The following is a 54,982-nucleotide window of genomic DNA, read 5'->3' on the forward strand; positions in this document are numbered from 1 at the left end:
CTCGTCGGAGAGGTACTTGGCCTCGTAGTCGTAGAAGCCATTCGGCACCTCGACCCGGATCGCCGGCAGCGCGCTGTCGCCCAGCAGCGTCACCGTGTATTCCTCGCCGCTGACGAATCGCTCGGCCATCACCCGGGCATCGAAGCGGGCGGCGTCGCGATAGGCCGCCTCGAGTGCCTCGGGGCTCTCGACGATGGTGATGCCAAGGGTCGACCCCTCGTGCACCGGCTTGACGATCAGCGGCAGCCCGAGCCGCTCGGCCACCGCGGCCCAGTCGGCGTCGGGGCCGAGCATCTCGCTTTCCGGCGTCGGCAGCCCCAGGGCCTGCCAGACCAGCTTGGTGCGCTGCTTGTCCATGCCCAGCGCCGAGGCCAGCACGCCGCTACCGGTATAGGGAATGCCCAGCAGTTCGAGCGCCCCCTGAAGGGTGCCGTCCTCGCCGCCGCGCCCGTGCAGGGCGATGAACACGCGGTCCGGCTTCAGCGCCTCGAGACCGGCCAGCCCGCCCTGCTCGGCCGGGTCGAAGCCGATCGCCTCGACGCCGCTGCGCTTGAGCGACTCGAGCACCGCCGTCCCGCTCTTGAGCGACACCTCGCGCTCGGCGGAGTCACCGCCGCAGAGCACCACCACCCGGCCCAGGCCGGTCACGTCGGTCGTCATAGCGTCACCTCGTCGAGCGCCAGACGGGCGTCGGCCAGCCGCTGGGCGATGCCGCCCACGTCGCCGGCGCCCTGGGTGATCAGGATGTCACCGGGGCGCAGCACCTTGGCCAGCAGCCCCGGCAGTTCGGCCTTGTCCTGCACGAAGATCGGATCGACCTCGCCGCGCTGGCGGATCGAGCCGGCCAGGCTGCGGCCGTCGGCCCCGGGCAGCGGCGTCTCGCCGGCCGCGTAGACATCGAGCAGCAGCAGGGTATCGACCCCGGCCAGCACGCGCACGAAGTCCTCGTAGAGATCACGGGTGCGCGAATAGCGATGCGGCTGGTAGGCCATCACCAGGCGGCGGTCGGGCCAGCCGTCGCGCACCGCCTGGATGACCATCTCCACCTCGCGGGGATGGTGACCGTAGTCGTCGACCAGCATCACCTCGCCGACGCCGGCCGGCGTCGGGAAGCTGCCATGGACCTGGAAGCGACGGCCGACGCCGGCGAAGCTCGCCAGGCCACGCAGGATGGCGTCATCATCGACCCCGGCGTCGCTGGCCACGGCGATGGCGGCCAGGGCGTTCAGGGCGTTGTGACGCCCCGGCATGGCCAGCCGCACCGGCAGCGGTGCCAGCCCCTCCGGCCGCCGCGCAGTGAAGCGCACCTCGCCGGCCGACTGGGAGAAGTCCTCGATGCCGTAGTCGGCGTCGTCGCTGAAGCCGTAGGTCACGAACTGACGATTGACCCGCTCGAGCAGCCCGCGCACGTTGCCGTCGTCGATGCACAGCACCGCCAGGCCATAGAACGGCAGGTTGTGCAGGAACTCGACGAAGGTGTCCTTGAGGCGCTCGAAGTCACCGCCATAGGTCGCCATGTGATCGGCGTCGATGTTGGTGACGATGGCCACCATCGGCTGCAGGTGCAGGAAGGAGGCGTCGGACTCGTCGGCCTCGGCCACCAGGTAATCGCCCTCGCCCAGCCGCGCATTGGTGCCGGCGCTGGTCAGCTTGCCGCCGATGACGAAGGTCGGATCCAGCCCGCCCTCGCCCAGCAGGGTCGCGGTCAGGCTGGTGGTGGTGGTCTTGCCGTGGGTGCCGGCCACGGCGATGCCGTGGCGGAAACGCATCAGCTCGGCCAGCATCTCGGCCCGGCGCACCACCGGCACACGGTGCTCCTGGGCCCAGCGCACCTCGGGGTTGGTCGGGTCCACCGCCGTGGAGACGACCACCACATCGGCCTCAAGGGCGTTCTCCTCGGCGTGGCCGATCGCCACGCGAACGCCGCAGGCGCGCAGGCGCTCCACCACCGGCGAGGCCTTGAGATCGCTGCCGCTGACCGCATAGCCCTCGTTGGCCAGCACCTCGGCGATGCCGCACATGCCGGCGCCGCCGATGCCGACGAAATGAATGCGCCGGATGCGACGCATGCCCAGCCCGCGCCCGAGGCGCGGGGGCGTGGCTTGGCCGGGAACCGGCCCCAGGGTCTGATCACTCAAAAGCTGTCTCCATGCAACCGGCCACCAGCCGCTCGACGGCATCCAGATGGGCACAGCCTCGCGCCTCGGCGGCCATGGTGGCAAGCGTGTCGGGGTCGAGCAGCGCCGCCAGCCGATCGGCCAGCGTCACCGCAGTCATCTCGGATTGAGGCATCAGGGCAGCGGCGCCCTGCTCGACCAGGGCCGCCGCATTGGCGGTCTGGTGATCGTCCACCGCGTGCGGGAAGGGCACGAACAGCGCCGGCTTGGCCGCCGCCGCCAGCTCCGCCACGGTCAGGGCACCGGCCCGGCAAACCACCAGGTCGGCCCAGTCGTAGGCCTCGGCCATGTCATCGATGAAGGCGCTGACGTCCGCCTCCACGCCCTGTTGCGCGTAGCCCTCGCGGGTCGCCGCGTCCTTGTCACGGCCGGCCTGATGACGCACCTCGGGCCGCTCGGCTTCCGGCAGTCGGGCCAGCGCCTCGGGCATGCCACGGTTGAGCGCCAGCGCGCCCAGCGAGCCGCCGACCACCAGCAGGCGCAGCGGACGCGCGCGCATCGTCTCGGCGCCGCGCGGGGTCTCGCCGATGGCGGCGATGTCGTCACGGACCGGATTGCCGACCACCTCGGCGCGGCCCGGGAAGGCCTGGGGAAAGGCCGCATAGACGCCGCGCGCCATTCTCGCCAGCACGCGGTTGGTCAGCCCGGCCACGGCGTTCTGCTCGTGGATCACCAGCGGCCGGCGCGCCAGCCAGGCGGCCAGCCCCCCCGGGCCGCTGGCGAAGCCGCCGAGGCCCACCACCAGCTGGGGATCGAAGTCGCGTATCACCCGGCCGGCCTGTCGCACCGCGCCGATCAGCCGCCAGGGCGCCATCGCCCAGCCGGCCAGCCCGTTGCCGCGCAGGCCGCTCACCGCGATGCGATGCAGCGGCAGGCCGGCCTCGGGCACCAGCCGGTTCTCGATCCCGCGCGGACTGCCCAGCCACTCGACCTCGACCCCGCGGGCCTGCAGCGCGCGGGCCAGCGACAGGGCCGGGATGACGTGACCGCCGGTGCCGCCGGCCATGATCAGGGCGCGCCGCCCTTCGCGTCGACTCATGATTGCGTTCCTTTGCTCTTGCCCGGGGTGCTGTTGGCGGCAGCGCGCTTGCCGGAAGCCCGTTGCCCCGACCCGCCGTCGCGGGATGCGGTCGGCTTCGCCCGGCGCACCGCCTGGCGAGTCTCGATGTCGGCCCGCAGCAGCATCGCCACCATGATGCAGCTCACCATCAGGCTGGAGCCACCGTAGCTGAGCAGCGGCAGCGTCAGGCCCTTGGTGGGCAGCATGCCGCTGCTGACCGCGATGTTGATGAAGGCCTGGGCGCCGATCACCAGGGCGATGCCGTAGCTGGCATAGGCGGCGAAGGCCAGCCCGGCCAGTTCGGCGCGCCGCCCCACCGCCATGGCGCGCCACACCAGCAGCGCAAACAGGCCGATCACGCTGATCGCGCCGACCAGGCCCAGCTCCTCGGCCAGCACGGCGAACACGAAGTCGGTGTGCGCCTCGGGCAGGTAGAACAGCTTCTGCACGCTGTTGCCGAGCCCGGTACCCAGCCACTGGCCGCGGCCGAAGGCGATCAGCGCCTGGGTGAGCTGGTAGCCGCTGGCGAACTGATCGGCCCAGGGGTCGACGAAACTGGTCAGGCGCGCCATGCGATAGGGCTCGGCGATCGCCACCACGGCGCCGAGGGCGGCGACCAGCACCATCAGCAGCAGGAAGCGGCCCCAGGGCGCCCCGGCCATCAACAGCATGCCCATCACGCAGCCGGTCATCACCACCACGGCGCCGTAGTCCGGCTCGAAGATCAGCAGGGCGCCGAACAGGGCCAGCACGGCCAGCGGCCGCAGGAAGGCGCCCCACTCGCGGCGCACCTGGGGCAGGAAGCGCTCCAGGTAGCCGGCCAGATAGGCGATCAGACACAGCTTGGCGACCTCGGAGGCCTGGAGGTTGAACGGCACACCGGGGAGCGACAGCCAGCGCTTGCTGCCGTTGACCTCACGCCCGACCACCAGCACCAGCATCAGCAGGGCGAGCCCGACCAGCAGCAGCAAGGGCCCGTTGGCCTTCCACCAGGCCAGCGGCACGCGCAGCGCCAGGGCGCCGATCACCAGCGAGCCGAGCAGGAAGGTGCCGTGACGCAGACTGAAGTACCAGGCATTGCCGGTGAGGCTCGAGGCCACCTCACTGGAGGCCGAGGTCACCATCACCCAGCCGATCAGCAGCAGCGCCAGGGCGGCGATCACCAGCCAGCCGTCGAAGGGCTGATCGGCGGTGGAGAGCCGTTCGCGTAGACGGGCCAGGCGGCTCATCGGTGTGTCTCCTGCACCAGGCGCGCCACGCCGGCCCGGAAGGCCTCGCCGCGGACCTGGTAGTTGGGGAACTGGTCGAGGCTCGCGCAGGCCGGCGACAGCAGCACGCAGTCGCCGGGGGCGGCGATCTCGGCGGCCCGCTGCATGGCGGCCTCGAGGTCATCGACCCGGGTCAGCGCCACGGCGCCGTCCAGCGCGGTCGCCAGACGCTCGGCGTCGCGGCCGAACAGGATCGCCTCGCGGCCGTGGCGGGCCAGCGGTGCGGCCAGCGGCGTGAAGTCGGCGCCCTTCCCTTCCCCGCCGGCGAGCAGGATCACCCGGCCGGACAGGGTCGGGCCGAGCCCGGCGATGGCGGCCAGGGTCGCGCCCACGTTGGTGCCCTTGGAATCGTTGATCCAGCGCACCCCGCCCGCATCGGCGACCAGCTCGCCACGGTGCGGCAGGCCGCGGAAGCGCTCGAGCACGCGACGCATGGCGGCGAGCTCGAACCCGAGACGATGCCCCATGGCCAGTGCCGCCAGGGCATTGGCCTGGTTGTGGCGCCCCGGCAGGCGCACCGCGTCGGCCGGCATCAGCGGCACGGCGCCGTGCATCAGCCAGTCGCGGGGGCCGCTGCCGTCGTCATGGATGGCGATGCCCCACTCATCGGCCGCGGCCGCCGCACCGAGCGCGGGCGACGCCGTGGTGAAGCGATCGAGGGCCGGCGGCGGCGTCTCCGGCCAGGTGGCCGGATCCTCGGCGTTGACCACGCCATGGCGCGCACCGCGGAAGATCGCCTGCTTGGCGGCGCGATAGCCGGCCAGGTCGCCGTGGCGATCCAGATGATCCTCGGACAGGTTCAGGAAGGCGACGGTCTCGGCGCCGAGGCGCGGCGTGGTCTCGAGCTGGAAACTGGACAGCTCGAGCACGTAGAGCTCGGCGTCGGCCCGCTCGACGAGCAGGTCCAGCGCCGGCGTGCCGAGATTGCCCCCCACCGCCACGCGACGGCCGGCCTCCTCGGCCATCTCGCCGAGCAGCGTGGTCACGGTGGACTTGGCGTTGGCACCGGTGATGGCGGCGATGGGCGCGCGCGCCGCGCGCACGAACAGCGCGATCTCGCCGACGACGAACGGCTCACCGGATTCGCCGAGGCGCCCGGCCAGGGCATCGAGCCCCGGGCTTGCCGGATCGACGCCGGGGCTGACCACGACCTCATGGGCATCGAGCATGTCCAGCTCGGTCAAGGGGCCGCAGTGGACCGCCACGCCCGGATGCGCGGCGTGGAAGTCGTCCAGCCCCGGCGGCGCGGCGCGGGTGTCGGCGACCATGAAGGGGCGCTCGAGACGTTGCAGGTGGCGGCAGATGGCGCGCCCGGAGATCCCGAGCCCCACCACCAGCGTCATCCCCTGGGGCACCTTGACCATCAGCGGCTCCTCAGCGATTCGGCGTCAGCGGATCTTCAGGGTCGCCAGACCCAGCAGCACCAGCACCACGGTGATGATCCAGAAGCGCACGATGACCCGCGGCTCCGGCCAGCCCTTGAGTTCGAAGTGGTGGTGCAGCGGCGCCATGCGGAAGATGCGGCGTCCGGTGAGCTTGTAGGAGCCCACCTGCAGGATCACCGAGACCGTCTCCATGACGAAGATGCCGCCCATGATGAACAGCACCACCTCCTGGCGCACGATCACCGCCACCACGCCCAGGGCAGCGCCCAGCGCCAGGGCGCCCACGTCGCCCATGAAGACCTGGGCCGGATAGGTGTTGAACCACAGGAAGCCGAGGCCCGCGCCGGCGATGGTGGCGCAGAACACCGCCAGCTCGCCGGCACCGGGAATCATCGGGATCTGCAGGTACTCGGCGAACACCGCGTTGCCGCTGGCGTAGGCGAACACCGCCAGCCCCATGGCCACCAGCACGGTAGGCATGATGGCCAGGCCGTCCAGGCCATCGGTGAGGTTCACCGCGTTGGAGCTGCCGACGATCACCAGGTAGGTGAGCACGATGTAGAACAGCCCCATCTGCAGCACGAAGTCCTTGAACAGCGGCAGGATCAGGCTGGTTTCCACCGGCGAGGCGGCGGTGACGTAGAGGATCACCGCGGCGGCCAGGCCGATCACCGACTGCCAGAAGTATTTCCAGCGCGCCGGCAGGCCGCGGGGATTCTTCTCCACCACCTTGCGGTAGTCGTCGACCCAGCCGATGGCCCCGAAGCCCAGGGTCACGCCCAGCACCACCCATACGTAGTGGTTGCGCAGGTCGCCCCACAGCAGGGTGCTGATGGCGATCGCCATCAGGATCATGGCGCCGCCCATGGTCGGGGTGCCGGCCTTGGAGAGGTGCGACTGGGGGCCGTCATCGCGCACCGCCTGGCCGATCTGGCGCTCCACCAGCCGGCGGATCACCTTCGGACCGAGCCACAGGCACAGCACCAGGGCGGTCAGGGTGCCCAGGATCATGCGCAGGGTCAGATAGTTGAAGACGTGAAAGGCGCTCTGGTATTGCGCCAGCAGTTCAGCCAGAAAGAGCAGCATGTAATGCCTTACCTTGATGCATCCGGACACAGCGCCGACACCACGGCTTCCATGCCGGCACTGCGCGAGCCCTTGACCAGTACACTGGCCCCTGGCGGCAGATGATGGAGGACGTGGCGCGTCAGCGCCTCCCGATCGTCGAAATGACACCCCGCGTCGCCGAAGGCGCGGCTGGCCGGCCGCGCCGCCTCGCCGAGGGTGCCGAGAAAGTCGATGCCGAGCTCGCGCGCGTGGCGACCCACGGCTTCGTGCAGCGACGCCGACGCCTCGCCCAGCTCGCCCATGGCGCCCAGCAGGCACCAGCGCGGCCCCGGCAGGCTGGCCAGCAGATCGAGGGCCGCCTTCACCGCGCCGGGGTTGGCGTTGTAGGTATCGTCGAGCAGCCGCGCGCCGTTGACGCCTTCCGCCACGCTGAGCCGCCCCGGCATCGGTGCGACCGTCTCGAGTCCGGCCAGCACGTCGTCCGGGGCGAGGCCCATGGCCAGCGCCGCACCGGCCGCCGCCAGGGCGTTGGCCACGTTGTGGCGACCGAGCAGGGCGAGCTGGACGCGCCCCAGTTCGTGATCGTCGTGAAACAGCGTGAAAGCATAGCGTCCGAGCGGATCGCAAACCAGTGTCTCGGCGCGCAGACGCGCCGGCCCTTCCACGGCGAAATCCAGCACTTCCCGCGGGGCCGCGAGGCTCGCCCAGCTGGCGAAGTAGCGGTCGTCGCGGTTGAGCACCGCCACCCCGTCGCCGGGCAGCGACATCAGGATCTCGGCCTTGGCCTGGGCGATCCGTCCCGGCCCGCCGAACTCGCCCACATGGGCGCCGGTGACGTTGGTGATCACCGCCACCCGTGGCTCGGCCAGGCTCGCCGTCCAGGCGATCTCGCCCAGATGGTTGGCCCCCAGCTCGACCACCGCCTGACGGTGCTCGGCGCACAGCTCGAGCAGGGTCAGCGGCGCGCCGATGTCGTTGTTGAGGTTGCCCCGGGTGGCCAGGGTCTCGCCGCGACGGGCCAGCAGCGCGCCCAGCATCTGCTTGACCGTGGTCTTGCCGCTGTTGCCGGTCACCGCGACCAGCGGGCCGCCCCAGGCGCGGCGCCGGGCGCGACCCAGCAGGCCCAGCGCCAGGCGGGCATCGGCCACCACCAGCTGCGGCAGCGGGTCATCGACGCGACGCTCGACCACCGCGGCCACCGCCCCCGCCTCGCGGGCCTGGCCGATGAAGTCGTGACCGTCGAAGCGCTCGCCGGTCAGCGCCACGAACAGTGCCCCCGGGCCCAGGCGGCGGGTATCGGTGACGATCTCGCCCACCGACCGCTCGGCGTCCACGCCGGCGTCATGCGCGGCGAGGCCGAGCGCCGTCGCGACCTCGGCCAGGGTGTCGAGACCGACGCCGCTCATGCCTCGCCCTCCCGGCGGGCGGCCAGCCCCGCTTCGGCCTCGGCGAGGTCCGAGAAGGCATGGCGCACGCCGTCGATTTCCTGGTAGGCCTCGTGGCCCTTGCCGGCGATCAGGATCACGTCCTCGGCGGCGGCCTCGCGGATGACGTCGCGGATCGCCCGGGCGCGGCCGTCGACGACCTCGGCGCTCTCACGGCCGGCCTCGGACAGCCCCTGCCGCATCGCCTCACGGATCGCCGTCGGCGCCTCGGAGCGCGGGTTGTCGTCGGTGATCACCAGCCGGTCGGCGTGGCGCTCGGCGGCGGCGGCCATCAGCGGGCGCTTGCCCACATCGCGGTCGCCGCCGCAGCCGAACAGGCACCACAGCCGGCCACTGTCGGGCAGGTGCGCACGCAGCGCCTGAAGCGCGTTCTCCAGGGCGTCCGGGGTGTGGGCATAGTCGATCACCACCGTGGGCGCCCCCTCACCGACCAGCGCCTGCATGCGGCCCGGCACCGGCGCGAGATCGGCGGCGGCCTCGAACAGCGCATCGATCTCCTCGCCCAGGCCGTGCAGCGTGGCGATGGCCAGCAGCACGTTGGTCAGGTTGAAGCGGCCCATCAGCGGCAGCGTCAGCACGCGTTCGCCGTCGGGGGTGGCGATCAGCGCGCGCTGGCCCTCGTCGTGGGGGACCCAGTCCACCACGCGCAGGGTCACGGCCTCGTCCTCGCCCACCGCGAGCACGCGCACGCCCTCGCCCAGCCCGGCCAGCATCAGCCGGGCCAGCGGATCGTCGGCGTTGACCACCGCCAGTTCGAGCTCGCTGCGACGGAACAGCCGCGCCTTGGCCGCGGCATAGGCGGCCATGCTGCCGTGATAGTCGAGATGGTCGCGGCTTAGGTTGGTGAACACCGCGGCGCGGAAGCGACAGGCATCGAGCCTCCCCTGCTCCAGCGCATGGGAGGAGGCCTCCATGGCGACCCGCTCGAGGCCCTCGCCGGCGAGTTCGCCGAGGGCGGCCTGCAGCGCCAGCGGCCCGGGCGTGGTCAGACGCCCCTCGACGAGCGCGTCGGGGCGCCCGTGCCCCAGGGTACCGACCATGCCGGCCGACCGGCCGAGGCGTTCGCTCAGGGCGGCGATATAGTGGGTCACCGAGCTCTTGCCGTTGGTGCCGGTGACGCCGATCAGCTCGAGGGCCTCGGGCACGCCGAACAGGTCGCGCCCCAGCTCGCCGAGCCGGGGGCGCAGGTGCGGCAGCGCCACCACCCGCGGGTCATCCGGCAGCGTCGCCGCCTCGTCATCATGGGCCAGCACCAGGGCGGCGCCGGCCTCGAGGACGGCGGCGATGTAGTCGCGGCCGTCGCCCGAGACCCCGGGCACGGCGAAAAAGACATCGCCGGCGGCGAGCTCCCGGCTGTCCAGGATCAGCCGCGGCCGTGCGGGCAGCGCGAGCTCGGCCAGGGCTTCGCGCCGGCCGGGCCAGTGCGCGGTCAGCGCCTCGATCAGGCGCTCGGCGGTCACGTCCATGGGCTCTCCTTTCTATCAACGGTCGGGCGGTAGACGTTGTGGCGATAAAGCGGGAAGCGGCCGACCGCGCCCGCAACGGGCTGCAGGGCGTCGATGGCGCTCATGGGTCCTCGTCCAGCTGATCCGGCGGCACGTCCAGGATACGCAGGGCATTGCCGGCCACCCTGGAGAACACCGGCGCCGCCACGGCGCCGCCGTAGAAGGCATCGCCCCGGGGCTGGTCGATCATCACCACGGTGATCAGGCGCGGATCGGAGACCGGCGCGATGCCCACGAACAGCGAGCGATAGGCGTTCTTCTCGTAGCCGCCGCCGCCGCTCTTGCGCACCGTGCCGGTCTTGCCGGCCACGCTGTAGCCGGGCACCAGGGCACGCCGCGCGCCGGTACCCGGCTCCACCACCCGATCCATCATGCCCAGCACGCGGTCGGCGACATCGGGCTCGATCACCGGCTCGCCGACCGGCGGCCGGTTGAGACGCAGCAGCGACGGCGGCAGCCGCTCGCCGTGGTTGGCGATGGCGGTGAAGGCACTGGCCAGCTGCAGCGCCGACACCGACAGGCCGTAGCCGTAGGACAGCGCCGCCCACTGGCTGCTGGACCAGACCTGGGGCGCCGGCACGCTGCCCCCCGCCTCGCCCGGGAAGCCGGTACCCGGCACCTGATCGAAGCCCAGCGCCCGATAGCGCTCGGGCACCACCGGATCGTCGAGCTGCAGGGCCAGCTTGGACATGCCGATGTTCGAGGACTTCTCGAGGATGCCGGACAGGGTCAGCTCGCCGTAGTTGGCGACGTCCTTGATGGTGTAGCCGTCGATGACCATCCAGCCCGGGGAGGTGTCGATCACGGTATCGGGCGGGAACCGGCCGGTCTCGAGCAGCGCCGACATGGCCAGCGGCTTCATCACCGAGCCGGGCTCGAAGACGTCGACGATGGCGCGGTTGCGCAACCCGCTGGGGTCGAGGCCGGCACGATTGTTGGGGTTGTAGGACGGCTGGTTGGCCATGGCCAGCACCTCACCGGTCTCGGCGTCGAGCATCACCAGCACGCCGCCGTCGGCGTCGTTCTCGTCCACCGCCGACTTGAGCTCGCGATAGGCCATGTACTGCAGGCGCTGGTCGATGGCGAGCGTCAGGTCGCCGCCGGGCTCGGCTTCCTTGAGCACCTCGAGGTCGCGCACCAGGCGCCCGCGCCGATCCTTGAGCACACGACGACGCCCCGGCTCTCCGGACAGATAGGACTGATAGGCGAGTTCCAGCCCCTCCTGCCCGTGATCGTCGATGTTGGTCACCCCGATCAGCTGGGCGATCACTTCCCCGGCCGGATAGTAGCGCTTGTATTCGGCCCGCTTGTGCACCCCGGGGACACGCAGGTCGAGCACTTCCTGAGCATCCACCGGCGTCATGCGACGGCGCAGGTACATGAACTCACGATCGGCATAGCGCTCGATGCGCGCATTCAAGGCGTCTGGATCCTGCCCCAGGGCCTGGGCCAGGCGCAGCCGCTGGATACGGTCTTCGGGCAGATCCTGGGGGTTGGCCCACAGCGTCACCACCGGCGTGGAGATCGCCAGCGGCTCGCCGTGGCGGTCGGTGATCATGCCGCGGTGAGCGGGAATGGGATCGACGCGCAGGGTGCGGGCATCGCCCTGGCCCTGCAGGAAGGTGCGGTCGAAGACATGCAGGTCGACGATGCGCCCGGCGAGCAGCGCCAGGCCGATCAGCACCAGGCCCAGCATCACCCGATAGCGGGCCTGGCCCATGGGCGACGGGGCGTGACGCACCTTGCCGCGACGTGGCGTGGCGCTCATGGTCGGATGACCTCGACTTCATCGATATCGGGCAGGCGCATCTCGAGCCGGTCGCTGGCCAGCCGTTCGATGCGCGACGGCGAGGACCAGGCGCTCTCCTCTAGCAGCAGCTGGCTCCACTCGGTCTGCAGCTGCTGGTGCTCGCGCTCGAGCTGCTGTAGCTCGGCATACTGGCCGCGCGTGTGGTGACTGGTGGCGATCACCGCCAGGGCCGCACCCAGGCAGGCGACCAGCAGCACGGCATTGAGCGCCAGCCCAAGGGTCGGGCGCAGGCGCAGCGGCCAGGCGAAGGAGGGGGTGGCGTCGCGTCCTTGAGCCATGCCGTGCCTCAGTATCGCTTGCGCGCCACGCGCATCACCGCGCTGCGGGCACGGGGATTGGCCTCGACCTCCTCCGGCCCCGGACGGCGCGCCTTGCCGACGGACTCCAGACGACGCTGGATCTGATCGTCGCGCAGCGGGATGCCCTTGGGCAGATGGGTGTCGCCGCGCACGTGATCACGGATGAAGCGCTTGACCCGGCGATCCTCCAGCGAGTGGAAGCTGATCACCACCAGATGGCCGCCGGGCGCCAGCGCCTCGAGGGCGGCCTCGAGCGCGGCATCGAGCTGGTCGAGCTCGCCGTTGACCTGGATGCGCAGCGCCTGGAAGGCGCGGGTGGCCGGATGCTTGCCCTTCTCCCAGGCGGGATGGGCGGTCTTGATCACCTCGGCCAGGTCACCGGTGCGGGTGAAGGGTGTCTCGACGCGGCGGGCCACGATCGCCTTGGCCAGCCGACGGGCGAAGCGTTCCTCGCCGTAGGTCTTGAACACCCGGGCGATCTCGCCCTCGGCGGCATGGGCTAGCCAGTCCGAGGCACTCTCGCCATGGGTCGGGTCCATGCGCATGTCGAGCGGGCCGTCACGCAGGAAACTGAAGCCGCGCTCCGGATCGTCGAGCTGGGGCGAGGAGACGCCGACATCGAGCAGCACGCCGGACAGCCGGCCATGCAGGCCGCGCGCCTCGGCGAACTCGCCCAGGCGGGCAAACTCGCCCTGATCGATGGCGAAGCGCTCGTCGTCGATGCTCGCCGCCTCGGTGATGGCCTGGGGATCGCGATCGATGGCCAGCAGCCGCCCCTCGGGGGCGAGCCGCTCGAGGATCGCCCGGGAATGGCCGCCGCGGCCGAAGGTGCCGTCCAGATAATGGCCCGCCGGATCATGAATCAGGGCGTCGACGGCCCCGTCGAGCAGCACGCTGGCATGGCGAAAGCCGCGGGGGGCGTGTTCGGGGGCGGATGACGTCATGCACTTCTCTTGGCGGCTGGTCTTGCAAGTGGCGGGGCGCCGCCGAACGGCGGCGCAGGGAAAATCGTGGGGAGTCGGCCGATAAGCCGGGTTCTGTCGGGGACAGCCATTCCTCTAGGGGCGACGTCACCGTCGCCCTCAAGCAACCTACCCGAACCCAACGCGGGCCACGCCAACGGGTTCCTATTTGGTCTTGCTCCGAGTGGGGTTTACCGTGCCACGCACTGTTACCAGGCGCGCGGTGCGCTCTTACCGCACCCTTTCACCCTTACCGGCCTCCCGAAGGAGACGTAGGCGGTCTGCTCTCTGCTGCACTTTCCGTCGGCTCGCGCCGCCCAGGCGTTACCTGGCACTCTGCCCTGTGGAGCCCGGACTTTCCTCCCCCGGATCGCTCCGGCGGCGGCTGTCTGGCCAACTCCCGCGGCAAGGATACCAGCGCCCGGGCGCCGCCTCAATCACCGTCCTTGAGCGCCTGGGCCCGGGCGTACCACTGTTTCTTGGCACCGCCCAGGGTACGAGCGGTCACCGCCGCGGCCTGCTTGACCCCCACGCCCTCGGCGAGCATGGCGGAAATCAGCGCATCGGCATCGACACTGGCGGCCTCGTCGACCGACTTCGGCGCGGCGCCGGCCACCATCACCACGAACTCGCCGCGGGCCTGGTCGGGGTCATCCGCCATCCTCGCCAGCAGCGCCCCGGGGCTGCCCTCGAGAAAGGTCTCGAAGGTCTTGGTCAGCTCCCGGGCGAGCACCACCTGACGTGCGCCGAGCACCGTACCGAGATCGGCCAGGGTATCGCGGATGCGATGCGGCGACTCGTAGAAGACCAGCGTCTCCTCGCGCTCGGCCAGTGCCTCGAGGCGACCGCGCCGGGTGCCACCCTTGGCCGGCAGGAAGCCCTGAAACAGGAAGCGATCGGTGGGCAGGCCCGCCGCCGAGAGCGCCGCCACCAGGGCGCACGCGCCGGGCACCGGCACGATGCGACGCCCGCGGGCGCGCAGCTCGCGCACCAGCACGAAGCCGGGATCGCTGATCAGGGGCGTGCCGGCATCGCTGACCAGCGCCACGGACTCCCCGGCGGCCAGCCGGGCATCGATCTGCTCGACCCGCGCCGCCTCGTTGTGCTCGTGCAGCGACAGCAGCGGCGGCGCCACGCCCAGGTGGCGCAGCAGGCGCGAGGTGTGTCGTGTATCCTCGGCGGCCACCAGGTCAACCTCGCCCAGCAGCCGTGCGGCACGGGGGGCAAGGTCGTCCAGATTCCCAATCGGCGTGGCGACCACGTACAATACCCCTATTATGGCGTCTGTCATTTCGGCTCCCGGGAAGCTCTCCGCACGTGAGGACAAGGAAGGATTCATGAAGATTTCGTCTCGCGGCCCGCTGGCCGCCGCCTTCGTGGCAATGTGGCTGGCCGGCTGTGCCTTCCAGCCTGGCATCACCGAACGACAACCCGTCGGCGATCCGGACCAGCTGCTGGCCCAGGCCGAGCAGCAGGCACCCGAGCAGGCCGCGCAATCGCGGCTTCAGGCGGCCGACATCCTAGCACGGCAGGGCAGCCGCCCCCAGGCGCTGGACATTGCCAAGGGCATCGACGATAGCCGGCTCTCCGCCGAGGATCGCGGCCGCTGGGCGATGCTGCTGTCCGACCTCGGCGAGACCGAGGGTGACACCTCGGCGGTGATCCAGGCCGCCCAGCGGCTCGACGAGCTGCAGCTGTCCGGCGACCAGGCCGCGCTGCTGCGCGAGCGCCAGGCCCGCGCCCTCGGCCAGATCGGCGAAACGCGCGCCGCCACCCAGGCACTGCTGCGCCTGCAGGCCGACACCGACCGGCTCGACCTCAACGACCCGATCTGGGAACAGCTCTCGCGACTGGCGCCGGGCGCCATCGACGAGCTGCGTGACGGCGCCAGCGAACCGACTCAGGCGTGGCTCGATCTCGCCGAGCTGGTCCGCGCCAGCGGCGGCGACATCGAACGCCTGTTCGCCCGCCTCGACGACTGGCGCGACCGCAACCCCGACCACCCGGCGGCCCGCCAGCTGCCCGCCGACATCCTGGCACTGCGCGACCTGCGCGGACAGGACGTGAGCCACATCGCCGTCTTCCTGCCCGAGTCCGGCCCCCTGGCCAGTGTCGCCGACGCCCTCGAGGAGGGCCTGCGCGCCCATCACATGAACGAGGTGAACGGTGGAAGCCGCGGCACCCAGCTGACCTTCCTGGATTCCTCCGGCGGCAACTTCGACGCCCTCTACCAGGAAGCTCAACAGCGTGGCGCCCAGGTCGTGATCGGCCCGCTGAACAAGGATGCGGTCACCGCCCTGGAACGCCGCGACCGGGTGCCGATGCCGACACTGGCGCTCAACTACGGCGAAGACGAGCACAGCAGCGCCAAGGGACTCTTCCAGTACGGCCTCTCCGCCGAGGACGAGGCGCGCTCGGTGGCCGCCCGCGGCCGCCAGGACGACCACCGCAGCGCCTCGCTGCTGGTGCCGGACAACGCCTGGGGTCGCCGGGTCGGCGAGGCCTTCGCCGACGCCTGGCGCGAGCGTGATGGCCAGATCGCCAACGCCGTGCGCTACAACCCCGGCCGGCCGGCCACCGAAAGCACCCGCCGCGCGCTGGGCTCCAGCCGGCCGGACATGCTGTTCCTGCTGGCCCTGCCCGACTATGCCCGCCAGGTCCCCCCGACCATCGACTACTACGCCTACAAGCAGGAACTGTCGGTCTACGCCACCTCGCATCTCTATGAGGGCCGCCCGCAGCCGCGCCTCGACAAGGACCTGAACGGCGTGATGTTCCTCGACATCCCCTGGCAGATTCCGGATGCCGCCGTGGGCGGCGAAGAGGCCCTGCCCTTCCTCGACAGCTATCGCCAGCTGCGGGAGGAGTCCGACCCCAACATGTTCCGCCTGATGGCCATGGGCGTGGACGCCTACGAGCTGGCCCGTCGCCTGCCGCAATTCCAGGCCATTCCCGGCAGCGAGATGTTCGGCGCCACCGGCACCCTGAGCGCCGACCAGGACGGCCGCTTCCATCGCCGGCTGCCCTGGGCCCGCTTCGAGGACGGCGTGCCCCAGCCGGCGCTCGACATGAACCGCTTCGCCGATGACGCGTCCCGCTGACGCCCGCGCCCGTGGCGCTCGCATCGAGCGCCTCGCTGCGGACTGGCTGGCGGCCCGCGGGCTCACGCTCGAGGCCGCCAACCAGCACGCCAGGGGCGGCGAGCTCGACCTGGTGATGCGCGAAGGGGAGACCCTGGTGTTCGTCGAGGTCCGCCACCGCAAGAACGCCCGTCACGGCCACCCGCTCGAGACCGTCACCGTCACCAAGCAGCGCCGCCTGATCCAGGCGGCGCGTTTTTATCTGCAACGCAACCGGCTATCATGTGCCTGCCGCTTCGATGTGCTGGCCGTCACCGGCACGCCTCCGGACCTCGAATTCATCTGGGTCCCCGGCGCCTTCGAAGCGTTCTGATCGCCCAAGGACCAGGAAGCCACGATGGATTTCCAGAACCGCATTCTCGGACACTTCAACGCCAGCATCGACACCAAGACCTACGCCAGCGAGGTGCTGCCGCCCTTCATCGAGGTCGCCAGCCAGATGATGGTTCAGGCCCTGGTCAACGAAGGAAAGATCCTGGCCTGCGGCAACGGCGGCAGCGCCGGCGACAGCCAGCACTTCTCCTCCGAGCTGCTCAACCGCTTCGAGCGCGAGCGCCCCAGCCTGCCCGCCCTGGCGCTGACCACCGATACCTCGACGCTGACCTCGATCGCCAACGACTACAGCTACAACGAGGTGTACTCCAAGCAGATTCGCGCCCTGGGCCAGCCCGGCGACGTACTGCTGGCGATCTCCACCAGCGGCAATTCCGGCAACGTGGTGCAGGCCATCCAGGCCGCCCACGACCGCGAGATGACCGTGGTCGCCCTGACCGGCCGCGACGGCGGCAACATGGCCTCCCTGCTCGGCCAGGACGACTGCGAGATCCGCGTGCCCGCCACCTCGACCGCCCGCATCCAGGAAGTCCACCTGCTGGTGATCCACTGCCTGTGCGACCTCATCGACGAGCAACTCTTCGGCGCAAGCGAGTGATACCCATGATCGACAAGTCACGCCTCCTGGGTCTGCCCCTGGTCCTGCTGCTGGCCCTGTCCGGCTGCACCACCATGACGGCGGCCACCAGCTCCGGCCCCATCAACGAGAACTACAGCGAGCGCACCGTCGGCACCAAGGTCGAGGACGACAGCATCGAGACCAAGGTCGCCCATAACCTCGCCAGTACCGACGCCCGCCTCGGCGACGCGCGCATCAACATCGACAGCTACAACGGGGTGGTGCTGCTCACCGGTCAGGTGCCGAGCCAGGAACTCAAGAACATGGCCGAACGCATCGCCGGCGAGGTCCGCAACGTTCGCCGCGTTCACAACCAGTTGAGCGTGGCCGCCAACCTGCCGGCCAGCCAGCGGCTCGCCGACACCTGGCTCACGACCCGCATCCGCACCGCCCTGGCCGCCAACGAGGCCATCGACTCCAGCAAGCTGCGCATCGTGACCGAGAACGACAGCGTCTTCCTGATGGGCATCGTGCGCCGCCAGGAAGCCGAACGCGTCGTCGCCGCGGTCCGCAACGTCGGCGGCATGCAACGCATCGTCAAGGTGTTCGACTACCTCGACTGACACCCTCGCGCCCCACCATTAGGCGGCAAGGAACGAAAAACGGCAGGCCCTCGGGCCTGCCGTTTTTCTGTCAATGCTCCGCGCATGCCGGCGGAAGGGACGCGCTACTTGACCACGCGCAGCGAGGGACGCCCCTTCTTCGGCGCCTCGTCCGGCTCGCCGCCGGCATTGGCTTCGCCGTCATCACGCTCGACGCTCTCGACGCTGGACAGACCCGGCGCCTCGTCTTCCGAGACCTCGTCCGCCACGTCATTGGCGTCCTCGGCCGGCATCACCGGCTCATGACCGAACACCATGCCGACACCGTTCTCACGGGCATAGATCGCGATCAGCGCCTCGGTCGGCACCATGATCTGGGTCGGCTGACCACCGAAGCGCGCCGAGAAGGCGATGGCCTCGTTGGTCATCGACAGATCGCGAATCGCGCTGACGCCGAGATTGAGCACGATCTGGCCGTTCTGCACGAACTGACGCGGCACCTCGACGCCCGCCTGCTCGGCATCGACCACGATGTAGGGCGTCAGCTCGTTGTCCAGCAGCCACTCGTACAGGGCCCGTGCGATATAGGGACGACTCGATTGCATCGGTTGGCCCTCCAGGAAAGCGGCCCCGGCGCGCTGCCGGGGCGTGAAAGAACATTCAGGGGCGCATCTCGCGCTCGGCTTCACTCAGCGAGGCCCGGAAGCCATCGCGTTCGAAGACGCGCTCCATGTACCCCATCAGCGGCTTGATCTGCTTCTCCGGCATCTCGATGCCGAGCGCCGGCAGACGCCACAGGATCGGTGCCAGGCAGCAGTCCACCAGAGTGAACTCCTCGCTCATGAAGAACGGCATGTCCTCGAAGATCGGCGAGATGCCGACCAGGCTCTCGCGCAACTCCTTGCGAGCCTTCTCGGCCTCCTTCTTGGTGCCGTTCTGGATCTGCTCGACCTTCGGGCACCATTCGCGCTCGATGCGGTGCATCCACAGCCGGCTCTGCGCCCGGGCCACCGGATACACCGGCAGCAGCGGCGGATGCGGGAACCGCTCGTCGAGGTACTCCATCATCACCTTGGACTCATAGAGCACCAGGTCGCGGTCGAGCAGTGTGGGCACGCTGTTGTAGGGGTTGAGGTCGGCGAGCTCCTCGGGGTGGCTCTCCTCGGTGACCTCGACGATATCCACTGCCACGCCCTTCTCGGCGAGCACGATACGCACCCGATGACTGTAATGATCATCGCCCCCGGAATAGAAGATCATCGATGACCGCTTGGCCACTACACCCATGAAACCATCCTCGCATCAGTTCGTGGCGGCATGATAACACGACGTGCCGCCTCACGGGGCGTCGTCTGGCGCCCCGCTATCGCCACGGCACACGGCGCGGGCGCATGGCCGATGCCATGCGCCCGCGGGGCCGGACGTGATCAGTGAATGTCGCGCCAGTACTCGCGCTTGAGCAGGTAGGCGATGACGCCGAAGACGAAGATGAAGATCAGCACCTTGGGCGCCAGGGCCTCGGCCTTGAGCCGGGACGGCTCGCCGGCATAGGCCAGGAAGTTGGTCAGATCGTAGACCGCACCCTCGAACTCGTCCGGCTCCATGGCACCGGGACTCGTCACCTGCAGCACCTCGCAGGACTGGTACTTGCCGGTGAGCGGATCGAGCTCGGCCCCCTCGACGGGGTGCTCGCTGGCGGCACAGACCTTCTCCTGCACGCCCTGCAGCGGCTCGAGCACGTTGGGCATCGCCACCAGCGGGAAGACCTGATTGTTGACGCCGGTGGGCCGCGACGGATCGCGATAGAAACCGAGGAGATAGGAGTAGATCCAGTCGGTACCGCGCAGCCGCGCCTCCAGGGTCAGGTCCGGCGGCGCCGCGCCGAACCAGCCTTCGCCGTCCTCGGCCGACATGGCATTGCGCATCTGGTCGTTGAAGCCCAGCGGCTCGGCGAAGATCAGATGGTCCTCGACCAGATCCTGAGGCATGCCCAGATCCTCCGCCGCCCGCGAGAAGCGCTGGTACTGCAGGGAATGACAGCCCATGCAGTAGTTGACGAAGAGCTTCATGCCACGCTGCAGCGACGCCCGATCATGAAGATCAGGCGTCATCTCCTGCAGGTGCGCTCCGCCCCCGGCGGCGAACCCGAGCGTCGGAAGCAGGGCCAGGATCAGAGCCAGCAGTCCCTTTTTCATCAGCCAGTCACCCTTTCCGGAACGGGTTTGGTCTTCTCCCAGCGACTGTAGAACGGCATCAGCAGGAAGAAGGCGAAGTAGAGCACGGTACACAGCTGCGCCAGCACCGTGCGCGCGGCGGTCGGCGGCAGCACGCCGAGCACCCCGAGCACGATGAAGCTCAGCGCGAACAGCGTCAGCATCAGCTTCGAGATCCAGCCCTTGTAGCGAATGGAGCGCACCGGACTGCGATCCAGCCAGGGCAGCACGAACAGCACCGCGATGGCCGCCCCCATGCACACCACGCCGAGGAACTTGGCATCGAGGCCGAACAGCGAGAAGTTGATGGCGCGCAGAATCGCGTAGAAGGGCGTGAAGTACCATACCGGAGCGATGTGATCCGGCGTCTTGAGCGGATTCGCCGGCTCGAAGTTGGGCTTCTCGAGGAAGTACCCGCCGCCTTCCGGAAAATAGAAGATCACCGCGCAGAACACGAACAGGAAGACGGCCACGCCGACGATGTCCTTGACCGTGTAGTAGGGATGGAACGGAATGCCGTCCAGCGGCTTGCCGCTCTCGTCCTTCCTGGCCTTGATGTCGATGCCGTCGGGATTGTTCGAGCCGACCTCGTGCAGGGCGATGATGTGCAGCACCACCAGCGCCAGGATCACGATCGGCAGCGCCACCACGTGCAGGGCGAAGAAGCGGTTCAGGGTGATGCCGGAAATCAGATAGTCGCCGCGCACCCACTGGGCCAGATCCGGACCGATGCCGGGAATGGCGGAGAACAGCGAGATGATCACCTGAGCGCCCCAGTAGGACATCTGGCCCCAGGGCAGCAGGTAGCCCATGAAGGCCTCGGCCATCAGCGCCAGGTAGATCGCCATGCCGAAGATCCACACCAGCTCCCGAGGGGCCTTGTAGGAGCCGTAGAGCAGGCCGCGGAACATGTGCAGGTAGACCACGACGAAGAACGCCGAGGCGCCGGTGGAGTGCATGTAGCGGATCAGCCAGCCCCACTCCACGTCGCGCATGATGTATTCGACCGAGGCGAAGGCGCCCTCGGCGGACGGATTGAAGCTCATGGTCAGCCAGATGCCGGTGAGAATCTGGTTGACCAGCACCAGCAGTGCCAGCGAGCCGAAGAAATACCAGAAGTTGAAGTTCTTCGGCGCGTAGTACTTCGACAGATGCTCCTGCCACATCTGCGTGGCCGGGAAGCGATCATCGACCCAGCGCATGACGCCGCGTTCCGCCTTGGGCTTATCGGGATTCGCCATCAGGCCGTCTCCTCATCCTCACCGACGACGATGACGTCGTCACTCTCGAAGCGATAGGGGGGCACCTCCAGATTCAGCGGCGCCGGCACGTTGGCAAATACGCGTCCCGCCAGATCGAAGCGCGAACCGTGACACGGGCAGAAGAAACCGCCCGGCCAGTCGGCGACGCCGACGTCGTCGGCCCCGGGATCCGGCTTGAACAGCGGCGAACACCCCAGATGCGTGCAGATGCCGATCAGCACCCCGATCTCCGGGCGAATGGCCCGCAGTGGACCGCCGGCATAGCCGGGCTGCTGAGGCTCCTCGGAGCCGGGATCGGCCAGCAGCTCACCGCCGAGGGCCTCGGTGCGCTCGATCATTTCGGGCGTCCGATAGAGCACCCACACCGGGCGCCCACGCCACTCGACGGTCATGCGCTGACCGGGCTCGAGCTTGGAGATGTCCGCCTTGACCGGCGCACCGGCGGCACGCGCCCGAGCGCTCGGCTGCCAGGAAGACAAGAAGGGAACCGCTACCCCGACCGCCCCCGCCGCACCGACGACGGAGGTGGCGCCCACGAGGAAACGGCGTCGCCCCTTGTTCACGCCGCTGTCTGTCATTGTTGGTATTCTCCCATCAGCGTTTGCCCGCCCTTCCTGCGCGAGCCACCAGAGCCGCGACCACGAGGTTGAGGAATGCATTCCATGGTAGGTAATGGGGACAGCCTGCACAACACGCCGCGCCGAGAGCCCGACACCAAGGCGCCGGTCTCTTGACCTCGCACAAAAAAAAGCGCCCGGGTCCTGAGGACCCGGGCGCTTTTGACGAGGCTCGTCGCAGCTTAACGCTTGGAGAACTGCGGACGACGACGGGCCTTGCGCAGACCGATCTTCTTACGCTCGACCTCACGGGCGTCACGAGTGACGTAGCCGGCTTCGCGCAGCGGCTTGCGGAAGTCTTCGTTGTACTGCATCAGGGCGCGGGTAACACCGTGACGGATGGCGCCGGCCTGGGCGCTGCCGCCGCCACCCTTGACGGTCACGTAGACGTCGAACTGGCCGAGGGTCTCGGTCAGCTCGAGCGGCTGACGGACGACCATGCGACCGGTGACGCGGCCGAAGAACTCGTCCAGCTCACGGTTGTTGACGGTGATCTTGCCAGTGCCCGGCTTCAGGAAGACGCGGGCGGTAGAGGTCTTGCGGCGACCGGTACCGTAATACTGCTGTGTCATGGCGAAAGCTCCCTCAGATGTTCAGTTCTTGCGGCTGCTGCGCGGCGTGCGGATGCTCGGTGCCGGCGTAGACCTTGAGCTTGGAGTACATGGCACGACCCAGCGGGCCCTTCGGGAGCATGCCCTTGACCGCGGACTCGATGACGCGCTCCGGTGCGTGAGCGATCATCTTCTCGAAGTTCATGGAGCGCAGGCCACCCGGATAACCGGTGTGACGATAGTAGTTCTTGGCGCTCGCCTTGTTGCCGGTGACATGCACCTTCTCGGCGTTGATCACGACGATGTAGTCGCCGGTGTCAACGTGCGGGGTGTATTCCGGCTTGTGCTTGCCACGCAGGCGGCGAGCGATCTCGGTGGCCAGACGGCCCAGAGTCTTGTCCGCAGCGTCGACGACGTACCAGTCGCGCTGGACGGACTGCGGCTTGGCAGTGAACGTCTTCATGGGTGAATCACCAAATCGATGTATTGGGTCCTGCCCGCCTCGGCGGTTCGGACCATCCCTATTTTTCTTGGTTGCCGCCCGGGGACGACAACGGTCAAGCGCGCGAATTCTACACGCCCTACTCCGTCAGGACAATGCTTTCCGCCCCAAGGCAGGAATCCCTTGCTCGAAAACGCTCGAGCCAACATCTGAAAAGTCGAACAGTCAGCGAGCGAAGGCTAGTCCTAGGCCCGTTCCCTACGGGCCAACGCACTTCCCACATCCATGTGGGTCGCAAGGCAAGAATCGGCGAGAAGGCGGACCGGGCTCGCGCACGAGCTGATGTTTAACGCCGTCTAGCCGAGCGCAGCGACTTTCGTGTACCGGCTAGGGCTTGTGCGGCAGGGCCAGATACTCCCTCGACTGCATCTCCTGCAGCCGTGACAGGGTACGCTCGAACTCGAACTCCAGCTTGCCGTCGCGGTAGAGCCGCTCCGCCGGCGCCTCGGCGGACATCAGCAGCTTGACGCCGCGGTCGTAGAACTCGTCGACCATGTTGATGAAGCGCCGCGCCTGGTCGTCGCTGGCGCCATCCATGCACGGCACGCCGGAGACCAGCACGCTGTGATACTCACGCGCCAGCTCGATGTAGTCGTTCTGGCTGCGCGGGCCGTCGCAGAGCTCGTCGAACGCGAACCAGACCACGTCATCGTGGAGCCGACGGCTGTAGAGCACGCGATGATTGATCTCGATCGGCGCCCCGCTCTCGCCCTCGTGCCCGGCGATCTCGCGGAAGCTGCGCGCCAGTTCGGCCTCGGCGGCCTCGTCCAGGGGCGAATGGAAGATCTCGGCGCGCTCCAGGGCGCGCAGCCGATAGTCGATGCCGGAGTCGACGTTGACCACCTCGCAGTGGCGCTCCAGCAGATCGATGGCCGGCAGGAAGCGCGCCCGCTGCAGACCGTCCCGGTAGAGATCGGCCGGCACGATATTGGAGGTCGCCACCAGCACCACGTCGCGGGCGAACAGCGCCTCGAGCAGATTGGCCAGGATCATCGCGTCGGTGATGTCCTTGACGAAGAACTCGTCGAAGCAGATCACCCGCGCCTCGGCGGCGAACTTGTCGGCCACCAGGGTCAGCGGATTCTTCTCGCCCTTGTAGTGCTCGAGCTCGTTGTGCACGCGCTGCATGAAGCGGTGGAAGTGGGTGCGCATCTTCTCGGGAAACGGCAGCGCCTCGAAGAAGGTATCCACCAGGTAGGTCTTGCCGCGACCCACGCCGCCCCAGAAATAGAGCCCCGTCACCTCGGGAAGCACCGGCGCCTCGGGCTCGCTGCGCTTGCCGAACAGTCCGGCCATGCGCGACTTGAGCCCCTTGCCGGCCGGCGTGGGCCGGGCGCTGTCGCGCGGCCTGGCCAGCAGCTCGTCGAACAGGCGCTGCAGATGCGCCACGGCCTGCTCCTGGGCAGGGTCGTGCGCGAAGTCGGCGCGCTGGAGATCGGCGCGATAGCGCCCCATCGGGGTATTCGGCTCGGCGGCAGTCGGCATCCTGTGACTCTCGCTCATGGACATGGGGGCGACGGTCCTCGGCATCCGGTGAAAGGGAGGGATTATACGCGCCCGGCCGGCGCTTGGCATCGCCGACCGGCCGTTGACCCCGGCGACCGCCTCGGCCCTATAATGGGCCGCCGGGGCCGCCCGGCGCTGGAAGCCGGCCGCCGATGCCGAGCCGATCGACCGCTCAGGAGAATGATGTGGAACTAAGCAATATCAACTGGATGCTGGGCGCCGCCTGCCTGCTGGCCGGCATCGGCCTCGGGGTGCTGGGCTATCACCTGATGAACGCCGGGGCCCGTAACGCACAGATGCTGCGCCAGCGCCTCGCCGAACGCGACCGCCAGCTGGCCGAACTGCGCGACGGCGTCGGCGAGCACTTCGAGCGCCTCGGCAGCCTCGCCGCCGCACTGAACAAGGAAGTCGGCGAGGCCACGAGCCGCCTGGCCGTCGAGGCGCCGCACCGCCCCGACCTGGCGGCGGCCACCGCCACCATGCCCGAGCCCGAGGAAGCCGCCACCACCAGCGACGACGTGGCCGCGCCCCGCGACTACGCCGACGGCAACCGCGGCACCCTCTCCGAGGACTTCGGCCTCAAGCAGGCCGACGGCGACGCCCCCCAGCCGCCGCGCTACTGAGACATCGCCCTCGGGGCCTCGAGACGCCGCCCGCTGCCCATGGCAGCGGGCGGCGTCTTCGTTTCCGGGGCGCGCCCCGAATCACTAGGCCGGGTTATCGATATCCACGAAGCGATGCTCGATGCCGAACTCCGCGGCGAGACGCTCGCCCAGCGCCTGGACGCCGTAACGCTCGGTGGCGTGATGCCCCGCCGCCAGGTAGTGGATCCCCAGCTCCCGCGCCAGATGCGTGGTGCGCTCCGAGATTTCGCCGGAAATGAAGGCATCGGCACCGGCCGCCGCGGCCTCGGCGATCATGTCCTGGGCGCCGCCGGTGCACCAGGCCACGCGCCGGATCTCTCCGGCGCCCGGCGCCTCGACCAGCAGCGGCTCGCGCCCCAGCCGCTCGCCGACATGCTCGGCCAGCGCCGCCGCGCTCAGCGGTGCGGAAGGCCGCCCCAGCCAGATCAGACCCTCGCCGAGCTCGCCGTCGGCACAGCCCTCCGCCGTGAAGCCGAGCCGCTCGCCCAGCCGGGCGTTGTTGCCGAGCTCGGCATGGGCATCCAGCGGCAGATGATAGGCCAGCAGGCCGACCTCATGGCCCAGCAGGGTCGCCAGCCGACGGCGTTTCATGCCGGTGACGGCCACCGGCTCGTTCTTCCAGAAATAGCCGTGATGGACCAGCAGCAGGTCGGCCTCCCAGGCCACTGCCTCATCGAGCAGCGCCTGGCAGGCGGTCACGCCGCTCATCACCCGGGCAACTCGCTCACGGCCTTCGACCTGCAGGCCGTTGAGGGTGTAGTCCTTGAAGCGCGCCGGTGACAGCAGCCGATCGCAGGCCGCCACCAGTTCCGCGGATGTCGTCATGAAGCCTCCGGACGGTTCATTCGTGCAATGTTACAATCCACGCATTCTAAACCGCCCCGCCGCCCCGCGACCACGCACCAGAAGGAAGCCCGCCGCATGCGACGCGCCCTCCCCTACCTGTGGCCCATCCTGATCGGCCTGCTGCTGGCCATCGTGCTGCTCAATGCCTTCCCGCCACTGGTGGGGCGCCAGGCCACGCCACCCGTCACCGATACGCCCACGGTGCAGGTGCCGTCGGTGCCCGAGGTGACCCCGACCGCCGAGGACGTCGAGCGGCCGGCACCCAGCCTGCGCGAAGCCCCGCCGATGACCCGCGGCGAAGGGCCGGCGAGTTACTCCAGCGCCGTGGAGCAGGCCGCACCGGCGGTGGTCAACGTCTACTCCTCGCGCGTGGTGAAGCGCGACAGCCATCCGCTGATGTCCGACCCCTTCTTCCGCCAATTCTTCGGCGACGACGCCCCGCGCCGCCAGCGCATGCTGTCGAGTCTGGGCTCGGGCGTGATCGTCAGCGACGACGGCTACGTGCTGACCAACCATCACGTCATTCGCGGCGCCGACCAGATCCAGGTGGCCCTGCGCGACGGCCGAGAGACCCTCGCCGAGGTCATCGGCACCGATCCCGAAAGCGACCTGGCGGTGCTGCGCATCGACCTCGACGACCTTCCGGTCATCGAGCTCTCCGACTCCGACCAGGCGGCAATCGGCGATGTCTCGCTGGCCATCGGCAACCCCTTCGGCGTCGGTCAGACCGTGACCATGGGCATCATCAGCGCCACCGGCCGCAGCCACCTGGGGCTCAACGCCTACGAGGACTTCATCCAGACCGATGCCGCCATCAACCCGGGCAACTCCGGCGGCGCCCTGATCAACCCGGAGGGGGCGCTGGTGGGCATCAACACCGCCATCTTCTCGCGCTCCGGCGGCTCTCAGGGCATCGGCTTCGCCATTCCCGCCAATCTGGCGCGCAGCATCCTCGAGCAGATCGTCACCCAGGGGCGAGTGATACGCGGCTGGCTGGGCATCGAGGCCCAGGAACTCAACCCCGAGCTCGCCGCCTCCTTCGGCCTCGCGGCCCCCACCGGGGTGATCATCGCCGGCGTGGTGCCCGATGGACCGGCGGACGCGGCCGGCCTGCAGCCCGGCGACGTGCTGCTCGAGGTGAACGATCGCCCGATCCTCGATCCCCGCCAGACCATGAGCGACATCGCCGACATCGAACCCGACACCGAACTGCCGGTCACCGTGGTGCGCGGCGGCGAGAGCCTCGAGATCACGCTGCGGGTCGCCGAGCGCCCCACGCCATCACGCCCGCTGTCCGTCGAGGACAGCGAGGCGCCCTGATTCATCCCGCTGCCCACAACGAACGCGGCCCCGTCATCGACGGGGCCGCGTTCGTTGTGGCGCCTGGCAAGGCCCGAAGGGGCCTCAGTCGCGGATGCGATACTCGGCGCTGCGGGCGTGAGCGGTCAGCGACTCACCGCGAGCCAGCACAGAGGCCGTGCGGCCCAGCGTCGAGGCACCCTCGGCGGAGCAGCCGATCAGCGAGGAACGCTTCTGGAAGTCGTAGACGCCCAGCGGCGAGGAGAAGCGCGCCGTGCCGGAAGTCGGCAGCACGTGGTTCGGCCCCGCGCAGTAGTCGCCCAGGGCCTCGGCGGTGTGGCGGCCCATGAAGATGGCGCCGGCGTGGCGCACCTCGGGCAGCCAGTCCTCCGGGGCCTCGACCGACAGCTCCAGGTGTTCCGGCGCGATGCGGTTGATCAGCGCCACCGCCTCGTCGCGATCGCGGCACTGGATCAGCGCGCCGCGCTCGGAAAGCGAGGTGCGAATGATCGCCTCGCGCTCCATGGTCGGCAGCAGGCGCGCCATGGCGTCGCCGACCGCGTCCAGATGGCCGGCATCCCAGCTCACCAGGATCGACTGGGCATCCTCGTCGTGCTCGGCCTGGGAGAACAGGTCCATGGCCAGCCAGTCGGCGTCGGTGCCGCCATCGGAGACCGCCAGGATCTCCGACGGGCCGGCGATCATGTCGATGCCGACCTGCCCGAACACGGCCCGCTTGGCGGTGGCCACGTAGATGTTGCCGGGGCCGACGATCTTGTCCACCCGCGGCACCGTCTCTGTGCCATAGGCCAGCGCGGCCACGGCCTGGGCGCCGCCGATGGTGAAGACATGATCGACGCCCGCCAGGTGGGCGGCGGCCAGCACCAGCTCGTTGAGCACGCCGTCCGGGGTCGGCACCACCATGACGATCTCGCCGACGCCGGCCACGTGAGCCGGCAGCGCGTTCATCAGCACCGAGGAGGGATATGCCGCCTTGCCGCCGGGCACGTAGATGCCGGCGCGATCCAGCGGCGTGACCTGCTGGCCGAGCAGCGTGCCGTCTTCCTCGGTGTAGGACCAGGATTCCGGCTTCTGGTGCTCGTGGTAGCGACGCACGCGATCGGCGGCGGTGGCCAGCGCCTGGCGCTGCGCCTCGGGCAGGCCCTCGAAGGCCTGGCGCAGGCGATCCGGCCCCAGGGTCAGGTCGGCCATGCTCGACGCCGAGAGGCGATCGAAGCGGTTGCTGGTCTCGACCACGGCGGCATCGCCACGGGTCTTCACGGCCTCGAGGATGTCGGCGACGCGGCGCTGGACCTCGCCGTCGGACACGCCTTCCCAGGCCAGCAGGGCATCGAGGCGAGTCTCGAAGTCGGCGTCGGCGGTGGACAGACGCGCGATCTCGAGACGGCCGGCGGACACTTCACTCATGACGGTTCCTTTCCTCTCGGGGATGACCGGCCGTTCAGGCCGGCGCCTCGGCGCTGCGCCGCTCGACCGCCTCGCGCAGGCGGGCGATCAGCGGCTTGAGACGATCGTGCTTCATGGTCATGGCCGCCTTGTTGACCACCAGGCGGGTGGAGATCGGCGCGATCAGCTCGCGCGGCTCCATGCCGTTGGCCCGCAGGGTGTTGCCGGTATCGACGATGTCGACGATCTCGTCGGCCAGGTTCATCAGCGGCGCCAGTTCCATGGCGCCGTAGAGCTTGATCACCTCGGCCTGGATGCCCTGCTCGGCGTAATAGCGCTTGGCCACGTTGACGAACTTGGTGGCCACCCGACGCCGGGCCTGGGACGGCTCGGCGCCGCTGACGCCCGCGGTCATCAGCCGGCAGCCGGCGATCTCGAGGTCCAGCGGCTCGTAGAGCCCCTCGGCGCCATGCTCGAGCAGCACGTCCTTGCCCGCCACGCCCACGTCGGCGGCGCCGAGCTGGACATAGGTCGGCACGTCGGTGGCACGGATCACCACCAGCTTGACGTCCGGCAGGTTGGTGTCGAACAACAGCTTGCGGCTGGCCCCGAGGTCCTCGGCGGGCGTGATGCCCGCCTCGGCCAGCAGCGGCAGGGTCTCGTCGAGAATGCGGCCCTTGGAGAGGGCCAGAATCAGTTGCTTGCTCATGGTCTCGCCTGTTGTCGGCTCAGCCCGGGATGCGCCGGATCCTGGCGCCCAGCAGCTGCAGTTTTTCCTCGATGCACTCGTAGCCACGATCGATGTGGTAGATGCGATCGACCAGCGTCTCGCCCTCGGCCATCATCGCCGCGATCACCAGCGACGCCGAGGCCCGCAGGTCGGTGGCCATGACCGGCGCGCCGGACAGGCTCTCGACCCCGGTGATCACCGCGGTGTTGCCCTCGAGCGCGATGCTCGCGCCCATGCGGTTGAGCTCCTGGACGTGCATGAAACGGTTCTCGAAGATCGTCTCGACCACCCGCCCGGTGCCCTCGGCCACCGCATTCATGGCCACGAACTGGGCCTGCATGTCGGTCGGGAAGGCCGGATAGGGCGCGGTGCGCACGTTGACCGCCTTGGGCCGCTTGCCGTGCATGTCCAGCGCGATCCAGCCCTCGCCGGTGGTCACGCTGGCGCCGGCCTCCTCGAGCTTGGCCAGCACCGCCTCGAGGATATCGGCGCGGGTGTTGCGCACCTTCACCTTGCCCCGCGACAGCGCCGCGGCGACCAGGAAGGTGCCGGTCTCGATGCGGTCCGGCATCACGTCGTGCTCGGCGCCGTGCAGGCGTTCGACACCCTCGACGACGATGGTGTCGCTGCCGTGGCCGCGAATGTTGGCGCCCATCTTGATCAGGCACTCGGCCAGATCGATGACCTCGGGCTCGCGGGCGGCGTTCTCGAGCACCGTAGTGCCCTCGGCCAACACCGCGGCCATCAGCAGGTTCTCGGTGCCGGTCACGGTGACGGTGTCGAAGAAGATGGTCGCGCCCTTGAGGCGACCGTCGACCCGCGCGCGGATGTAGCCACCCTCGACGCGAATGTCCGCGCCCATGGCCTCGAGGCCGCGGATATGCAGATCGACCGGCCGGGAGCCGATAGCGCAGCCGCCGGGCAGCGACACGTCGGCCTGGCCGAAGTGGGCCAGCAGCGGGCCGAGCACCAGGATCGAGGCGCGCATCTTCTTGACCAGCTCGTAGGGCGCGTGACAGTCGGTCACCTGGGCACCATTGAGCTGGATGCTCATGCGCTCGCCCATCACCGGCTGCACGCCCATGTGGCCGAGCAGCTCGAGGGTGGTGGTGATGTCCTGCAGGTGCGGCAGGTTCCCGATGGTCACCGGCTCATCGGCCAGCAGGGTCGCGCAGAGAATCGGCAGGGCGGCGTTCTTGGCGCCGCTGGCCCAGACCTCGCCATCGACGGGGCCGTTGCCGGTAATGATCAGCTTGTCCATGTCACCTCGAGCCTCAGGCCCCCTTGTTCTCGGCGGCACCCTGCCACTGCTCGGGGGTGTAGGTCTTGATGGTCACGGCGTGCAGGGCGCCGGAGGCGATCTCGTCAGACAGCGCGCCGTAGATCAGCTGCTGGCGCTTGACGCGGGACAGCCCCTCGAACACCTCACCGACGGCGACCACCTGGAAGTCGCAGCCCTCGCCCTGGATATGGAATTCGCAGCCATCGAGCCGGCTCTCGAGCAGCGCCTTGACCTCAGTGGGAAGCATCGAACCCTCGCTAGAAAATGGTTGATCCGTGAAAGCGCCACCGCAACGCGATGACGGGACGAACAGCCGACCATGGTAATGAAAAGCGACGCCGTTGGCGACGTTCGCGTAGGCGACGTTCGCGTAGGCGACGTTCGCGTTGGCGACGTGTGCGTTCGGCGACAGCGTGTCGGCCGGCGAGCGTCGCCATGACGGGCCTCGGCATAAAAAAGGGCCGGGAGCGATGCCTGTCGCTCCCGGCCCCTTGCCGCATGGCCCCGCTCACGCCTCGGCGGCGTCGACGCTCGCCTGCACCGGCAACAGGGTATCGACACCCGCGACCTCGGTCAGCCGGGCCAGCGGCGGCGACAGACGCACCGCCTCGAGCTCGAGGCCACTGGCCCGGCTCTGGCGCGCCCATTCCAGCAGCACGCTGACCGCCGCACTGCTGACGCGCCCCACCCCGCCGAGATCGAAGACCACGCGGCTGCCCTCGCTCAGGCCGGCGAGCCAGCGCTGGCCGGTCGCGGCGATCTCCGCGGCGCCGGCGAAGTCGACCTCACCGGACACCGACAGTACCTCGCCGTCGGCCTCGAGACGATTGGCGCCGTTGTCCAGCAGCACGCTCATCCCTCGTCGCCCTGCTCCAGCTCCTCGACGGCGAGCTCCGGCGCCCAGCCATCGATCACGGCATCGTAGTCGCGGCTCTGGTCGCGCATCGCCTGATCGAACTGGTTGCGGAAGGTCAGCCCCAGGTTGATGCCATTGACGATCACGTTGACCACCTTCCACTGGCCGTCATCCTGGCGCAGCGAATAGCTGACCGGATAGACGGTGCCGTCGCTGGCCACCACTTCCATCTCGACGCTGGCCTGGTCCTCGTAGCGCGAGGCATCCTGATTCTCGAGCACCCGGATGTCCTGGTAATCGAAGGTCACCAGGCCCTTGGCGTAGGTGTCGATCAGGGTCTGGCGGAAGGTGTCGACGAAGCGCGAGCGCTGCGACGGAGAGGCGTTGCGGAAGTAGCGCCCCATCACGCTGGCACCGATGTAGCGGAAATCGGCCACCTGCTCGAGGCTGTCGTCGACCACGGCCTCCAGCTCGCCGGGGTGCTCACGATAGTAGTCCTTGCGCCCCTCGATGTTGCCCATCAGCTCATCGACGCTGTCGCGGATCATCTGCTCGGGGGTGTTGGCCTGGGCGATCGCCGGCAGCGCCGCCAGGCACATCGCCAGCAGCATCAGCACACCGGCCAGACGCCGGGAAAGGCTCGTTGCATTCATCGGGTTCACTCCTTGGCCATGTTGGACACGAACTGCTGGATGAGCTCTTCCAGCACCAGGGCGGACTGGGTATCGCGAATGCGATCGCCGTCCGCCAGCGTCTCGGGGGCGCCGCCCACCGACAGCCCCACGTACTGCTCGCCGAGCAGCCCGGAGGTGAGAATCGCCGCGGTGGTGTCCTCGGACAGCTGACCCTCGAGCTCGTCATCGAGCGTCAGCACCACCCGCGCGTCGTACCACTCCGAGTCAAACTCGATGCTCTCGACCCGGCCCACCGTGACCCCGGCCATGGTGACCCGGGCGCGCGGCTTGAGGCCGCCGACGTTGGCGAAGTTGGCCTCCAGGCGGAAGTCGTCACCCGGAGGTTCGAGACTCAGGCCGCTGACCCTCAGGGCGAGGAACAGCAGCCCCAGGATGCCGGCCAGCATGAACAGGCCGACGCCCAGTTCCATCGTCTTGCTGCGCTTCATTCCATGTCTCCACAAATCCGCGGCGGCGCCCGGCCGCCATCTTGCCCGCCCACCGGGCTCAGGCGAGCCCACCGAACATCAGGGCGGTCAGTACGAAATCCAGCCCCAGTACCGCCAGCGAGGCGTAGACCACGGTACGCGTGGTGGCCCGGGCGATGCCCTCCGAGGTCGGCACCAGGGCATAACCCTGATAGACCGCGATCCAGGTGACCACCAGGGCGAACACCAGGCTCTTGATCAGGCCGTTGAGCACGTCATCGACGAACTCGACGCTGGCCTGCATGTTGCCCCAGTAGGAGCCCTCGAAGACGCCCAGCCACTTCACCCCGATCAGCTCACCGCCCCAGACGCCGATCACACCGAAGCCGATGGTCAGCAGCGGCAGGGCGACGAAGCCGGCCCACAGCCGCGGCGCGACCACCCGGCGCAGCGGGTCGACGCCGATCATCTCCATGCTGGTGAGCTGCTCGGTGGCCTTCATCAGGCCGATCTCCGCGGTCAGGGCCGAGCCGGCGCGGCCGGCGAACAGCAGCGCCGCCACCACCGGCGCCAGCTCGCGCAGCAGCGACAGCGCCACCATCTGCCCGAGCGCATCCTCGGCGCCGAAATCGACCAGGATGGTATAGCCCTGCAGGCCCAGCACCATGCCGATGAACAGGCCCGAGACCAGCACGATGGCCAGCGACAGCACGCCGACGAAGTACATCTGGCGCAGCCACAGGCGAATGCCCTCAGCGGAGGGCACGCCGACGGCCGACTGCACGAGCAGCAGGGTCGCCTGGCCGAGCCCCTCGGTCAGATCGCAGCCCATGCGTCCCAGGCGCCGAATCAGAGCGGTCATCGCGGTCCTCCCGTGCCGAGCAGATCGTCGTGGAAGTCCATGGCGGGATAGTGAAACGGCACCGGACCGTCCGGCTCACCGTGGATGAACTGGCTGACCCGCGGGTCACGATCCACGTCGAGACTCTGCGGCGTGCCCTGGGCCATCACCCGGCCGTCGGCGATCACATAGACGTAGTCGGCAATGGACAGCGTCTCCTTGATATCGTGCGACACCACCACGGCGGTCAGCCCGAGGGCATCGTTGAGCCGGCGGATCAGCTGCACCAACACACCCATGGAGATCGGGTCCTGACCGACGAAGGGCTCGTCGTAGAGAATCAGGTCCGGATCCAGGGCGATCGCCCGCGCCAGCGCCACGCGCCGCGCCATGCCACCGGAGAGCTCCGACGGCATCAGCCCGCGGGCGCCGCGCAGCCCCACGGCCTGGAGCTTCATCAGCACCAGATCGCGGACCATCGATTCGGGCAGGTCGGTATGCACGCGCAGCGGGAAGGCCACGTTCTCGAACACGTCGAGATCGGAGAACAGCGCCCCGCTCTGGAACAGCATGCCCATGCGGCGACGCAGCCGGAACAGCGCCTTGCGCGACAGGCCGTGAACGTCCTCGCCGGCGATCCGCACCCGCCCCGCATCGGGCACGAGCTGGCCGCCGATCAACTTGAGGAGGGTGGTCTTGCCGGTGCCGCTGGGCCCCATGATCGCGGTGATCTTGCCGCGGGGTACTACCATGTCGAGCCCGCGGAAGATCTCCGTCTCTCCGCGAGAGAAGCGCAGGCCCTCCACCTCGATGAGGGGAGAATCAGTCATCCATTGAATTCCCTGATAGATTATCGAACATCGTATCCTAACCATCGCCCGGGGCGCCAGCGCCGTCATGTCACGGCTTGCGCCGAGCGGCCTCAGCGGGTTCAATGAGCGCCCTTTTGCGCGGCCCGCCGGCGCCGATTCGGCCGCCCGCCCTTGAGCCCAACCCCGCGACAGGCAACAATCCTCTCATGACAGACGATTCCTCCTTCCCCGCCGGCCTGCTGGCCAGCGCCGAACGTACCCTGCGGCTGGAGCAGCAGGCCGTCGGCGCCCTCGTCGAACGCCTCGACGGCGACTTCGAGCGTGCCTGCGAGCTGATGCTGGCCTGTCGCGGCCGCGTGGTGGTCACCGGCATGGGCAAGTCCGGCCACATCGGCAGCAAGATCGCCGCCACCCTCGCCAGCACCGGCACCCCGTCCTTCTTCGTGCATCCGGGCGAGGCCAGCCATGGCGACCTGGGGATGATCACGCCCGGCGACGTGGTGCTGGCGCTGTCGAACTCCGGCGAGACCGCCGAGGTCACCGCCCTGCTGCCGCTGATCAAGCGCCTCGGCGCACCGCTGATCAGCATGACCGGCCGCCCCGGCTCGACCCTGGCTCGCCACGCCGAAGCCCATCTGGACGCCGGTGTCGAGCGCGAGGCCTGCCCGTTGGATCTGGCCCCCACCTCCTCGACCACCGCCGCCCTGGCGCTGGGTGACGCCCTGGCCGTGGCACTGCTCGAGAGCCGCGGCTTCACCGCCGAGGACTTCGCGCTCTCGCATCCCGGCGGCAGCCTCGGCAAGCGCCTGCTGCTCAAGGTCTCGGACCTGATGCACCAGGGCAGCCGCCTGCCGAAGGTCGCGCTGGGCAGCCCGCTGCGCGATGCGCTGCTGGAAATCACCCGTCAGGGGCTCGGCTTCACCTGCGTGATCGCCCCCGACGGCCTGCTGGCCGGGGTCTACACCGACGGCGACCTGCGTCGCACCCTGGATCAGTTCAGCGACCTGTCGTCGCTGACGGTGGATCAGGTGATGACCGTGCCCGGCAAGCGGGTCTCGCCCGACACCCTGGCCGCCGAGGCCGTGCGCCTGATGGAAGACAACCGCATCACCGCCCTGGCCGTGGTGGGCGACGACGGCCGCCCGGTAGGCGCCCTGCACATGCATGACCTGCTGGCCAGCGGCGTCATCTGACCCAAGGAGATTCCATGTCCCTCGACGCCCCTCTGCAGCACCCGGATCTGGTCGAACGGCTGCGCCATGTGCGCCTGCTGGCCCTGGACGTGGATGGCGTGCTGACCGACGGCCGCCTCTACTTCGATGCCGACGGCGACAGCCTCAAGGCCTTCCACACCCTCGACGGCCACGGCCTCAAGCTGGTGCAGCGAGCCGGCATTCAGGTGGCACTGATCACCGGCCGCGACTCGCCGATGGTCACTCGCCGCGCCAGCGCGCTCGGCATCCGGCATCTCCATCAGGGCATCGAGAAGAAGCTGCCGACGCTGCGCCAGCTGTGCCGGGACCTGGCGCTGGACCTCTCCGAGGTCGCCTACTGCGGTGACGACCTGCCCGACCTGGCCCCGATCCACCAGGCCGGCGTCGGCATCAGCGTGCCCGGCGCGCCGAGCTATATCCGCCAGCACGCCGACTGGATCACCGAGCGCGAGGGCGGCCATGGCGCGGTACGCGAGATCTGCGACACCCTGCTCCGGGCCCAGGGCCGGCTGGATGCCGTGCTCGACACCTATCTGAACGGCCAGGACTGACGCCATGCGCCTCCCCCGCCCCGGCTTTCGCACCTGGCTGTTCCTGCTGCTGCTCGCCCTCGGCGGCGGCCTGGCGCTGCTCGACCAGCGCCCCGACGCACCGCCGGGCCCCGCGCCCCAGGGCGAGACGGGAGAGCCCGACTACTATCTGGAAGACGCGCACCTGACGCGCTTCGATACCCAGGGCGCGCCGCACCAGCGCCTGACCACGCCGCGCCTGGAGCACACGCCCGTCGACGACGCCACCCGACTGACCACGCCCCACGCCGAGCTCCGCGACAGCGAGGGCCGACTGTGGCTGGCCGACGCTCAGCGTGGACGCCTGGAAGACGGGCAGCGCCTGCTCACTCTCGAGGGCCAGGCGGTACTGACCGCCCCCGAGGAGCGCTGGCGGCTCGAGACCGAGCTCCTGCACTACGACAGCATCGCCGGTCACGCCTGGAGCGACACGCCGGCGCGACTCAGCCAGCCACCGCAGTGGATGCGCGGCGAGCGCTTCGACGCCTGGCTCGATGACAACCGCGCCCGACTGACCGACAATGTGCGCGGCCACCACCCGCCGGACACCCAGGAGGACCCCGAGTCATGACGCGACCCCTCGCTTCACTGCTCAGCGCGGCGCTGCTCGCCACGATGCTGGCCGCCCCCGCCGCCCTGGCACTGGAAGGCGATGCCAGCGCCCCCATCCAGGTCGAGGCCGACCGGCTGGATCTCGACGATCGCGCCGGCACCGCCGTCTACCAGGGCGACGTGCGCATCCAGCAGGGCAGCATGCAATTGACCGGCGACCGCGTGGAGATCCAGCGCAACGACGCCGGCCAGCTGACCACCGCCACCGCTACCGGCCAGCGCGCCTACCTGGAGCAGAAGCCTTCCCCGGACCAGCCGCTGGTCCGCGCCTGGGGCCGCACCGTGATCTACCACGTGGCCGAGCGGCGCATCGAGCTGGTCGACCAGGCCGAACTTCACCAGGGCGGCGACACCTTCGACGGCGGCTACCTCGAATACTTCCTCGATCGCCGGGTGGTGCAGGCGCGCTCCGATGCCCAGGGCGTCGGCGAGAGCCAGCGCGTGCGCATGACCCTCGAGCCGGAACAACAGGACGGCCCATGAAGACCCTCAGCGCCCGGAACCTGGCCAAGAGCTACAAGCGTCGCCGCGTGGTCCACGACATCAGCCTGGAGATCCAGCAGGGCCGCATCATCGGCCTGCTGGGCCCCAACGGGGCCGGCAAGACCACCTCCTTCTACATGATCGTCGGCCTGGTCCGTGCCGACGCCGGCCGTGTCGCCATCGACGACCGCGACCTCTCCGGCGCCGCCATGCACCAGCGCGCCCAGGCCGGGATCGGCTACCTGCCTCAGGAGGCCTCGATCTTCCGCAAGCTGTCGGTGGCCGACAACATCATGGCGATCCTCGAGACCCGCCGCGATCTCGACCGCAGCGGCCGCAAGGCGCGCCTGGAGGCGCTGCTGGAGGAGTTCCACATCACCCACATCCGCGACAACCTGGGCATGAGCCTGTCCGGCGGCGAACGCCGGCGGGTCGAGATCGCCCGGGCGCTGGCCACCGAACCCGACTTCATCCTGCTCGACGAGCCCTTCGCCGGCGTCGACCCCATCTCGGTGGGCGACATCAAGGGCATCATCCGCCAGCTCAAGGCGCGCGAGATCGGCGTGCTGATCACCGACCACAACGTGCGCGAGACGCTGGACATCTGCGACGGCGCCTACATCGTCGGCGACGGCCAGATCATCGCCGACGGTGACGCCGAGGAGATCCTCGCCAACCAGCGGGTGCGCGACGTCTATCTGGGCCAGGACTTCCGTCTCTGACCCCTTGGCCTTCGCAAGTCACTGATATACTAACGCCATGCACAGACGGGCATGGCGATTGCCGTTGGCACGCTAATTGCTGCGAACACGCTTGCATGGCGGACGCCCGGGCACTAGGGTGGAAGACCTCTTTACCGCAGGATCGGACCGCTCGCCCATGGCCATGAAGGCATCCCTTCAACTGCGTGTCGGCACCCAGCTGACCATGACCCCTCAGCTGCAGCAGGCCATCGGCCTGCTGCAGCTCTCGACCCTCGATCTGCGCCAGGAGATCCAGCAGGCCCTCGAGGCCAATCCCATGCTCGAGCTCGAGGACGACTTCGGCGAACAGGCCGTCAGCGAGACGCCGGACGACGACTGGTCGGACGAGATCCCGGAAGAGCTGAGCGTCGACAGCGACTGGTCCGACACCTTCCAGGACGCCGGCGGCAGCGGTGAGGCCCCCGACTTCGAACGTCAGGCCGCCGACCAGAGCCTGCAGAGCCATCTCGTCTGGCAGCTGGCGATGAGCGGTCTCGATGAGCGCGAGAGGCGCATCGCCGAGAGCCTGATCGATGCCGTGACCCCGGACGGCTATCTGGATCAGCCGCTGGACGAGCTGCGCGATGGCCTGCGCGCCCAGGCCCTCGAGGGGCTCGCCACCCGCGAGGTCGAAGCGGTGCTGCTGCGCCTGCAGCAGTTCGAGCCCACCGGGGTGTTCGCCCGCGATCTGCGCGAGTGCCTGCTGCTGCAGCTCGCCACCCTGCCCGATGACACCCCGCTGCTGCCCCAGGCCCGGCGCCTGGTGCGCCAGTTCCTGGAGGCCCTGGCCGGCAACGATCGCCGGCTGCTCAAGCGGCGCCTGGGGCTGGACGACGACACCCTCGACGAGGTCATCGCCCTGATCCGCGGCCTCGACCCACGGCCGGGCAGCGAATTCGCCAGCGGCGACAGCGACTACGTGATTCCCGACCTGATCGCCCGCCACACCCCACAGGGCTGGCGCGTCGAGCTCAACCCGGAGGCGATGCCGCGGCTGCGCATCCAGCCCGACTACGCGGCGCTGATCAAGCGCGCGGACAAGAGCGACGACAACCAATTTCTCAAGGACCACCTGCAGGAGGCGCGCTGGCTGATCAAGAGCCTGGCCAGCCGCAACGATACCCTGCTGCGGGTCGGCCACGAGGTGATGACCCGCCAGATCGAGTTCCTCGAGCGCGGCGAGGAAGCCATGAAGCCGCTGATCCTGGCCGACATCGCCCAGGCCGTGGAGATGCACGAATCGACCATCTCCCGGGTCACCACCCAGAAGTTCATCCACACGCCGCGCGGCGTCTTCGAACTCAAGTACTTCTTCTCCAGCCAGGTCGGCGACGGCGAGGACGCCCACTCCAGCACCGCGATCCGCGCCCGCATCCGCAAGCTGATCGAGGGCGAGCCGCCACGCAAGCCGCTGTCCGACAGCAAGCTGGTCACCCTGCTCGCCGAGGAGGGCATCGAGGTCGCCCGTCGCACCGTCGCCAAGTATCGCGAAGCGATGCACATCCCGTCTTCCAGCCAGCGGAAACGCCTCGGCTGAGACCCCGCCGAAGGCGATTTCCAGAGCGTGAAAACGCGTCTGTCGCGGGGGGTTTGCAAGGCACCAAAAAGGGTTACAATCGAGTCACCACCCAAGGAGCAAGGAGCGTGTCATGCAAGTCAACCTCACCGGCCATCACGTGGAATTGACCGAGCCCCTGCGTGACTACGTGCAGGAGAAGCTCTCCCGCCTGGAACGTCACTACGACAACATCACCACCGTTCAGGTCACGCTCTCCGTCGAAAAAGAACGCCAGCAGGCCGCCTGCACGCTGCACGCCGCCGGTGCCGATCTGCACGCCGAAGCGATGGATGCCGACATGTACGCCGCCATCGACGCCCTTGCCGACAAGCTGGACCGCCAGCTCGTCAAGCACAAGGAAAAGACCCAGGCCCGCGCCCAGGGCGCCGCAAGCGTCCGCTGAGCCATGTCTCTTGAAACCATCCTTCCCCCCGAGCGCACCCTCTTCGGCGTGCCCGGGGGGAGCAAGAAACGAGTGCTGGAATTCTTCAGCACCTTCATTGCCCAGAACATTCCGAGTCTCGACAGCCAGGAAGTCTTCAGCCGGCTGATCGGGCGCGAACGGCTGGGCAGCACCGGCATCGGGCACGGGGTCGCCATTCCCCATTCCCGCAACCCGCACTGCAAGGCGCCCATCGCCGGCTTTCTCAAGCTCGCCGAACCGGTCGACTTCGATGCCATCGACGGCGAACCCGTCGACCTGGTGTTCGTGCTGCTGGTTCCCGAGGAAGCTGACGACGCCCATCTCGCCCTGCTCGGCCAGGTGGCCAGCGTGATGAACGACGCCGAGACCCGCAGCGCCCTGCGCCGGGCCGGCAGCCAGCGCGAGCTTCACGACAGCCTCCTCGACGCCATCCGACGACAGGCACCGGCCGCCAGCGGTCGCGGCTGAGCGCCGCCGCCTCGACCAGGAGACCCGACCCGTCATGCAGCTCGTCATCATCAGCGGACGCTCCGGCTCCGGCAAGTCGATCGCCCTGCAGGCCCTCGAGGACCTCGGCTTCTACGCCATCGACAACCTGCCGGCTATGCTGCTTGGCCCGCTGGTCGACGAGCTGCGCAGCGGTCAGTCCCTGCGCAGCGCCGTGGCGGTCAGCATCGACGCCCGCAACCTGCCCCACGCCCTGGAGCGCTTCCCGGCGCTGCTCGATGACGTCCGCTCCCGCGACATCCAGTGCCAGGTGATCTATCTGACCACCGACGCACGCATTCTGCTGGAGCGCTATTCCGCCACCCGGCGCCGCCACCCCCTGACCCGAGACACCGAGATGACGCTGGCCGAGGCGATCGACCGCGAGGAAGACGCCCTGGCGGAGATCCGCGACCTCGCCGACCTGCTGATCGACACCTCGCGACTCTCGGTGCACGACCTGCGCGGCCGCATCACCGACCAGGTGGCCGGCCATCGCCGCGAAGGGCTGACACTGACCCTCGAGTCCTTCGGCTTCAAGCGCGGCGTGCCGCTCGACGCCGATATCGTGTTCGACGTCCGCTGCCTGCCCAACCCCTACTGGGACCCTCAGCTACGCGAGGCGACCGGCCGCGACGACAGCGTGATCGCCTTCCTCGAGAGCTATCCGGTGGTCGACGAGATGGCCGCCGACATCCTGGCCTGGGTCGAACGCTGGCTGCCCCGCTACCGGGCCAGCCAGCGCAGCTACCTGACCGTGGCAATCGGCTGCACCGGCGGTCAGCATCGCTCCACCTACCTGGCCGAGCGGCTGTCCCGGCGCCTCGCCGAGACCCACGCCGGCGTTCGCCTGCGTCACCGCGAGCTCGGCCTGCAACTCACGCTCCCCGCCCCGAACGACGCCAAGGACCGCTAGTCACGTGCCCAGCCGCAAGCTCACCCTGACCAACAAGCGCGGCCTGCACGCCCGCGCCGCCACCCGCCTGGTGCAGTGCTGCCAGCCCTTCGCCTCACGGGTCCTCGTCTGCCACGGCGACCAGCAGGCCGATGCCGCCAACATCATGGCGCTGCTGATGCTGGCCGCCCCCTGCGGCACCGAGCTGACCCTGGAGGCCGACGGCGACGACAGCGAGGCGGTGCTGGACGCGCTGGAAGCCCTTTTCGAGGCCCGCTTCGACGAAGAGACCTGACGCGATACGCCATAGATCAACGACCGAGCCTCGAACACAAAAAAGCCCGCGATTATCTCGCGGGCTTATTTCATGTCCGGAGTGTCGTTACCGGGGCCGGCTCAGCTGCCGGCCACGGTCATCTCGTCGATCAGCCAGCTGCCGGTGTGGACGCTGCCGCGGGTGTCGATGTCGTCGCCGACGCCGACCAGCCCCTGGAACATCGTCGCCAGGTTGCCGGCGATGGTGAATTCCTCCACCGGATGCTGGATGCGGCCGTTCTCGACCCAGAAGCCCGCGGCGCCGCGGGAGTAGTCACCGGTGACGCCGTTGACGCCCTGGCCCATCAGCTCGGTGACCAGCACGCCGCGATCCATGCGCGCGAGCAGGGCCTCCTGGGACTCGAGCGGCGCGGTGAGGCGCAGGTTGCGGGCGCCGCCGGCGTTGCCGGTGGTCTCCATGCCCAGCCGCCGCGCGCTGTAGGCGGACAGCATGTAGCTGGCCAGCCGCCCCTGGTCGATGAAGACGTTGTCGCGGGTCGCCACGCCATCGCCGTCGAAGGCGCTGCTGGCCATGCCGCGCATCAGTCGCGGTTTCTCCTGCAGCGAGAACCACTCGGGGAAGAGCGCGTCGCCGAGGCGGTCGCACAGGAAGGAGGACTGGCGATAGAGGGCGCCGCCGGCGATGGCGCCGAGGAAGCTGCCGACCAGCCCCGACGCCAGGCTTGGATCGAACAGCACCGGCATCCGCCCGGTGGCCGGGCGCTGGCCGCCGAGCCGGCGCAGGGTGCGCCGGGCGGCGCTCTCGCCCACCGCTTCGGGGGCCAGCAGCTCACGAGGATCGCGGGCGCTGGTGTAGTCGTAGTCGCGCTGCATGCCGTGCTCGTCCTCGGCGATCAGCATGCAGGACAGCGAATGGCGGCTGCCGCGCTGACTGCCCAGGAAGCCGTGACTGTTGGCATAGACGCGCACGCCCTCGCCGCTGGACAGCCCCGCGCCGTCGGAGCTCTTGATGCCCGCCTGACCGCGGCCGGCATTCTCGCAGGCCAGCGCCAGCTCGACCGCCTCCTCGGTGGACAGCGCCCAGGGGTGATGGACGTCGAGGTCCGGCAGTTCCCGGGCCATCAGCTCGGCCGGGGCGAGCCCCGAGGCCGGATCCTCGCCGGTATAGCGGGCGATGGCCATGGCCTTCTCGACCACGTCCCGGATCGACGCCTCCGAGGCATCGGTGGACGAGGCACTGCCCTTGCGTTGGCCGACATAGACGGTCACCGCGATGCCCTGATCGCGGGACAGCTCGACGGTCTCGACCTCGCCCTCGCGCACGTTGACACCCACGCCCTGGTCGACGCTGGCGCCCACCTCGCAGGCATCGGCGCCGAGCCGGCGGGCCAGCGCCAGGGCCGCCTCGGCGCGGGTTTCCAGCAGCGACTGCTGGGCGACGGCATCGAAAGCCTGTGTCATCGTCTTGACTCCTCACTCGACCGGCCACGCGGCCGATACACAACATGGTCGTTTGGCCAGCCCGACGCGGCGGGCTGGTATACTGGGCCGATGCCTAACGCCCCTCTCATGAATCAGGACGCCGCATGACCCAGGATGATTTCTCTCCGGCCGACGAACGGCCCAGCAAGTCGCAGCTCAAGCGCGAGATGCATGCCCTCCAGGCGCTCGGCGAACGGCTGATCGCCATGCGCGAGGCCGACCGCGACCGCTTCCCGCTGTCCGACGACCTGCTGGCGGCCATCGAGGAAACCGGCCGCATCCGCGCCCGCGAGGCCCGCCGCCGGCACATGCAGTACGTCGGCAAGCTGATGCGCCGCGAGGACCTCGAGGGCATCCAGGCGGTGTTCGACGAAATGGACCGCGAGCAGCTGCGCCGCGACCACGCCTTCCATCGCCTGGAGCAGTGGCGCGACCGCCTCATCGAGGACGACGACGCCCTCGAGGCCTTCATCGCCGACTACCCCGACGTCGACCGCCAGGCCCTGCGCCAGCTGATCCGCAACGCCCGCCGCGAACGCGATCAGGGCAAGCCGCCGACCAACGCCCGCCGGCTGTTCAAGCTGATCCGCGACACCGCCGAGCTGTAAGACACCTCAACAAGCTCCAGACGCTATCTCTCTGCCGACCAGCCAGGGATGGGCTTTCCCGGCGACAAGGCTCCGCGAGGCGCTGTGAACCCATCCCTGGGCGCTACTTTTGCCCTTCGGCGCTCTCGCATCCTGCTTCGCTTGCAGGACCGGTGCTGGCCATCCATGGCCAACCCGTTCGGCGAGAATCGCCTCACCCATGGCAAAAACCCTCGCTTCACCTTGTCCCCGGCGCCCATCCCCATCAGTTCCGTTCCGCAGCGACTTCCGTGCTAGGACTGGGTGCCGCCGACGGTCAGCTCGTCCAGCTTCAGCGTCGGCTGACCGACGCCCACCGGCACGCCCTGCCCTTCCTTGCCGCACACGCCGATGCCGGTATCCAGCTCCAGGTCGTGGCCGATCATCGACACGCGGCCCATGGCCTCCGGGCCGTTGCCGATCAGGGTCGCGCCCTTGACCGGCGCGGTGATGCGGCCGTCCTCGATCAGATAGGCCTCGCTGGCCGAGAACACGAACTTGCCCGAGGTGATGTCCACCTGGCCGCCGCCGAAGCTCACGGCATAAATGCCGCGGGAGACGCTCTTGATGATGTCGGCGGGATCGTCCTGGCCGGCGCGCATGTAGGTATTGGTCATGCGCGGCATCGGCATGTGGGCGAAGGACTCGCGGCGGGCGTTGCCGGTGGGCGCCATGCCCATCAGCCGGGCGTTGAGCTTGTCCTGCATGTAGCCGGTGAGGATGCCGTCCTCGATCAGCGTGGTGCACTGGGTCGCCGTGCCCTCGTCGTCGACGGACAGCGAACCGCGGCGGTCGGCCAGGGTGCCGTCATCGACCACGGTCACCCCGGGCGCGGCCACGCGCTCGCCCATGCGGCCGGCGAAGGCCGAGCTGCCCTTGCGATTGAAGTCGCCTTCGAGGCCATGACCCACCGCCTCGTGAAGCAGGATGCCCGGCCAGCCGGCGCCCAGCACCACCGGCATCTGGCCGGCCGGGGCATCCACGGCGTCGAGATTGACCAGCGCCTGACGCACCGCCTCCTTGGCGAAGCGCTCGGCGACGTTCTCGTCGCGCAGGCGGGACATCGGATAGCGGCCACCGCCTCCGGCGCTGCCGCGCTCGCGGCGGCCGTCGCGCACCGCGATCACGCTGACGTTGAAGCGCACCAGCGGCCGCACGTCGGCGGCCAGGGTCCCGTCGCTGGCACGCACCAGCACCACCTCGTAGACGCCGGTCAGCGAGGCGCTGACCTGGCTCACCGATGGGTCGGCGGCCCGGGCCACGCGATCGGCCTCCTTGAGCATGGCGACCTTCTCGTCGGCGGAGAGTCCGGCCAGCGGATCGATGCCGGCGTAGCGGGCGGCCGGCGCGGTCACCACGCGCGAGGCGGCGTCCACCTTCCGGCCGCTGCGCACGATGCCGGCGGCGGTGCGGCCGGTCTCGGCCAGGGCTTCCATGGAGATCTGGTTGGAGTAGGCGAAGCCGGTCTTCTCGCCGGCCAGGGAACGCACGCCGACGCCGCCGTCGATGTTGTAGCTGGCCTCCTTGACCTCACCGTCCTCCAGCACCCAGCCCTCATGCCAGCTGCGCTGGAAGTACAGATCGGCGTAGTCGATGCCGGCGCCCATGGCGTGGCCGAGACCGGTGTCCAGGGCATCGAGATCGAGCCCGCCGGGGGTCAGCAGCGCCTCGGCGGCCTGGTCGAGCAGGGGTTGCGTGTGTGATGTCATTCGGCACTTTCCAGAGCGATGCGCGGCGAGGTCCAGGGCCCCTCCACGCGATAGTGAATTCGGGTCACGCGGTCGAGGGCGTCGCCGAACAGCTTGTCGGCGATGAAAAGCGCCCCTCCGACCACCGGCGCCCCGGCGATCACCGCCGCCAGAGGCAGGTTGTTGCTCACCGGCAGTGTGATGCCCAGACGCTGGTCGAGTTCCCGCCGCGCCAGGTCGACGCTGCCGTCGAGGGTGAAGCGGGTGGCCGGACCATCGATCTCGACCGGACCGCGGGTCTCCAGCACTCCACCATACAGGGTCGCATCGCCGCTGACACGATCGAAGGCGGTGCCCTGCCCGGTGAGGTCGGAGAAGTCCAGGGTCAGACGGCGCAGCAGGTTGTCCACGTTGAGCAGGCCGACCAGCCGCGCCGAGGGCGACTCCAGGTTGACGAAGCGACCGTCACGCAGCGCCACCGCCAGGTTGCCCCGGGAGCGCGCCAGGGCGAATTGCCAGGGGGCACCGGGCCAGGCCAGCTGACCGTCGATCTGGGTGTCGGCGTTGCGGATCGCCACCGGCTGGCCGAGGGCCTCCAGGGCGCTGCCCAGATCGCGGCCGTCCACGTCCAGCCGCGCCCGGGTCAGGCTGGCCTCGGGGCCGGCGGCCTCCCAGGTCAGGCTGCCACGGGCATCGATCTCGCCCAGCGTCAGCGCCAGCGGATCGATCACCAGGCGGTCCGGCGCGGCCCGCCACTGGGCGTTCAGCGGGCCGAGCGGCCGACCCTGATAGCTCAGCTCGTCGACGCTCAGCCGGCCCGCCGGCAGCGCGCCGAGGGAGGCCGGCATGGCGGCCGGCGTAGGCGGCACCTCGAGCTCCTGGAGCAGACGGCCACCGCCTCCCTCCAAGACCGGTGTCGACTCGGCCGGCAGCAGGCCATCGAGGCGCAGCCGCGCCAGCGACACGTCGAGCGGCTGGGCAAGGTCCGGCCGATAGGCCAGGCGGCCGGTCAGCAGGCTGCCGTCCAGCGCCAGCTCCCAGCCGCGGGCCAGCGGCTGGCCCTCGACGATCATCGAGCCGAGGCAGCGCTGCTCGACGCTCAGGCAATCGGTATCCAGCATCAGATGGGCGATGGGGCTGCGGCCCGAGCCGCCGGCGGAACCCTCGAGCGCCCCGCCGGACAGAGGCGCCAGGGCGCTGCCCCAGGCCCGGGCTTCGAAACGCGGCAGATAGGCCTGCAGCGTCCAGCCGGGCTCGCCGGGCCAGGTCGCGGGCGCCTCCCGCCCGAGCCAGGCCTGCCCCTGACCGCCACGCCCGGGGCGCCAGCGCCAGCCGAGGCTCGTGCCCAGGCGGCCCGACCAGGGCCCGGACTCGGCCAGGGCGAAGGTCAGGCGCAGGGCCCGCGGCGTGTCGGCCGCCTTGCCCAGCGGCGCCGGCAGGTCGATGGACAGACCACGCAGCTCGCTCGACAGGTTCAGGGTCGGCGTGTCGGCATCGAGATCGACGCTGCCGCGCCAGGCCAGCGGGCCGGCGAGCACGTCGTCGATGCCGGCCGGCGCGCCCAGCTCGGTGAGTGCCTCGGGTCGGGCGGTGCCCGACAGCGCGACACGCCCCTCGCCGGTGGCCAGTTCGGCGTCGACCGGCCCGCCCAGCAGCCGCCCGCTCAGGCGGCCGTCGAGAGCCCCCGACTCACCGCGCTGATGCCAGGCCAGCGGCCCCGTGATGTCGTGGAAGACCAGCCCGCTGGCCGAATGGGTCAGGCGCGTCAGATCGGCGTCGCCGGCGATGTCGAGACGCAGCGAGTCGGCATCGTCGAGCGCCATCTCGAGGTCGAGATCGGCCTCGACGCCTCCCTCGCCCTGCCAGTCGGCGACCGCCTCGATGCCGTCCACGGGCATCGCGGCGAGGTAACGCGCCAGCGCCGGCGCGTCGGCGACGAGCGGCCCGCTGACCGACAGTCGATCGTCCTCGAGGCGCACCTCGGCCTCACGGGTACGGATGCCCAGGCTCTCGGCGGTGTCCACCTCGGCCTCGAGGGTCTCGCCGCGCAGGCGCAGGCGGCCGGCCACGCCATCCAGCGCCGGCCAGCCGTCGGCGAACGGCAGCCGTCCCTCCTCGATGTCGAGATCCAGATCCAGCGTCGGCTCGATGGAGGAAAGCCCGGTCTGCTCGTCGCGCAGCGGCACGTGCAGGCGCAGCGCGCCCGCGGGCACCCGTCCGGCCAGCCCGGCGGACAGCCAGTCGGCGAGCGCCGGGGCTTCCTCGCGCAGCAGCACCATCGGCAGCCAGTCGACCAGCGGCCGAGAGCGGGCGTCCACGTCGCGAAAATCCAGCGCGAGGCCGAAGCCGCCGCGGCCGGGCCCCCCGGTGGCCAGGCCGAACTCGCCGCTCACCTCGGCGCCCCGCCAGCCCGCCGAGAGCTGCCGTCCGCTGACAAAGCCGCGCTCGCCGTCGTAGCGCCAGCTCACCTCGCCGCTGGCATGGTCGAGCGTCATCGGCGCCTCGAAGACCTCGGGGAAAGCCAGTTCCGTGCCCTCGCCGCCGACGAAGCGCACGCTGCCGTGATTGCCGTCGGCCTCCAGCCACAGCGCCAGCGGACCGCCGCCCGGGGCCTTTTCCCAGGGCGCCACGCTCACCCCGCTGGCACTGACCCGGGCCCGCCAGGTGCCGTCTCTCAGGCCGGCGCCGAGGGCATCGACGCGCCCGCGCGGGGCCAGCGTGGCCACGCCGCGGTCCAGCGCCTCCGGCAGCGGCAGATGCGAGCGCCAGGCGGCCAGGGCCTCGAGATCGAAGGGGCCGGTGGTGAGCCACCAGTCGCTGTCGTTGCCCCGCAGGTACCAGTCCCGCGGCAGGGGGCGCGACGCGGCCGAGGCCTCGGGGCCGGCGGTCTGATCGGCATCGGCCTGTACCCAGGCCTGCCAGTCCTCCGCACCGGCCGCGCGTCGCCACTGGCCGCGCAGCATGGCGTTCTCCAGCACGATGTCCGGCGCCGCGGCCGCGTCATCGTCCGGCCGGCTCAATGCCAGGCGTGGCGAGGTGACGTCGAGGCGCGCATCGGCCAGGCGCCCATGGGTCCAGCGCCCCCATAGTCGTGCCTCGCCCCTCAGGTCATCGAAGTCCGGCAGCGCCTCGACGCCGAACAGCGACGACAGCCCGGTGAGGCTGTCGAGACTCATGTCGGCCTGCAGGGCCGCGCCGAAGTCGTCGAGCCCCTCGCCCGGCACCAGCTCCATGACCACTCTCGCGGCCTCTCCCGACCGGCCGCGCAGCCGTACCCGCCCCTCCAGATGCGTGCGCCGGGCGTCGCCGACCATCAGCAGACGCGGCGCCTCCAGCACCGCCTCGCGCTCGCGGCCGTGGAGCACCAGCGCGATGTTCTCGGCCCAGGCGCGCTGGCGCAGCAGCACCCCGACCCAGAAGTCCAGGCGATCGAGGTCGAATTGGCCGTCGGGCATCAGTTCGGGGGGCACATCGGCCGGCTCCGGCCAGCGCCAGCGACCGTCCTCGGCCTGGTAGAGGTGCAGGGTGATGTCGGACAGCCGTGCATCGGCCACCACCGGCATGCCGTCGCGCAGGCTGGCGCCGGCATCGAGCCGCAGGCGGGCGTCGCCGAGCTCGAGCAAGGGGCGGTCGCCGCGGGCCGCACGCAGCGAGAGCCCTCGCAGCTCGAGCTCGGGATCGAGGCCGACCAGTCCGCCGTCGAGGGTGTCCAGATGCACCGCGGCATCGAAGCGCGCCGAGAGCAGCGCTTCGAGGCGGGGCGTCAGCTGGTCGACCTGGCCGAGCAGCAGGCGCAGCACCAGGGTGAGCAGCGCCACCAGGGTGAGCGCCGCCGCCAGCAGCGTCAGGGTCCAGCGAATGGCCAGGCGGGTCCTCGACATGGGCTCACATCAGCACGATGTCGTACTGCTCCTGGGAGTAGTGGGCCTCGACCTGGAAGCGGATGGTCTTGCCGATGAACTCCTCCAGATCGGCGACGGCCGCGGACTCCTCGTCGAGCAGGCGATCGACCACCGGCTGCGAGGCCAGCACCGTGTAGGTCTCGGCGCTGTAGGCCCGCTCCTCGCGCAGGATCTCGCGGAAGATCTCGTAGCACACCGATTCCGGCGTCTTGAGGGTGCCGCGACCATGGCAGGACGGGCAGGCCTCGCACAGGGTCTGCTCGAGGCTCTCGCGGGTGCGCTTGCGCGTCACCTGGACCAGCCCCAGCTCGGTGACGCCGGTGCACTTGGTCTTGGCGTGATCGCGCTCGAGCGACTTCTCCAGCACGCGGAGCACCTGGCGCTGATGCTCGGGCTCCTCCATGTCGATGAAGTCGATGATGATGATGCCGCCCAGGTTGCGCAGCCGCAGCTGGCGGGCGATGGCGGTGGCGGCCTCGAGGTTGGTCTTGAAGATGGTTTCCTCGAGATTGCGATGCCCCACGAAGCCGCCGGTGTTGACGTCGATGGTGGTCATCGCCTCGGTGGGATCGATCACCAGGTAGCCGCCGGACTTGAGCTGCACCTTGCGCCCCAGCGCCTTCTGGATCTCGTCCTCGACGCTGAACAGATCGAAGATCGGCCGCTCGCCGGCGTAGTGCTCGATGCGCTCCACCGCCGAGGGCATGAACTCCTCGGCGAACTCCAGCAGCTTGACGTGGTTCTCGCGGGAGTCGATCCGCACCTTCTCGATGTCGTCCCGCATCACGTCGCGCAGGGTGCGCATGAACAGCGGCAGGTCGTCATAGATGACGCTGGGGGCCGAGGCCGTGATCTTGCGCTCGCTGACCCTGCGCCACAGGCGCAGCAGGAAGTGCATGTCGCCGGCCATTTCCTCCTGCGTGACGCCCTCGGCGGCGGTGCGCACGATGAAGCCCCCGGTCACCTCCAGGGTCTGCTCCGCCTGGGCGGCCTCGACCAGCTCGCGCAGCCGCTCGCGCTCGCGCTCGTCCTCGATGCGCTGGGAGACGCCGTTGTGCGGAGAGTCCGGCATGTAGACCAGGTAGCGCGACGGCACCGAGAGATGCGTGGTCAGGCGTGCGCCCTTGGAACCGATCGGATCCTTGGTGGCCTGCACCACCAGCGACTGCCCCTCGTGGAGCAGGTGACCGATGGAGACCTGCTCGTCGGCCGGCGTCCCCGACGGCATCACCTCGTGGGCATGAATGAAGGCCGCCCGATCGAGGCCGATGTCGACGAAGGCGGCTTGCATGCCCGGCAGCACCCGGACCACCTTGCCCTTGTAGATGTTGCCGACGATGCCGCGGCGCCGGGCCCGCTCGATGAAGGCTTCCTGGAGCACGCCGTTCTCCACCACGGCGACCCGGGTCTCCATCGGGGTCAGGTTGATCAGTACTTCACCGCTCATGCGGAAATCCTTGTCCAGAGGAAACTCGAGGCATTATGACATAGCGCGGTTCCACAGCGGCACGCCCTGTCGGGCCAGCAATTCGGCGGTCTCGAACAGCGGCAGGCCGACCACCGCGGAATGGCTGCCCTCCAGGCGCGACACGAACAGCGCCGCCCGCCCCTGGATGGCGTAGCCACCGGCCTTGTCGACGGGCTCGCCGGTCGCCCAGTAGGCGGCGATCTCGGCGTCGGTGATCTCGCGCAGCCAGACGCGCGTCGTCACGCAGGTGCTCAGCAGCCCCGCCGGGCCGGTCACGGCCACCGCGGTCAGCACCCGATGGGATCGCCCGGACAGCGAGCGCAGCATGGCGGCGGCGTGCTCGCGGTCCCGCGGCTTGCCGAGGATGGCGTCGTCACACACCACCGCGGTGTCGGAGCCGAGCGTCGGCAGCGCGCTGCCCACCGCCCCGGCCCGGGCCTTCTCCTCGGCCAGGCGCCGGACATAGGCCTCGGGCGCCTCGTCGGGCCGCGGCGTCTCGTCGAGATCGACCGGCCGCACCTCGGCCGTCACGCCGACGCCGGCCAGCAGCTCGCGTCGGCGCGGCGAGGCCGACGCCAGCCGGATCAGCGGCGGCTCGGGGGCATCGGTGGTGGCATCGGGCATCGCCATGCGGCTCACTCCTCGCTGCCGCGGCGCCGGAAGGCGCGGAACAGCGTGGTCAGCCAGGGCCACAGCAGCGCCCCGATCACCGAGGGCAGCAGGAAGGAAAGATGGATCGCGAAGGGCCCCAACAGGGTGCGCAGCCACTGCTCCACCAGCTGCACCGTCCCCAGCAGCACCAGGATCAGCACCGCCTGCTGCAGCAGCGAATAGGCGCGGAAGCGCGGATAGACCAGGGCGCACAGGAAGGCCAGCAGCGACAGCAACAGCGCGTTCTGCCCCAGCGGCGCGCCCTGGATCAGATCGAGCAGGATGCCCAGCACGAAGCCGTGGAAGACCCCGACCTTCTGCGGCGCCTTCATGCACCAGTAGATCAGCATCAGCCCCAGCCAGTCCGGGCGCCAGATCTGCCAGCCATCGGCCAGCGGCAGCACCTGCAGGCACAGCGCCAGCAGCAGGGTCAGCCAGATCCAGGGCAGGCTCGCCGTCGCGCGTGCGGCCATTATTCGTCCTCCTCGGCGGGGCCGATCATCTCCACCGCCGCCTCGACGGCCGCCGGATCGAGCGCCACCGTCCAGCCGCCGCGACCCGGCGCCTCGGGAGGCTCGGGCGGGAACAGCAGCAGGAAGTGGCGGGCACGCTGCAGCTGGGCCACCGGGCGGGCCTTCACCTGGGCGAAGGGCTCGCCGGGATCGTGGACCACCGAGGTGACCCGCGCCACCGGATAGCCGGGCGGGAAGCGGCCGGCCAGTCCCGAGGTCATCAGCAGGTCGCCCTCGCGGATATCCGCGGTGTCCGGCACATGCAACACGCCGAGGGCGTCGTACTGGCCGGTGCCCTGGAGAATGAAGCGCAGATTGTTGCGGTTGACCTGAATCGGCAGCGAGTGGCTGGCATCGGACACCATCAGCACCCGGCTGGCATAGGCCGACACCGAGGTCACCTGCCCCACCAGCCCGGCGGCATCCATCACCGGCTGGCCGACGAAGACGCCGTCACGCTGCCCGCGGTCGATGACCATGCGGTGGCTGAAGGGATCCGGGTCGAGCGACAACAGCTCGGTGGTGATGAAGGGAATGTCATGCTCGCGGGTGGCATCCAGCAGCTCGCGCAACCGCACGTTCTCGGCGGTCAGGCTGGCCATGCGCTGGACGCGATGCGAGAGGGTCAGGATCTGCTCGCGCAGCTGGCGGTTCTCGTCGAGCAGCTCACGCTGGTCGGAAAACGCCAGCGACGCCCAGTTGAGGGCGTCGCTGGGCAGGCTGACCAGCCACTGGATCGGCGCCACCAGCGTCGACAGCTGGGCCCGCACGGGCTCCATGCGCGTGAAACGCAGATCGGCAAACATCAGGGCCACGGCGAGGAGCACGCACAGCAGCATGCGATATCCCGGCACCGAGCCGTGCGAGAACAGCGGTTTGATGGCGTCCTCTCCCTATTCTCCTTGACGGCGTCGGGCCTTATCCCGCGACGCCTGGGCGAGGCCGTCGAGAGGCCACCCGCCCCTGGTGCTTCTAGCTTCCGCGGGAGAGCGCTGATTTATGTCGCGAGCGACGAGAGGCTGGCCGCCGCCGGCGCACAGCGCCCGCAGTGTAGCCTGCTACATGAGGAGCGCGAGCACCGCCGGCGGCCAGGATATCGAGCGCAGCAATAAATCAGCGCTTTCCAACGTCAGTCGCTGGAGAGCAGTTCAAACGTATGCTGATCGATCATCTCGAGGGCCTTGCCGCCGCCGCGGGCCACGCAGGTCAGCGGATCCTCGGCGACCACCACCGGCAGCCCGGTCTCCTCGGCGATCAGCTTGTCGAGGTCGCGCAGCAGCGCGCCGCCGCCGGTCAGCACCAGGCCGCGTTCGGCGATGTCGGAGGCCAGCTCGGGGGGCGACTGTTCCAGGGCGCTCTTCACCGCGGCGACGATGGAGCCCAGCGTCTCCTGGAGGGCGTCGAGGATCTCGTGGGAATTCAGGGTGAAGCTGCGCGGAATGCCCTCGGCCAGGTTGCGGCCACGCACGTCGATCTCGCGCAGCTCGCCGCCGGGGTAGGCGCAACCGATCTCTTCCTTGATGCGCTCGGCGGTGGACTCGCCGATCAGGCTGCCGTAGTGGCGACGCACGTAGGCGATGATCGCCTCGTCGAAGCGGTCGCCGCCGACGCGGATGGACTCGGAGTAGACCACGCCGTTGAGCGAGATGATGGCGATCTCGCTGGTGCCGCCACCGATGTCGACGACCATCGACCCCTGGGCTTCCTCGACCGGCAGGCCGGCACCGATGGCCGCGGCCATGGGCTCCTCGATCAGGAACACTTCGCGGGCCCCGGCGCCCTCGGCGGACTCCTTGATGGCGCGGCGCTCGACCTGGGTCGACATGCAGGGCACGCAGACCAGCACCCGAGGGCTCGGCGTCAGGAAGGTGCTCTGATGGACCTTGCGGATGAAGTACTGCAGCATCTGCTCGGTCACGGTGAAGTCGGCGATGACGCCGTCCTTCATCGGCCGGATGGCGGTGATATTGCCCGGCGTGCGGCCCAGCATGCGCTTGGCGTCGGCACCCACGGCGGCCACGCTGCGCATGTTGCCGGACTGACGAATCGCCACCACCGACGGCTCATCGAGCACGATACCGCGCCCGCGGACATAAATCAGCGTATTGGCCGTCCCCAGGTCGATCGACAGATCGCTGGAAAACAGCCCCCTCAAACGTTTGAACATGAAGTCGTTACCTAGTGCAGACCGGGGACCCTGTGCGGGGGCAAACCGTATCACTGCACCCCCCTAGCGGCAAGCGCCACGCCCCTGGCCCCTGCCCGCCGTGACGCGAATGTGGTAACTTCTGCGGTCTTTTCTGCCACCCTTTCGAGGACACCCGATCATGGCGCTTGAACACGCAGACGTTCTCCGGGCCGCCCACCTGGCCCGTCTCGGCCTGGACGAGGGTGAGGCCGACCGCTATCTCGACGACCTGGGCCGCATCCTGGAGATGGCCGACCAGTTGCAATCGATCGATACCGACGGCGTCGCCCCGCTGGCCCACCCGCTGGACGCCACCCAGCGCCTGCGCGCCGACGAGGTCACCGAGACCGACCAGCGCGAGACCTTCCAGCGCTGCGCCCCGGCGGTGGAGAACGGCCTCTATCTGGTGCCGCGGGTCGTCGAGTGACCGCCTCCCTCTTTCGTCGTCAATGACATGTCATCACGGAGCCCCGGCCCCATGCACGACCAGACACTGACCGGACTCGCCGCCGCCCTGGCGGCCGGCGAGTTCTCCAGCCGCGAGCTGACCGAGCATCTGCTCGCGCGCATCGAGCGCCATGACGGCGCGCTCAACAGCTTTATCACCGTCACCGGCGAGCAGGCCCTGGCCGCTGCCGATGCCGCCGACGCCGCCCGGGCCCGGGGCGAGGCCGGTCCGCTGACCGGCCTGCCGCTGGCGCTGAAGGACATCTTCTGCACCCGGGGCGTGAAGACCAGCTGCGGCTCGCGGATGCTCGACAACTTCGACGCGCCCTACGACGCCAGCGTGGTCGAGAAGCTGGCCGCCGCCGGCACCCTGAGCCTCGGCAAGACCAACATGGACGAGTTCGCCATGGGCTCGTCCAACGAGAACAGCTTCTATGGGGCGGTGAAGAATCCCTGGGACCTCGGCGCCGTGCCCGGCGGCAGCTCCGGCGGCAGCGCCGCCGCGGTGGCCGCGGGCCTGGTGCCGGCGGCGCTCGGCACCGACACCGGCGGATCGATCCGTCAGCCGGCGGCCTTCTGCGGCATCACCGGCCTGAAGCCGACCTACGGCCGCGTCTCGCGCTACGGCATGATCGCCTACGCCTCGAGCCTCGACCAGGCCGGCCCCATGGCCCG

At 69.6% G+C, this 54,982-nt stretch carries 57 protein-coding genes and 1 other RNA gene (2 of these 58 only partly in view); 19 read left to right on the forward strand and 39 right to left on the reverse strand.

Features of this window, described 5'->3' with window-relative positions:
* From ACGTNF_RS05870 to rsmI, 13 genes are all read right to left on the reverse strand, one after another.
* Positions 1–660, reverse strand: partial view of a D-alanine--D-alanine ligase gene (locus ACGTNF_RS05870; RefSeq protein WP_394600897.1) — the 5' portion only. The gene continues 267 nt to the left of window position 1, outside the view; 660 of the gene's 927 nt are visible here — the first part of the coding sequence; its start codon is at positions 658–660; its stop codon lies off the left edge, out of view.
* Entirely contained in the window at positions 657–2,069 is a 1,413-nt protein-coding gene (gene murC, locus ACGTNF_RS05875) for a UDP-N-acetylmuramate--L-alanine ligase (protein ID WP_394601078.1), read from the reverse strand. Before murC ends, ACGTNF_RS05870 begins: the two co-directional genes overlap by 4 nt.
* 61 nt (positions 2,070–2,130) lie before the next feature.
* On the reverse strand, positions 2,131–3,216 hold the full coding sequence (murG, locus tag ACGTNF_RS05880) for an undecaprenyldiphospho-muramoylpentapeptide beta-N-acetylglucosaminyltransferase (protein ID WP_394600898.1): 1,086 nt from the start codon (positions 3,214–3,216) through the stop codon (positions 2,131–2,133).
* Positions 3,213–4,466: a putative lipid II flippase FtsW gene (gene ftsW / locus ACGTNF_RS05885; protein WP_016854390.1), complete on the reverse strand. Its 1,254-nt coding sequence runs from the start codon at positions 4,464–4,466 to the stop codon at positions 3,213–3,215. Before ftsW ends, murG begins: the two co-directional genes overlap by 4 nt.
* Entirely contained in the window at positions 4,463–5,869 is a 1,407-nt protein-coding gene (gene murD / locus ACGTNF_RS05890; RefSeq protein WP_394600899.1) for a UDP-N-acetylmuramoyl-L-alanine--D-glutamate ligase, read from the reverse strand. The genes ftsW and murD overlap by 4 nt, the downstream gene beginning before the upstream one ends.
* 24 nt (positions 5,870–5,893) lie before the next feature.
* Positions 5,894–6,976, reverse strand: coding sequence for a phospho-N-acetylmuramoyl-pentapeptide-transferase (gene mraY / locus ACGTNF_RS05895; RefSeq protein WP_016854392.1), 1,083 nt, complete (start codon positions 6,974–6,976; stop codon positions 5,894–5,896).
* 8 nt (positions 6,977–6,984) lie between these two features.
* Positions 6,985–8,364, reverse strand: coding sequence for a UDP-N-acetylmuramoyl-tripeptide--D-alanyl-D-alanine ligase (locus ACGTNF_RS05900; protein ID WP_394600900.1), 1,380 nt, complete (start codon positions 8,362–8,364; stop codon positions 6,985–6,987).
* The gene (locus ACGTNF_RS05905) at positions 8,361–9,869 is read right to left on the reverse strand and encodes a UDP-N-acetylmuramoyl-L-alanyl-D-glutamate--2,6-diaminopimelate ligase (protein WP_394600901.1); all 1,509 of its coding nucleotides are present in this window, start codon (positions 9,867–9,869) and stop codon (positions 8,361–8,363) included. The genes ACGTNF_RS05900 and ACGTNF_RS05905 overlap by 4 nt, the downstream gene beginning before the upstream one ends.
* Before the next feature lie 100 nt (positions 9,870–9,969).
* On the reverse strand, positions 9,970–11,676 hold the full coding sequence (locus ACGTNF_RS05910; protein WP_394600902.1) for a peptidoglycan D,D-transpeptidase FtsI family protein: 1,707 nt from the start codon (positions 11,674–11,676) through the stop codon (positions 9,970–9,972).
* The gene (gene ftsL, locus ACGTNF_RS05915; protein WP_016854396.1) at positions 11,673–11,996 is read right to left on the reverse strand and encodes a cell division protein FtsL; all 324 of its coding nucleotides are present in this window, start codon (positions 11,994–11,996) and stop codon (positions 11,673–11,675) included. Before ftsL ends, ACGTNF_RS05910 begins: the two co-directional genes overlap by 4 nt.
* 8 nt (positions 11,997–12,004) lie before the next feature.
* Positions 12,005–12,961, reverse strand: coding sequence for a 16S rRNA (cytosine(1402)-N(4))-methyltransferase RsmH (gene rsmH, locus ACGTNF_RS05920; protein ID WP_394600903.1), 957 nt, complete (start codon positions 12,959–12,961; stop codon positions 12,005–12,007).
* A gap of 66 nt (positions 12,962–13,027) precedes the next feature.
* Positions 13,028–13,380, reverse strand: an RNA gene (rnpB, locus tag ACGTNF_RS05925) — RNase P RNA component class A.
* A gap of 32 nt (positions 13,381–13,412) precedes the next feature.
* A complete protein-coding gene (gene rsmI / locus ACGTNF_RS05930; RefSeq protein ID WP_394600904.1) occupies positions 13,413–14,270 on the reverse strand; it encodes a 16S rRNA (cytidine(1402)-2'-O)-methyltransferase in 858 nt (285 codons plus the stop codon).
* A gap of 46 nt (positions 14,271–14,316) precedes the next feature.
* Here rsmI and ACGTNF_RS05935 point away from each other — a divergent pair, with 46 nt between their 5' ends.
* The 4 genes from ACGTNF_RS05935 to ACGTNF_RS05950 are packed head-to-tail and all read left to right on the forward strand — an operon-like array spanning position 14,317 to position 17,634.
* Complete coding sequence (locus ACGTNF_RS05935) at positions 14,317–16,080, forward strand: penicillin-binding protein activator (protein WP_394600905.1); 1,764 nt, start codon at positions 14,317–14,319, stop codon at positions 16,078–16,080.
* A complete protein-coding gene (locus ACGTNF_RS05940) occupies positions 16,064–16,432 on the forward strand; it encodes a YraN family protein (protein ID WP_394600906.1) in 369 nt (122 codons plus the stop codon). Before ACGTNF_RS05935 ends, ACGTNF_RS05940 begins: the two co-directional genes overlap by 17 nt.
* 24 nt (positions 16,433–16,456) lie before the next feature.
* Positions 16,457–17,050: a phosphoheptose isomerase gene (locus tag ACGTNF_RS05945; RefSeq protein WP_016854401.1), complete on the forward strand. Its 594-nt coding sequence runs from the start codon at positions 16,457–16,459 to the stop codon at positions 17,048–17,050.
* A 5-nt stretch (positions 17,051–17,055) separates the two neighbouring features.
* Positions 17,056–17,634, forward strand: coding sequence for a BON domain-containing protein (locus ACGTNF_RS05950; protein ID WP_394600907.1), 579 nt, complete (start codon positions 17,056–17,058; stop codon positions 17,632–17,634).
* Between the two features lie 104 nt (positions 17,635–17,738).
* Here ACGTNF_RS05950 and ACGTNF_RS05955 read toward each other — a convergent pair whose 3' ends face one another.
* From ACGTNF_RS05955 to zapE, 8 genes are all read right to left on the reverse strand, one after another.
* A complete protein-coding gene (locus ACGTNF_RS05955) occupies positions 17,739–18,218 on the reverse strand; it encodes a ClpXP protease specificity-enhancing factor (protein ID WP_394600908.1) in 480 nt (159 codons plus the stop codon).
* A 55-nt stretch (positions 18,219–18,273) separates the two neighbouring features.
* A complete protein-coding gene (sspA, locus tag ACGTNF_RS05960; protein ID WP_394600909.1) occupies positions 18,274–18,900 on the reverse strand; it encodes a stringent starvation protein SspA in 627 nt (208 codons plus the stop codon).
* Positions 18,901–19,040: 140 nt separating this feature from the next.
* Complete coding sequence (locus ACGTNF_RS05965; protein WP_016854405.1) at positions 19,041–19,808, reverse strand: cytochrome c1; 768 nt, start codon at positions 19,806–19,808, stop codon at positions 19,041–19,043.
* On the reverse strand, positions 19,808–21,067 hold the full coding sequence (locus tag ACGTNF_RS05970) for a cytochrome b (RefSeq protein WP_152479385.1): 1,260 nt from the start codon (positions 21,065–21,067) through the stop codon (positions 19,808–19,810). Before ACGTNF_RS05970 ends, ACGTNF_RS05965 begins: the two co-directional genes overlap by 1 nt.
* Entirely contained in the window at positions 21,067–21,666 is a 600-nt protein-coding gene (petA, locus tag ACGTNF_RS05975) for a ubiquinol-cytochrome c reductase iron-sulfur subunit (RefSeq protein ID WP_016854407.1), read from the reverse strand. Before petA ends, ACGTNF_RS05970 begins: the two co-directional genes overlap by 1 nt.
* Before the next feature lie 221 nt (positions 21,667–21,887).
* Complete coding sequence (rpsI, locus tag ACGTNF_RS05980; RefSeq protein WP_016854408.1) at positions 21,888–22,277, reverse strand: 30S ribosomal protein S9; 390 nt, start codon at positions 22,275–22,277, stop codon at positions 21,888–21,890.
* Positions 22,278–22,290: 13 nt separating this feature from the next.
* Positions 22,291–22,719, reverse strand: coding sequence for a 50S ribosomal protein L13 (gene rplM, locus ACGTNF_RS05985; RefSeq protein WP_016854409.1), 429 nt, complete (start codon positions 22,717–22,719; stop codon positions 22,291–22,293).
* 366 nt (positions 22,720–23,085) lie between these two features.
* On the reverse strand, positions 23,086–24,243 hold the full coding sequence (zapE, locus tag ACGTNF_RS05990; protein WP_394600910.1) for a cell division protein ZapE: 1,158 nt from the start codon (positions 24,241–24,243) through the stop codon (positions 23,086–23,088).
* A 206-nt stretch (positions 24,244–24,449) separates the two neighbouring features.
* On the opposite strand from zapE, the gene ACGTNF_RS05995 reads away from it, so the two are divergent.
* Positions 24,450–24,887, forward strand: coding sequence for a Z-ring associated ZapG family protein (locus tag ACGTNF_RS05995; RefSeq protein WP_394600911.1), 438 nt, complete (start codon positions 24,450–24,452; stop codon positions 24,885–24,887).
* A gap of 84 nt (positions 24,888–24,971) precedes the next feature.
* Here ACGTNF_RS05995 and ACGTNF_RS06000 read toward each other — a convergent pair whose 3' ends face one another.
* Positions 24,972–25,733, reverse strand: a complete 762-nt coding sequence (locus ACGTNF_RS06000; RefSeq protein WP_394600912.1) for a Nif3-like dinuclear metal center hexameric protein — start codon at positions 25,731–25,733, stop codon at positions 24,972–24,974.
* A 96-nt stretch (positions 25,734–25,829) separates the two neighbouring features.
* On the opposite strand from ACGTNF_RS06000, the gene ACGTNF_RS06005 reads away from it, so the two are divergent.
* Positions 25,830–27,074 (forward strand): Do family serine endopeptidase, encoded by a 1,245-nt coding sequence (locus ACGTNF_RS06005; protein WP_394600913.1) that lies wholly within the window; start codon positions 25,830–25,832, stop codon positions 27,072–27,074.
* Positions 27,075–27,158: 84 nt separating this feature from the next.
* Here the strand turns inward: ACGTNF_RS06005 and hisD are convergent, their stop codons facing one another.
* The 9 genes from hisD to ACGTNF_RS06050 all read right to left on the reverse strand — a co-directional run bounded on the left by hisD (position 27,159) and on the right by ACGTNF_RS06050 (position 34,101).
* Positions 27,159–28,481 carry a histidinol dehydrogenase gene (hisD, locus tag ACGTNF_RS06010; RefSeq protein WP_394600914.1) on the reverse strand — a complete coding sequence of 441 codons (1,323 nt, stop codon included), beginning with the start codon at positions 28,479–28,481 and terminating at the stop codon, positions 27,159–27,161.
* Between the two features lie 34 nt (positions 28,482–28,515).
* Entirely contained in the window at positions 28,516–29,169 is a 654-nt protein-coding gene (gene hisG, locus ACGTNF_RS06015) for an ATP phosphoribosyltransferase (RefSeq protein ID WP_016854415.1), read from the reverse strand.
* Positions 29,170–29,188: 19 nt separating this feature from the next.
* A complete protein-coding gene (gene murA / locus ACGTNF_RS06020) occupies positions 29,189–30,451 on the reverse strand; it encodes a UDP-N-acetylglucosamine 1-carboxyvinyltransferase (RefSeq protein ID WP_016854416.1) in 1,263 nt (420 codons plus the stop codon).
* Between the two features lie 13 nt (positions 30,452–30,464).
* The gene (locus tag ACGTNF_RS06025; protein WP_016854417.1) at positions 30,465–30,719 is read right to left on the reverse strand and encodes a BolA family protein; all 255 of its coding nucleotides are present in this window, start codon (positions 30,717–30,719) and stop codon (positions 30,465–30,467) included.
* A 261-nt stretch (positions 30,720–30,980) separates the two neighbouring features.
* A complete protein-coding gene (locus ACGTNF_RS06030) occupies positions 30,981–31,328 on the reverse strand; it encodes an STAS domain-containing protein (RefSeq protein WP_394600915.1) in 348 nt (115 codons plus the stop codon).
* Positions 31,325–31,981 (reverse strand): MlaC/ttg2D family ABC transporter substrate-binding protein, encoded by a 657-nt coding sequence (locus ACGTNF_RS06035; protein WP_394600916.1) that lies wholly within the window; start codon positions 31,979–31,981, stop codon positions 31,325–31,327. The genes ACGTNF_RS06030 and ACGTNF_RS06035 overlap by 4 nt, the downstream gene beginning before the upstream one ends.
* A 5-nt stretch (positions 31,982–31,986) precedes the next feature.
* Positions 31,987–32,451 (reverse strand): outer membrane lipid asymmetry maintenance protein MlaD, encoded by a 465-nt coding sequence (gene mlaD / locus ACGTNF_RS06040; protein ID WP_016854420.1) that lies wholly within the window; start codon positions 32,449–32,451, stop codon positions 31,987–31,989.
* A gap of 58 nt (positions 32,452–32,509) precedes the next feature.
* Positions 32,510–33,292, reverse strand: a complete 783-nt coding sequence (mlaE, locus tag ACGTNF_RS06045) for a lipid asymmetry maintenance ABC transporter permease subunit MlaE (protein ID WP_394600917.1) — start codon at positions 33,290–33,292, stop codon at positions 32,510–32,512.
* Complete coding sequence (locus ACGTNF_RS06050; protein ID WP_016854422.1) at positions 33,289–34,101, reverse strand: ATP-binding cassette domain-containing protein; 813 nt, start codon at positions 34,099–34,101, stop codon at positions 33,289–33,291. The genes mlaE and ACGTNF_RS06050 overlap by 4 nt, the downstream gene beginning before the upstream one ends.
* A 188-nt stretch (positions 34,102–34,289) precedes the next feature.
* Here ACGTNF_RS06050 and ACGTNF_RS06055 point away from each other — a divergent pair, with 188 nt between their 5' ends.
* The 10 genes from ACGTNF_RS06055 (at position 34,290) to ACGTNF_RS06100 (ending at position 41,362) form a co-directional block, all read left to right on the forward strand.
* On the forward strand, positions 34,290–35,276 hold the full coding sequence (locus tag ACGTNF_RS06055) for a KpsF/GutQ family sugar-phosphate isomerase (RefSeq protein ID WP_394600918.1): 987 nt from the start codon (positions 34,290–34,292) through the stop codon (positions 35,274–35,276).
* A gap of 14 nt (positions 35,277–35,290) precedes the next feature.
* Positions 35,291–35,848 carry a KdsC family phosphatase gene (locus ACGTNF_RS06060; RefSeq protein ID WP_394600919.1) on the forward strand — a complete coding sequence of 186 codons (558 nt, stop codon included), beginning with the start codon at positions 35,291–35,293 and terminating at the stop codon, positions 35,846–35,848.
* Positions 35,849–35,852: 4 nt separating this feature from the next.
* Positions 35,853–36,437: an LPS export ABC transporter periplasmic protein LptC gene (gene lptC / locus ACGTNF_RS06065; protein WP_394600920.1), complete on the forward strand. Its 585-nt coding sequence runs from the start codon at positions 35,853–35,855 to the stop codon at positions 36,435–36,437.
* Complete coding sequence (gene lptA, locus ACGTNF_RS06070; protein ID WP_394600921.1) at positions 36,434–36,961, forward strand: lipopolysaccharide transport periplasmic protein LptA; 528 nt, start codon at positions 36,434–36,436, stop codon at positions 36,959–36,961. The genes lptC and lptA overlap by 4 nt, the downstream gene beginning before the upstream one ends.
* Positions 36,958–37,683: an LPS export ABC transporter ATP-binding protein gene (lptB, locus tag ACGTNF_RS06075; RefSeq protein ID WP_394600922.1), complete on the forward strand. Its 726-nt coding sequence runs from the start codon at positions 36,958–36,960 to the stop codon at positions 37,681–37,683. Before lptA ends, lptB begins: the two co-directional genes overlap by 4 nt.
* A gap of 157 nt (positions 37,684–37,840) precedes the next feature.
* On the forward strand, positions 37,841–39,241 hold the full coding sequence (locus ACGTNF_RS06080; RefSeq protein WP_394600923.1) for an RNA polymerase factor sigma-54: 1,401 nt from the start codon (positions 37,841–37,843) through the stop codon (positions 39,239–39,241).
* Positions 39,242–39,353: 112 nt separating this feature from the next.
* The gene (gene hpf / locus ACGTNF_RS06085; protein ID WP_016854429.1) at positions 39,354–39,665 is read left to right on the forward strand and encodes a ribosome hibernation-promoting factor, HPF/YfiA family; all 312 of its coding nucleotides are present in this window, start codon (positions 39,354–39,356) and stop codon (positions 39,663–39,665) included.
* Between the two features lie 3 nt (positions 39,666–39,668).
* On the forward strand, positions 39,669–40,154 hold the full coding sequence (locus ACGTNF_RS06090) for a PTS sugar transporter subunit IIA (RefSeq protein ID WP_026068359.1): 486 nt from the start codon (positions 39,669–39,671) through the stop codon (positions 40,152–40,154).
* A 34-nt stretch (positions 40,155–40,188) separates the two neighbouring features.
* The gene (gene rapZ, locus ACGTNF_RS06095) at positions 40,189–41,088 is read left to right on the forward strand and encodes an RNase adapter RapZ (protein ID WP_394600924.1); all 900 of its coding nucleotides are present in this window, start codon (positions 40,189–40,191) and stop codon (positions 41,086–41,088) included.
* 4 nt (positions 41,089–41,092) lie between these two features.
* Entirely contained in the window at positions 41,093–41,362 is a 270-nt protein-coding gene (locus ACGTNF_RS06100; protein ID WP_394600925.1) for an HPr family phosphocarrier protein, read from the forward strand.
* A 101-nt stretch (positions 41,363–41,463) separates the two neighbouring features.
* Here ACGTNF_RS06100 and pmbA read toward each other — a convergent pair whose 3' ends face one another.
* Positions 41,464–42,804: a metalloprotease PmbA gene (gene pmbA, locus ACGTNF_RS06105; RefSeq protein ID WP_394600926.1), complete on the reverse strand. Its 1,341-nt coding sequence runs from the start codon at positions 42,802–42,804 to the stop codon at positions 41,464–41,466.
* Between the two features lie 125 nt (positions 42,805–42,929).
* Between pmbA and yjgA the strand changes: the two genes are divergently transcribed.
* Positions 42,930–43,433 (forward strand): ribosome biogenesis factor YjgA, encoded by a 504-nt coding sequence (yjgA, locus tag ACGTNF_RS06110; RefSeq protein WP_394600927.1) that lies wholly within the window; start codon positions 42,930–42,932, stop codon positions 43,431–43,433.
* A 272-nt stretch (positions 43,434–43,705) separates the two neighbouring features.
* On the opposite strand, the gene tldD is transcribed toward yjgA, so the two are convergent.
* The 7 genes from tldD to ACGTNF_RS06145 all read right to left on the reverse strand — a co-directional run bounded on the left by tldD (position 43,706) and on the right by ACGTNF_RS06145 (position 53,839).
* Entirely contained in the window at positions 43,706–45,160 is a 1,455-nt protein-coding gene (gene tldD / locus ACGTNF_RS06115) for a metalloprotease TldD (protein ID WP_394600928.1), read from the reverse strand.
* Complete coding sequence (locus ACGTNF_RS06120; RefSeq protein ID WP_394600929.1) at positions 45,157–49,020, reverse strand: YhdP family phospholipid transporter; 3,864 nt, start codon at positions 49,018–49,020, stop codon at positions 45,157–45,159. Before ACGTNF_RS06120 ends, tldD begins: the two co-directional genes overlap by 4 nt.
* A gap of 4 nt (positions 49,021–49,024) precedes the next feature.
* Positions 49,025–50,488: a ribonuclease G gene (gene rng / locus ACGTNF_RS06125; RefSeq protein WP_152479400.1), complete on the reverse strand. Its 1,464-nt coding sequence runs from the start codon at positions 50,486–50,488 to the stop codon at positions 49,025–49,027.
* Between the two features lie 33 nt (positions 50,489–50,521).
* Complete coding sequence (locus tag ACGTNF_RS06130; RefSeq protein ID WP_394600930.1) at positions 50,522–51,139, reverse strand: Maf family protein; 618 nt, start codon at positions 51,137–51,139, stop codon at positions 50,522–50,524.
* 5 nt (positions 51,140–51,144) lie between these two features.
* The gene (gene mreD / locus ACGTNF_RS06135; protein WP_016854440.1) at positions 51,145–51,633 is read right to left on the reverse strand and encodes a rod shape-determining protein MreD; all 489 of its coding nucleotides are present in this window, start codon (positions 51,631–51,633) and stop codon (positions 51,145–51,147) included.
* Positions 51,633–52,511, reverse strand: coding sequence for a rod shape-determining protein MreC (mreC, locus tag ACGTNF_RS06140; RefSeq protein ID WP_016854441.1), 879 nt, complete (start codon positions 52,509–52,511; stop codon positions 51,633–51,635). Before mreC ends, mreD begins: the two co-directional genes overlap by 1 nt.
* A 290-nt stretch (positions 52,512–52,801) precedes the next feature.
* The gene (locus tag ACGTNF_RS06145) at positions 52,802–53,839 is read right to left on the reverse strand and encodes a rod shape-determining protein (protein WP_016854442.1); all 1,038 of its coding nucleotides are present in this window, start codon (positions 53,837–53,839) and stop codon (positions 52,802–52,804) included.
* 160 nt (positions 53,840–53,999) lie between these two features.
* Here ACGTNF_RS06145 and gatC point away from each other — a divergent pair, with 160 nt between their 5' ends.
* Both gatC and gatA read left to right on the forward strand, forming a co-directional pair.
* Positions 54,000–54,287, forward strand: coding sequence for an Asp-tRNA(Asn)/Glu-tRNA(Gln) amidotransferase subunit GatC (gene gatC, locus ACGTNF_RS06150; RefSeq protein WP_016854443.1), 288 nt, complete (start codon positions 54,000–54,002; stop codon positions 54,285–54,287).
* A 51-nt stretch (positions 54,288–54,338) separates the two neighbouring features.
* Positions 54,339–54,982: the start of an Asp-tRNA(Asn)/Glu-tRNA(Gln) amidotransferase subunit GatA gene (gene gatA / locus ACGTNF_RS06155; RefSeq protein ID WP_394600931.1), read on the forward strand. It continues 817 nt past the right edge of the window; only the first 644 of its 1,461 coding nucleotides appear in the window; it begins with the start codon at positions 54,339–54,341; its stop codon lies beyond the right edge, outside the window.

It is taken from the genome of Halomonas sp. B23F22_10, assembly GCF_043496975.1.
In the GTDB taxonomy this organism is placed as follows: Bacteria; Pseudomonadota; Gammaproteobacteria; order Pseudomonadales; family Halomonadaceae; genus Halomonas; species Halomonas smyrnensis.

Coding starts and splice junctions, on each gene's coding strand:
- ACGTNF_RS06080 (WP_394600923.1), top strand. CDS start 37,841: ATGGCCATGAAGGCATCCCTTCAACTGCGTGTCGGCACCCAGCTGACC.
- ACGTNF_RS06055 (WP_394600918.1), top strand. CDS start 34,290: ATGACAGACGATTCCTCCTTCCCCGCCGGCCTGCTGGCCAGCGCCGAA.
- rpsI (WP_016854408.1), bottom strand. CDS start 22,277: ATGACACAGCAGTATTACGGTACCGGTCGCCGCAAGACCTCTACCGCC.
- ACGTNF_RS06060 (WP_394600919.1), top strand. CDS start 35,291: ATGTCCCTCGACGCCCCTCTGCAGCACCCGGATCTGGTCGAACGGCTG.
- rng (WP_152479400.1), bottom strand. CDS start 50,488: ATGAGCGGTGAAGTACTGATCAACCTGACCCCGATGGAGACCCGGGTC.
- ACGTNF_RS05940 (WP_394600906.1), top strand. CDS start 16,064: ATGACGCGTCCCGCTGACGCCCGCGCCCGTGGCGCTCGCATCGAGCGC.
- ACGTNF_RS05955 (WP_394600908.1), bottom strand. CDS start 18,218: ATGCAATCGAGTCGTCCCTATATCGCACGGGCCCTGTACGAGTGGCTG.
- hisG (WP_016854415.1), bottom strand. CDS start 29,169: ATGAGCAAGCAACTGATTCTGGCCCTCTCCAAGGGCCGCATTCTCGAC.
- ftsW (WP_016854390.1), bottom strand. CDS start 4,466: ATGAGCCGCCTGGCCCGTCTACGCGAACGGCTCTCCACCGCCGATCAG.
- ACGTNF_RS05965 (WP_016854405.1), bottom strand. CDS start 19,808: ATGAAAAAGGGACTGCTGGCTCTGATCCTGGCCCTGCTTCCGACGCTC.
- rapZ (WP_394600924.1), top strand. CDS start 40,189: ATGCAGCTCGTCATCATCAGCGGACGCTCCGGCTCCGGCAAGTCGATC.
- murC (WP_394601078.1), bottom strand. CDS start 2,069: ATGCGTCGCATCCGGCGCATTCATTTCGTCGGCATCGGCGGCGCCGGC.
- mlaE (WP_394600917.1), bottom strand. CDS start 33,292: ATGACCGCTCTGATTCGGCGCCTGGGACGCATGGGCTGCGATCTGACC.
- ACGTNF_RS05945 (WP_016854401.1), top strand. CDS start 16,457: ATGGATTTCCAGAACCGCATTCTCGGACACTTCAACGCCAGCATCGAC.
- ACGTNF_RS06000 (WP_394600912.1), bottom strand. CDS start 25,733: ATGACGACATCCGCGGAACTGGTGGCGGCCTGCGATCGGCTGCTGTCA.
- ACGTNF_RS06120 (WP_394600929.1), bottom strand. CDS start 49,020: ATGTCGAGGACCCGCCTGGCCATTCGCTGGACCCTGACGCTGCTGGCG.
- ACGTNF_RS05950 (WP_394600907.1), top strand. CDS start 17,056: ATGATCGACAAGTCACGCCTCCTGGGTCTGCCCCTGGTCCTGCTGCTG.
- rsmH (WP_394600903.1), bottom strand. CDS start 12,961: ATGACGTCATCCGCCCCCGAACACGCCCCCCGCGGCTTTCGCCATGCC.
- murA (WP_016854416.1), bottom strand. CDS start 30,451: ATGGACAAGCTGATCATTACCGGCAACGGCCCCGTCGATGGCGAGGTC.
- rsmI (WP_394600904.1), bottom strand. CDS start 14,270: ATGACAGACGCCATAATAGGGGTATTGTACGTGGTCGCCACGCCGATT.
- ACGTNF_RS06005 (WP_394600913.1), top strand. CDS start 25,830: ATGCGACGCGCCCTCCCCTACCTGTGGCCCATCCTGATCGGCCTGCTG.
- ACGTNF_RS06130 (WP_394600930.1), bottom strand. CDS start 51,139: ATGGCGATGCCCGATGCCACCACCGATGCCCCCGAGCCGCCGCTGATC.
- mreD (WP_016854440.1), bottom strand. CDS start 51,633: ATGGCCGCACGCGCGACGGCGAGCCTGCCCTGGATCTGGCTGACCCTG.
- lptA (WP_394600921.1), top strand. CDS start 36,434: ATGACGCGACCCCTCGCTTCACTGCTCAGCGCGGCGCTGCTCGCCACG.
- gatC (WP_016854443.1), top strand. CDS start 54,000: ATGGCGCTTGAACACGCAGACGTTCTCCGGGCCGCCCACCTGGCCCGT.
- ACGTNF_RS06090 (WP_026068359.1), top strand. CDS start 39,669: ATGTCTCTTGAAACCATCCTTCCCCCCGAGCGCACCCTCTTCGGCGTG.
- mlaD (WP_016854420.1), bottom strand. CDS start 32,451: ATGAAGCGCAGCAAGACGATGGAACTGGGCGTCGGCCTGTTCATGCTG.
- hpf (WP_016854429.1), top strand. CDS start 39,354: ATGCAAGTCAACCTCACCGGCCATCACGTGGAATTGACCGAGCCCCTG.
- sspA (WP_394600909.1), bottom strand. CDS start 18,900: ATGGGTGTAGTGGCCAAGCGGTCATCGATGATCTTCTATTCCGGGGGC.
- ACGTNF_RS06035 (WP_394600916.1), bottom strand. CDS start 31,981: ATGAATGCAACGAGCCTTTCCCGGCGTCTGGCCGGTGTGCTGATGCTG.
- tldD (WP_394600928.1), bottom strand. CDS start 45,160: ATGACATCACACACGCAACCCCTGCTCGACCAGGCCGCCGAGGCGCTG.
- ACGTNF_RS06025 (WP_016854417.1), bottom strand. CDS start 30,719: ATGCTTCCCACTGAGGTCAAGGCGCTGCTCGAGAGCCGGCTCGATGGC.
- lptC (WP_394600920.1), top strand. CDS start 35,853: ATGCGCCTCCCCCGCCCCGGCTTTCGCACCTGGCTGTTCCTGCTGCTG.
- ftsL (WP_016854396.1), bottom strand. CDS start 11,996: ATGGCTCAAGGACGCGACGCCACCCCCTCCTTCGCCTGGCCGCTGCGC.
- rplM (WP_016854409.1), bottom strand. CDS start 22,719: ATGAAGACGTTCACTGCCAAGCCGCAGTCCGTCCAGCGCGACTGGTAC.
- ACGTNF_RS06145 (WP_016854442.1), bottom strand. CDS start 53,839: ATGTTCAAACGTTTGAGGGGGCTGTTTTCCAGCGATCTGTCGATCGAC.
- lptB (WP_394600922.1), top strand. CDS start 36,958: ATGAAGACCCTCAGCGCCCGGAACCTGGCCAAGAGCTACAAGCGTCGC.
- mreC (WP_016854441.1), bottom strand. CDS start 52,511: ATGCTGCTGTGCGTGCTCCTCGCCGTGGCCCTGATGTTTGCCGATCTG.
- petA (WP_016854407.1), bottom strand. CDS start 21,666: ATGACAGACAGCGGCGTGAACAAGGGGCGACGCCGTTTCCTCGTGGGC.
- murG (WP_394600898.1), bottom strand. CDS start 3,216: ATGAGTCGACGCGAAGGGCGGCGCGCCCTGATCATGGCCGGCGGCACC.
- yjgA (WP_394600927.1), top strand. CDS start 42,930: ATGACCCAGGATGATTTCTCTCCGGCCGACGAACGGCCCAGCAAGTCG.
- murD (WP_394600899.1), bottom strand. CDS start 5,869: ATGGTCAAGGTGCCCCAGGGGATGACGCTGGTGGTGGGGCTCGGGATC.
- hisD (WP_394600914.1), bottom strand. CDS start 28,481: ATGAGTGAAGTGTCCGCCGGCCGTCTCGAGATCGCGCGTCTGTCCACC.
- ACGTNF_RS06050 (WP_016854422.1), bottom strand. CDS start 34,101: ATGACTGATTCTCCCCTCATCGAGGTGGAGGGCCTGCGCTTCTCTCGC.
- ACGTNF_RS05905 (WP_394600901.1), bottom strand. CDS start 9,869: ATGGACGTGACCGCCGAGCGCCTGATCGAGGCGCTGACCGCGCACTGG.
- ACGTNF_RS05900 (WP_394600900.1), bottom strand. CDS start 8,364: ATGAGCGGCGTCGGTCTCGACACCCTGGCCGAGGTCGCGACGGCGCTC.
- ACGTNF_RS05935 (WP_394600905.1), top strand. CDS start 14,317: ATGAAGATTTCGTCTCGCGGCCCGCTGGCCGCCGCCTTCGTGGCAATG.
- mraY (WP_016854392.1), bottom strand. CDS start 6,976: ATGCTGCTCTTTCTGGCTGAACTGCTGGCGCAATACCAGAGCGCCTTT.
- ACGTNF_RS06030 (WP_394600915.1), bottom strand. CDS start 31,328: ATGAGCGTGCTGCTGGACAACGGCGCCAATCGTCTCGAGGCCGACGGC.
- pmbA (WP_394600926.1), bottom strand. CDS start 42,804: ATGACACAGGCTTTCGATGCCGTCGCCCAGCAGTCGCTGCTGGAAACC.
- ACGTNF_RS05970 (WP_152479385.1), bottom strand. CDS start 21,067: ATGGCGAATCCCGATAAGCCCAAGGCGGAACGCGGCGTCATGCGCTGG.
- ACGTNF_RS05910 (WP_394600902.1), bottom strand. CDS start 11,676: ATGAGCGCCACGCCACGTCGCGGCAAGGTGCGTCACGCCCCGTCGCCC.
- zapE (WP_394600910.1), bottom strand. CDS start 24,243: ATGCCGACTGCCGCCGAGCCGAATACCCCGATGGGGCGCTATCGCGCC.